Source organism: Pedobacter sp. GW822-FHT03F06, assembly GCF_058801365.1.
The window spans coordinates 57,672-115,342 of record NZ_JBXANE010000016.1; the positions used below are offsets into that span (position 1 = coordinate 57,672).

General features: G+C 38.1%; 48 protein-coding genes (1 of these 48 only partly in view). 27 read left to right on the forward strand and 21 right to left on the reverse strand.

Translation table 11 applies throughout. From position 1 onward, the window contains the following. Positions 1-1,161: the 3' portion of an MFS transporter gene (locus AC1RJ8_RS22770; RefSeq protein WP_492955843.1), read on the forward strand. It extends 87 nt beyond the left edge of the window; the window shows 1,161 of its 1,248 coding nt (coding positions 88-1,248); its start codon lies beyond the left edge, outside the window; its stop codon occupies positions 1,159-1,161. Between the two features lie 20 nt (positions 1,162-1,181). Here the strand turns inward: AC1RJ8_RS22770 and AC1RJ8_RS22775 are convergent, their stop codons facing one another. Continuing rightward, positions 1,182-2,162 (reverse strand): glycoside hydrolase family 43 protein, encoded by a 981-nt coding sequence (locus tag AC1RJ8_RS22775; protein WP_492955842.1) that lies wholly within the window; start codon positions 2,160-2,162, stop codon positions 1,182-1,184. A gap of 975 nt (positions 2,163-3,137) precedes the next feature. After that, on the reverse strand, positions 3,138-4,508 hold the full coding sequence (locus tag AC1RJ8_RS22780; RefSeq protein ID WP_492955841.1) for a dipeptidase: 1,371 nt from the start codon (positions 4,506-4,508) through the stop codon (positions 3,138-3,140). 294 nt (positions 4,509-4,802) lie between these two features. Here AC1RJ8_RS22780 and AC1RJ8_RS22785 point away from each other — a divergent pair, with 294 nt between their 5' ends. The 4 genes from AC1RJ8_RS22785 to AC1RJ8_RS22800 are packed head-to-tail and all read left to right on the forward strand — an operon-like array spanning position 4,803 to position 8,274. Continuing rightward, entirely contained in the window at positions 4,803-5,777 is a 975-nt protein-coding gene (locus AC1RJ8_RS22785; RefSeq protein ID WP_492955840.1) for an SGNH/GDSL hydrolase family protein, read from the forward strand. A gap of 55 nt (positions 5,778-5,832) precedes the next feature. After that, positions 5,833-6,387, forward strand: coding sequence for a PH domain-containing protein (locus tag AC1RJ8_RS22790; RefSeq protein WP_492955839.1), 555 nt, complete (start codon positions 5,833-5,835; stop codon positions 6,385-6,387). Next, positions 6,380-7,885, forward strand: coding sequence for a PH domain-containing protein (locus AC1RJ8_RS22795; RefSeq protein WP_492955838.1), 1,506 nt, complete (start codon positions 6,380-6,382; stop codon positions 7,883-7,885). Before AC1RJ8_RS22790 ends, AC1RJ8_RS22795 begins: the two co-directional genes overlap by 8 nt. 23 nt (positions 7,886-7,908) lie before the next feature. Then, entirely contained in the window at positions 7,909-8,274 is a 366-nt protein-coding gene (locus tag AC1RJ8_RS22800; RefSeq protein WP_492955837.1) for a nuclear transport factor 2 family protein, read from the forward strand. A 46-nt stretch (positions 8,275-8,320) separates the two neighbouring features. Here the strand turns inward: AC1RJ8_RS22800 and AC1RJ8_RS22805 are convergent, their stop codons facing one another. Next, positions 8,321-9,205 (reverse strand): NmrA family NAD(P)-binding protein, encoded by an 885-nt coding sequence (locus tag AC1RJ8_RS22805; protein WP_492955836.1) that lies wholly within the window; start codon positions 9,203-9,205, stop codon positions 8,321-8,323. Between the two features lie 81 nt (positions 9,206-9,286). On the opposite strand from AC1RJ8_RS22805, the gene AC1RJ8_RS22810 reads away from it, so the two are divergent. Then, entirely contained in the window at positions 9,287-9,640 is a 354-nt protein-coding gene (locus AC1RJ8_RS22810) for a winged helix-turn-helix transcriptional regulator (protein WP_492955835.1), read from the forward strand. A gap of 368 nt (positions 9,641-10,008) precedes the next feature. Here the strand turns inward: AC1RJ8_RS22810 and AC1RJ8_RS22815 are convergent, their stop codons facing one another. After that, positions 10,009-10,332: a DUF493 family protein gene (locus AC1RJ8_RS22815; protein ID WP_492955834.1), complete on the reverse strand. Its 324-nt coding sequence runs from the start codon at positions 10,330-10,332 to the stop codon at positions 10,009-10,011. 509 nt (positions 10,333-10,841) lie between these two features. Here AC1RJ8_RS22815 and AC1RJ8_RS22820 point away from each other — a divergent pair. Continuing rightward, positions 10,842-13,145 carry an ATP-dependent helicase gene (locus AC1RJ8_RS22820; RefSeq protein WP_492955888.1) on the forward strand — a complete coding sequence of 768 codons (2,304 nt, stop codon included), beginning with the start codon at positions 10,842-10,844 and terminating at the stop codon, positions 13,143-13,145. A gap of 162 nt (positions 13,146-13,307) precedes the next feature. On the opposite strand, the gene AC1RJ8_RS22825 is transcribed toward AC1RJ8_RS22820, so the two are convergent. Next, positions 13,308-13,727: a hypothetical protein gene (locus tag AC1RJ8_RS22825; RefSeq protein WP_492955833.1), complete on the reverse strand. Its 420-nt coding sequence runs from the start codon at positions 13,725-13,727 to the stop codon at positions 13,308-13,310. Between the two features lie 123 nt (positions 13,728-13,850). Between AC1RJ8_RS22825 and smc the strand changes: the two genes are divergently transcribed. From smc to AC1RJ8_RS22845, 4 genes are all read left to right on the forward strand, one after another. After that, the gene (gene smc / locus AC1RJ8_RS22830) at positions 13,851-17,390 is read left to right on the forward strand and encodes a chromosome segregation protein SMC (protein ID WP_492955832.1); all 3,540 of its coding nucleotides are present in this window, start codon (positions 13,851-13,853) and stop codon (positions 17,388-17,390) included. A gap of 422 nt (positions 17,391-17,812) precedes the next feature. Beyond that, the gene (locus tag AC1RJ8_RS22835) at positions 17,813-18,787 is read left to right on the forward strand and encodes a M28 family peptidase (RefSeq protein ID WP_492955831.1); all 975 of its coding nucleotides are present in this window, start codon (positions 17,813-17,815) and stop codon (positions 18,785-18,787) included. 180 nt (positions 18,788-18,967) lie between these two features. Continuing rightward, a complete protein-coding gene (locus AC1RJ8_RS22840; RefSeq protein WP_492955830.1) occupies positions 18,968-19,339 on the forward strand; it encodes a BlaI/MecI/CopY family transcriptional regulator in 372 nt (123 codons plus the stop codon). Further along, positions 19,339-20,772: a M56 family metallopeptidase gene (locus AC1RJ8_RS22845; protein ID WP_492955829.1), complete on the forward strand. Its 1,434-nt coding sequence runs from the start codon at positions 19,339-19,341 to the stop codon at positions 20,770-20,772. Before AC1RJ8_RS22840 ends, AC1RJ8_RS22845 begins: the two co-directional genes overlap by 1 nt. Here the strand turns inward: AC1RJ8_RS22845 and rsmG are convergent, their stop codons facing one another. Together rsmG and AC1RJ8_RS22855 are read right to left on the reverse strand one after the other, a co-directional pair. Further along, complete coding sequence (gene rsmG, locus AC1RJ8_RS22850) at positions 20,773-21,408, reverse strand: 16S rRNA (guanine(527)-N(7))-methyltransferase RsmG (RefSeq protein ID WP_492955828.1); 636 nt, start codon at positions 21,406-21,408, stop codon at positions 20,773-20,775. A gap of 26 nt (positions 21,409-21,434) precedes the next feature. Continuing rightward, positions 21,435-22,652 (reverse strand): glycosyltransferase, encoded by a 1,218-nt coding sequence (locus tag AC1RJ8_RS22855; RefSeq protein ID WP_492955827.1) that lies wholly within the window; start codon positions 22,650-22,652, stop codon positions 21,435-21,437. Between the two features lie 141 nt (positions 22,653-22,793). Here AC1RJ8_RS22855 and tgt point away from each other — a divergent pair, with 141 nt between their 5' ends. The 6 genes from tgt to AC1RJ8_RS22885 all read left to right on the forward strand — a co-directional run bounded on the left by tgt (position 22,794) and on the right by AC1RJ8_RS22885 (position 31,906). Further along, complete coding sequence (gene tgt, locus AC1RJ8_RS22860; RefSeq protein WP_184470683.1) at positions 22,794-23,924, forward strand: tRNA guanosine(34) transglycosylase Tgt; 1,131 nt, start codon at positions 22,794-22,796, stop codon at positions 23,922-23,924. 1 nt (position 23,925) lies between these two features. After that, positions 23,926-25,029: an LptF/LptG family permease gene (locus tag AC1RJ8_RS22865; RefSeq protein ID WP_426324887.1), complete on the forward strand. Its 1,104-nt coding sequence runs from the start codon at positions 23,926-23,928 to the stop codon at positions 25,027-25,029. Between the two features lie 2 nt (positions 25,030-25,031). Then, positions 25,032-25,910 (forward strand): DMT family transporter, encoded by an 879-nt coding sequence (locus tag AC1RJ8_RS22870; RefSeq protein WP_492955826.1) that lies wholly within the window; start codon positions 25,032-25,034, stop codon positions 25,908-25,910. A gap of 2,247 nt (positions 25,911-28,157) precedes the next feature. Further along, a complete protein-coding gene (locus AC1RJ8_RS22875) occupies positions 28,158-30,962 on the forward strand; it encodes a TolB family protein (RefSeq protein ID WP_492955825.1) in 2,805 nt (934 codons plus the stop codon). Between the two features lie 4 nt (positions 30,963-30,966). Then, positions 30,967-31,248: a hypothetical protein gene (locus tag AC1RJ8_RS22880; protein ID WP_492955824.1), complete on the forward strand. Its 282-nt coding sequence runs from the start codon at positions 30,967-30,969 to the stop codon at positions 31,246-31,248. Between the two features lie 265 nt (positions 31,249-31,513). Then, positions 31,514-31,906, forward strand: coding sequence for a GxxExxY protein (locus AC1RJ8_RS22885; protein ID WP_426324896.1), 393 nt, complete (start codon positions 31,514-31,516; stop codon positions 31,904-31,906). A 152-nt stretch (positions 31,907-32,058) separates the two neighbouring features. Here AC1RJ8_RS22885 and AC1RJ8_RS22890 read toward each other — a convergent pair whose 3' ends face one another. From AC1RJ8_RS22890 to AC1RJ8_RS22900, 3 genes are all read right to left on the reverse strand, one after another. Continuing rightward, the gene (locus AC1RJ8_RS22890) at positions 32,059-32,355 is read right to left on the reverse strand and encodes a hypothetical protein (protein WP_492955823.1); all 297 of its coding nucleotides are present in this window, start codon (positions 32,353-32,355) and stop codon (positions 32,059-32,061) included. Positions 32,356-32,501: 146 nt separating this feature from the next. After that, on the reverse strand, positions 32,502-33,224 hold the full coding sequence (locus AC1RJ8_RS22895; protein ID WP_492955822.1) for a pirin family protein: 723 nt from the start codon (positions 33,222-33,224) through the stop codon (positions 32,502-32,504). 132 nt (positions 33,225-33,356) lie between these two features. Continuing rightward, on the reverse strand, positions 33,357-34,040 hold the full coding sequence (locus AC1RJ8_RS22900) for a DNA alkylation repair protein (protein ID WP_492955821.1): 684 nt from the start codon (positions 34,038-34,040) through the stop codon (positions 33,357-33,359). 157 nt (positions 34,041-34,197) lie between these two features. Here AC1RJ8_RS22900 and AC1RJ8_RS22905 point away from each other — a divergent pair, with 157 nt between their 5' ends. After that, positions 34,198-35,454, forward strand: a complete 1,257-nt coding sequence (locus AC1RJ8_RS22905) for a hypothetical protein (RefSeq protein ID WP_492955820.1) — start codon at positions 34,198-34,200, stop codon at positions 35,452-35,454. A gap of 153 nt (positions 35,455-35,607) precedes the next feature. On the opposite strand, the gene AC1RJ8_RS22910 is transcribed toward AC1RJ8_RS22905, so the two are convergent. From AC1RJ8_RS22910 to ispE, 3 genes are all read right to left on the reverse strand, one after another. Continuing rightward, entirely contained in the window at positions 35,608-36,774 is a 1,167-nt protein-coding gene (locus AC1RJ8_RS22910; RefSeq protein ID WP_492955819.1) for a trans-sulfuration enzyme family protein, read from the reverse strand. 179 nt (positions 36,775-36,953) lie between these two features. After that, the gene (locus AC1RJ8_RS22915; RefSeq protein ID WP_492955818.1) at positions 36,954-37,370 is read right to left on the reverse strand and encodes an OsmC family protein; all 417 of its coding nucleotides are present in this window, start codon (positions 37,368-37,370) and stop codon (positions 36,954-36,956) included. 72 nt (positions 37,371-37,442) lie between these two features. Continuing rightward, positions 37,443-38,246: a 4-(cytidine 5'-diphospho)-2-C-methyl-D-erythritol kinase gene (gene ispE, locus AC1RJ8_RS22920; protein ID WP_492955817.1), complete on the reverse strand. Its 804-nt coding sequence runs from the start codon at positions 38,244-38,246 to the stop codon at positions 37,443-37,445. 241 nt (positions 38,247-38,487) lie between these two features. On the opposite strand from ispE, the gene AC1RJ8_RS22925 reads away from it, so the two are divergent. The 6 genes from AC1RJ8_RS22925 to AC1RJ8_RS22950 all read left to right on the forward strand — a co-directional run bounded on the left by AC1RJ8_RS22925 (position 38,488) and on the right by AC1RJ8_RS22950 (position 46,536). Next, positions 38,488-39,282: a thymidylate synthase gene (locus AC1RJ8_RS22925; protein WP_167295091.1), complete on the forward strand. Its 795-nt coding sequence runs from the start codon at positions 38,488-38,490 to the stop codon at positions 39,280-39,282. Positions 39,283-39,409: 127 nt separating this feature from the next. After that, positions 39,410-39,769 (forward strand): four helix bundle protein, encoded by a 360-nt coding sequence (locus AC1RJ8_RS22930; protein ID WP_492955816.1) that lies wholly within the window; start codon positions 39,410-39,412, stop codon positions 39,767-39,769. A gap of 92 nt (positions 39,770-39,861) precedes the next feature. Next, positions 39,862-40,365: a dihydrofolate reductase gene (locus tag AC1RJ8_RS22935; protein WP_492955815.1), complete on the forward strand. Its 504-nt coding sequence runs from the start codon at positions 39,862-39,864 to the stop codon at positions 40,363-40,365. A gap of 492 nt (positions 40,366-40,857) precedes the next feature. Beyond that, positions 40,858-43,842 (forward strand): protein translocase subunit SecDF, encoded by a 2,985-nt coding sequence (gene secDF / locus AC1RJ8_RS22940; RefSeq protein ID WP_492955814.1) that lies wholly within the window; start codon positions 40,858-40,860, stop codon positions 43,840-43,842. Between the two features lie 365 nt (positions 43,843-44,207). Further along, on the forward strand, positions 44,208-45,542 hold the full coding sequence (locus AC1RJ8_RS22945) for an NAD(P)/FAD-dependent oxidoreductase (protein ID WP_492955813.1): 1,335 nt from the start codon (positions 44,208-44,210) through the stop codon (positions 45,540-45,542). Positions 45,543-45,675: 133 nt separating this feature from the next. Next, the gene (locus AC1RJ8_RS22950) at positions 45,676-46,536 is read left to right on the forward strand and encodes a hydroxymethylglutaryl-CoA lyase (protein ID WP_492955812.1); all 861 of its coding nucleotides are present in this window, start codon (positions 45,676-45,678) and stop codon (positions 46,534-46,536) included. 184 nt (positions 46,537-46,720) lie between these two features. Here AC1RJ8_RS22950 and AC1RJ8_RS22955 read toward each other — a convergent pair whose 3' ends face one another. The 3 genes from AC1RJ8_RS22955 to fbaA form a co-directional block, all read right to left on the reverse strand. After that, positions 46,721-47,143 (reverse strand): GNAT family N-acetyltransferase, encoded by a 423-nt coding sequence (locus AC1RJ8_RS22955; protein WP_057933453.1) that lies wholly within the window; start codon positions 47,141-47,143, stop codon positions 46,721-46,723. Next, positions 47,118-47,624 (reverse strand): low affinity iron permease family protein, encoded by a 507-nt coding sequence (locus AC1RJ8_RS22960; protein WP_492955811.1) that lies wholly within the window; start codon positions 47,622-47,624, stop codon positions 47,118-47,120. The genes AC1RJ8_RS22955 and AC1RJ8_RS22960 overlap by 26 nt, the downstream gene beginning before the upstream one ends. 140 nt (positions 47,625-47,764) lie before the next feature. Next, positions 47,765-48,844 (reverse strand): class II fructose-bisphosphate aldolase, encoded by a 1,080-nt coding sequence (gene fbaA / locus AC1RJ8_RS22965; RefSeq protein WP_029276269.1) that lies wholly within the window; start codon positions 48,842-48,844, stop codon positions 47,765-47,767. 320 nt (positions 48,845-49,164) lie between these two features. Here fbaA and accD point away from each other — a divergent pair, with 320 nt between their 5' ends. Further along, positions 49,165-50,010: an acetyl-CoA carboxylase, carboxyltransferase subunit beta gene (gene accD / locus AC1RJ8_RS22970; RefSeq protein WP_057933455.1), complete on the forward strand. Its 846-nt coding sequence runs from the start codon at positions 49,165-49,167 to the stop codon at positions 50,008-50,010. 312 nt (positions 50,011-50,322) lie between these two features. Next, entirely contained in the window at positions 50,323-50,787 is a 465-nt protein-coding gene (locus AC1RJ8_RS22975; protein WP_492955810.1) for a YciI family protein, read from the forward strand. A 216-nt stretch (positions 50,788-51,003) separates the two neighbouring features. Here AC1RJ8_RS22975 and AC1RJ8_RS22980 read toward each other — a convergent pair whose 3' ends face one another. Further along, positions 51,004-51,528, reverse strand: coding sequence for a hypothetical protein (locus AC1RJ8_RS22980; protein WP_492955809.1), 525 nt, complete (start codon positions 51,526-51,528; stop codon positions 51,004-51,006). Positions 51,529-51,809: 281 nt separating this feature from the next. Between AC1RJ8_RS22980 and AC1RJ8_RS22985 the strand changes: the two genes are divergently transcribed. After that, positions 51,810-53,357 (forward strand): M20/M25/M40 family metallo-hydrolase, encoded by a 1,548-nt coding sequence (locus AC1RJ8_RS22985; RefSeq protein ID WP_492955808.1) that lies wholly within the window; start codon positions 51,810-51,812, stop codon positions 53,355-53,357. A 187-nt stretch (positions 53,358-53,544) separates the two neighbouring features. Here the strand turns inward: AC1RJ8_RS22985 and AC1RJ8_RS22990 are convergent, their stop codons facing one another. The 4 genes from AC1RJ8_RS22990 to AC1RJ8_RS23005 all read right to left on the reverse strand — a co-directional run bounded on the left by AC1RJ8_RS22990 (position 53,545) and on the right by AC1RJ8_RS23005 (position 57,427). After that, positions 53,545-54,549 (reverse strand): cytochrome d ubiquinol oxidase subunit II, encoded by a 1,005-nt coding sequence (locus AC1RJ8_RS22990; RefSeq protein WP_057933529.1) that lies wholly within the window; start codon positions 54,547-54,549, stop codon positions 53,545-53,547. A 99-nt stretch (positions 54,550-54,648) separates the two neighbouring features. Further along, the gene (locus AC1RJ8_RS22995; protein ID WP_492955807.1) at positions 54,649-55,968 is read right to left on the reverse strand and encodes a cytochrome ubiquinol oxidase subunit I; all 1,320 of its coding nucleotides are present in this window, start codon (positions 55,966-55,968) and stop codon (positions 54,649-54,651) included. 275 nt (positions 55,969-56,243) lie between these two features. Next, entirely contained in the window at positions 56,244-57,143 is a 900-nt protein-coding gene (locus tag AC1RJ8_RS23000) for an MBL fold metallo-hydrolase (protein WP_492955806.1), read from the reverse strand. 80 nt (positions 57,144-57,223) lie between these two features. Continuing rightward, positions 57,224-57,427: a hypothetical protein gene (locus tag AC1RJ8_RS23005; RefSeq protein WP_131031784.1), complete on the reverse strand. Its 204-nt coding sequence runs from the start codon at positions 57,425-57,427 to the stop codon at positions 57,224-57,226. Positions 57,428-57,671 lie beyond the last annotated feature (244 nt).

A 57,671-nucleotide genomic window follows, 5' to 3' on the forward strand; every position in this document is an offset into this window, starting at 1 on the left:
AACAGATGTGGGAGCATGGCTGTTCCATTTATGGGCTTATACGTTACCCAAAGTTTACACCGCTCAGAAATGGACGCGGGTTTAATTATTACCTTATTTGGCGTAGGTTCAATTTTGGGTTCGGCAACAGGAGGAAAATTGACCGATATGATTGGTTTCCGCCCGGTACAGATCCTTTCATCGATAGTAGGTGGTTTACTTTTCATCCTCTTTTCTACCATTACCCATTTTTACAGTTTATGCATTTTAACTGTTGTCATCAGTTTTTTTTCTGAGGCATTCCGCCCTGCCAATTTTACGGCTGTTGCACACTACGCTGCAGAGGGAACTATAACAAGATCTTACTCTTTAAACAGACTCGCGGTAAACATCGGTTGGTCAGTAGGTATTAGTTTGGCAGGAATTATTGCTTCAATTAATTATAAGCTTTTGTTTATTGTTGAAGGTGGGGTAAGCATTATAGTTGGTTTATTAATTCTGTCGTTTTTGCCTCAAGTGAAAGATTTTATTAAAAAGGCTAAAGAAAATGCCAGCAATATGGTAATTATGAAACCATGGGAAGATATTTTCTATGTAAAGTTTATTCTGCTTACTACTGTCTTTATTACCTGCGCCTTTTTAATGTTTAGGGTTGTTCCGGTATTTTTTAAGGAACAGTGGCATATTGATGAGTTTCAAATTGGGATTATTATAGGCCTTAATGGGGCGGTAATTGCTTTGTTTGAAATGATCATGATCAATAAGATTGAAGCCAAAAGATCACCCATGTTTTTTATTATTGTTGGTGCGGTTCTATTTGCAGTTTCGTACATCATACTAAGTGCCCCGGTTAGTTTTCATATTGCCGCAGCGGTACTTAGCATTGTCGTTTTTACCTGCGGAGAGATGCTCACCTTACCGTTCATAAATACCATTGTAATTAGCAGAAGTAACGAACATAACAGGGGCTTATATGCAGCGGGTTATACCTTGAGCTGGTCGTGCGCGCAGGTTGTTGGCCCATTGTTTGGATTCTTTATTGCTAAAAATTTAGGTTATAACTGGCTTTGGCTAGGGCTTGCCGCAATGCTTTTACTATGCACCTGGGGGTTTAACACACTGAATAAAAAGCAGACAAAAACTGTTTTACAAAAAAGTGAAGCGCAGCTGGAAATTGAATAAAACCTCCAGCCGAACAGCAATTATTTTACTTTCTGGGCTTTTACACCCTCATTTGTAATTTTTACAGGAAGAATGTTACCATCTGTATCAAACTTCATTTCATCAATACAGGTAACTCGATGATTGCCATCAGTTTCGCTCAAGGGGCGACGGTGGTAAACAATATAATATTGCCCTTTTTTCTCGTTGATAATTACGGAGTGATGGCCTGCGCCCGTAGCAATGGCGGCATCTTGCTTTAATATTTTACCAATCCGCTTAAACGGACCGAATGGCGAATCGCCAACGGCATAAGCTACTGAGTAATCGGGACCAGTCCATCCGCCTTCGCTCCACATAAAATAATATTTACCATTTCTGATGAACATATATGGCCCTTCTACGTAATTATCAGGTGTAATTTCTTTAAAAGTTGTACCATCTTCAAAAGGTAAAAAACCGGTAAAATCTTTATTTAACTTTGCAATATTGCAGTGTTTCCAACCACCATAAATTAAATAATACTGACCATCTTTATCTTTAAATACAAACTGATCAATAGGTTGGGCGCCATTGTAAAATTTATCAACCAAAGGTTTCCCTAAATGATCTTTATATGGCCCTTCTGGCTTGTCGGCAACAGCTACGCCGATTCCACCAATTTCTTTATCACTCTGAATATCGTTAGCACCAAAAAACAGGTAATATTTCTTGTCTTTTTGAACAATTGCTGGCGCCCACATGGCTTTATTGGCCCATTTTACAGCAGCAGTATCTAAAATATGCGGGTGTTTATTCCATTTCACCAAATCATCTGAAGAAAAGGCATCTAAAAACACCTGTTCTTTATACCTAGCAGAATAAGTAGGGTAAACCCAATATTTGTTGTTAAAAATAGCAGCATCAGGGTCTGCATACCAACCTTGAAATATTGGATTTCCAGATTGCTTAATCGTTTTAGTATCTTGAGCTAAAGAAGTCAGTCCAGATAAAAGTAAAAGAGATGAGAATAGATATTTCATGGCAGCAATTTAGAAAAAAATCCCTGGTAAAAAAATTAGTCTATTAGTTTAAACACAATTATAGAAAGTAAAAGCGCGAGGCTGTTTAAAGATGGGTACGGTCTTCGACTATGCGATCAATGACAGAATCCATAGAAAGGTCGTCATTGCGAGAAGGAACGACGAAGCAATCTTTCATGCTAGTGATCCCTGCTATAAAGATTGCTTCGTCGGCTGAAAAAGCCTTCTCGCAATGACGATTCCTCACAGCCTATTACTCCAAAAAAAATCCCAGGTCATCTATATTGATTTTTATGCAATAAATTATCCTTCAGACAGACGACACTTATGCTTAACTTAATGACATTGGAACCGTACTCAGTTAAATAAACCCGACAAAGCTAAATAGCCCGGAATGGAGTGCAGCGAAATGAGGACTATAAGCGATGGCGGGACTGCAGCACCTATGAAATACTAACCATTCATTTCAAAAAAAAACCTGTCTAATAAAATTAAACAGGGATGGTCTTCGACTCCGTTCAGACTGACAATAAAGGTCAAACTTATTTAGTTGTTTGGAAAGCAATACCCAGGCCAGTTGGTTAAACCTGCCCTGCCCTTCGTTTCAAATCCTCGGCCTCATGCTTCGGCTTGCGGGTTTTACACTGCGGTCAGGTTTAGGTTGCAGGGGCTGTGATACTATTTAAAGCGGCAAACTGCATTATTAGCGCCATTGCACGAACAGGTTTTGCTTCGAAGAACCGCCCGCTGTTAAATAAACCCGGCAGTAGCGGGCATCCCGATTTTTTCATCGGGATAAAGCAAATGGCGGGAAGCAGCACCTATGAAATACAGAACGCTCATTTTCAAAAAAATCGTCACCTCGACTGAAGTTTGGCGAAATGGAGAGATCTGCTGAAAATAGATTTCTCGACTGCGTTGCACTCCGCTCGAAATGACGATCTGTTGAGTCAGAACGGATAAATTAAATAAAGCTTATTTACTCAGTTCTGCGAAATATTTATGGAATAACGGCAAAGTCTCTATTCCTTTATAATAATTGTAAATATCATATTTCTCATTTGGCGAATGTAAAGCATCGCTATCTAAGCCGAAGCCAAAAAGCACCGATTTAATACCCAGTACATCTTCAAACAAGGCCACGATAGGAATACTTCCACCACCACGTGTTGGAATAGCTTTTTTACCAAAACTATCTTCAATTGCTTTTTCGGCCGCCTGGTAAGCAATACTGTCAGTTGGGGTTACCACTGGTTCGCCACCATGGTGAGGCGTAACTTTTACCTTTACATTTTTTGGCGCAATGCTTTCGAAATGTTTGGTAAAAATCTCAGCAATTTCTTCTGAGCTCTGGTGCGGAACCAAACGCATAGAAATTTTTGCATTGGCTTTACTCGGCAATACGGTTTTTGCACCTTCGCCAATGTAACCGCTCCAAATCCCGTTTACTTCTAAAGTTGGACGGGTACCTGTACGTTCTAAGGTTGAATAACCTTTCTCGCCCCAAACTTCTTCGATATCTAAATCTTTTTTGTATTCAGCTTCGTCGTAAGGTGCAGAATTTAGTGCTTTTTTCTCCTCATCTGTTAACTCAAGCACTTTATCATAAAAGGCGGGGATAGTGATGTGGTTATTTTCATCGTGTAATGAAGCGATCATTTTACAAAGGATAGTGGCTGGATTAGCTACTGCCCCACCGTAAACTCCAGAGTGTAAATCGCGGTTCGGACCAACTACTTCAACTTCCATGTAAGCTAAACCACGCAAACCGGTTTCGATTGATGGATGTTCCATGCTGATCATCGAAGTATCAGAAATTAAGACTACATCAGCCTTTAAACGCTCGGCATTCGCGTTTACAAAAATACCCAGATTTGCAGACCCCACCTCCTCTTCACCTTCGATCATAAATTTAACGTTACAGGCCAAAGTATTGGTTTGCATCATCAGTTCGAATGCTTTTACGTGCATATAAAACTGTCCTTTATCATCGCAAGCGCCGCGGGCATAGATTTTACCATCGCGCACTGTTGGCTCAAAAGGTGGTGTATGCCAAAGTTCTAATGGATCTGCCGGCTGAACATCGTAATGACCATATATTAAAACAGTGGGTAAAGAAGCATCTATAATTTTTTCGCCATAAACAATAGGATATCCTGCGGTTGGGCAAATTTCCACCTGATCTGCACCTGCATCCTTTAATTTCTGCGCAACATAATCAGCTGTTTTTAAAACATCGCCTTTGTATTTCGGATCAGCACTTACCGATGGAAAACGCAATAACTCAAACAACTCATCTAAAAAACGTTGTTTGTGCGTTTCTACATAATTTTTAATCTCTTGCATAACAAAATGAATTTGGACAAATATAGGCTTTACCAAATAAAAGGCTCTTAAGCGATTAATAAATTATCCCCATTCCAGCGTATTTTTTTTATAGCCAGACGGTTAATGGATTTATTTTTTTTCAGAACCAAAATCACGGCTCTATTTTTTAAACATAAAATGCGTCTTCCGATAAATACAAAAAAATGATTTAATGTTTGTAAAAAAATATGACACAGCATTAATTATATTTACTTTTTTGTAAATTGCGCCAATAACAGATATCCTTAAATCCTGTACGAAAGAATTTTAACAATGAAGTTTAGCGCAAAAGTATTTCTATCTCTGCTGCTGCTTCTTGTTGTCCGCACTGCTTCCTTAGCTCAAGGAACGCCCCCTACTCGCGTAAGTTGCCCGGAAGCAGCCCAATATTATTCGAAAGACAGTATAAATATTGTAACCTTTGGGGCCAGTACCGTAGAAGGTGTTAAGGGATTGGGTTTCCAAACCATGCTGGAGAACAACTTTTTGAACTGTTATACCAATAAGGTAGTCGATATTACTAACCATGGTATAGGTGGCCAGACTACTTTTCAGGGTTTGCTCAGAATTGATAATGCAATAGCCAATAGAACAGGTTTTATTGTAATTGATATTGGGATTAATGATGCCATTGCAATGACTACCGGTAAAGGAAGTATAGCCGAAAGCGTTGCTAATATGCGCGTATTGATTACGGCAAGCCTTAAACAGAAATTAGTCCCCATTTTATGTACACTCCAGTTTGTTGATGATAGAACCGTTAAAAGTTATGTTGCTGTAAATACCAATATCAGAAACCTAAATACAGCCTACAGAAAATTAGCCACAGAGTATAAAATATATTTAGCGGATGTAAATGCGGCCATGAGGCGCGATTTTTCGCTTTATCAGGATGCATTTCATCCAAATGCACGCGGTTACAGATTGGTGAGTTATGTTATTTTCGATGCCATCAATAAAGCAATTTTTGATAAATTTTTAAAATTTACCGTTACTCAGAATTACCCGAATCCTGCCGCTATGCAAACATTTATTGATATAGTTTTGCCAGAAACGGATAAAATTAACGTACAGATTTACGATTTAATGGGCCGTTTGGTTAAAACAGTGGTAAATGAATACCTTAATACCGGAAAACATACCTTAGAAATTAATACCGCTACATTTGTTCCTGGCATTTATTTCTTTAAAATCTCTTCCGATTCCGGTCAGTATAACGCTGCAAAAAAGTTTATTGTAGCGAGGTAACAAAAGATTTAAATATTAGTCTATTTATAGATTAATATGTTTTATACCTTTAACCATGACTACTGAGACATTTTTCACCAATGAAGTTATTGATCTCGATCTTCTTCCAAAATACGAGGAAATTCAGTTAGGCCGGCCACACCCCGATTATTGGAAAATCATCTGTATTAATCTATTGATCTTTTTTGGCTTACTGGGAATCGCTATTGGGATACTCCTGTTCTTTGTTGATGAAGTAAAACCAAATGCCAAATGGATTATCCCGCTTTATTTAGCTTTATTTGCCCTTTTTTCGATACTCTTTCGCGCCAGTTTTAAAAAACGGGGTTATGCTATCCGCACACATGATGTAATATACAAAAGTGGAATTATTGCCGAATCGACAACAATTGTGCCTTTAAACAGGATTCAGCATATCGAATTAAATGAAGGGATTTTTTCCAGAATATATAAACTGGGATCGTTACAGCTATTTACTGCAGGTGGCCAAACCGGGCATATCCATATTTCGGGGATTGCAATTGATGATGCCAAGCGTATTAGGGATCTGCTTTTGAAAAAACTAGACCTGCTTGATAATCCAACAACAGCATTAAATGCCGATGAATAACGATTTTAGTAAACCGCAGCGCGAATCGGCCTTTGGTATCATTGTAATGGGTGCGCATACCATGTTAAAAATTGGTAAGGCTAGCTTTTTCTTGTTCATTATTGCCTTTGTAAAGATGTCGAGCACTTCTTTCACCTACCTGATATTAGGCATTTCTGCAATAATTATATTCAGTTTTATATTTGCTTATTTATGGTATTTAAAATTCACCTTCTTTTTAGATAAAGAAAAGCAGGAATTTGTGGTGAATAAAGGGATATTTAATCGCGATCAGGTAATAATTCAACTCGATAAAATACAGCAGGTTACCATTAACCAGAATATTCTGCAGAAAATTATTGGCGTTTACGGGTTAAAAATCGATACAGCCGGTGCGCATGGAGAAGAAGTAAGCATAAAAGCAATAGACGAAACTTCTGCCTATAACCTTAAAGAACATTTATTAGATAGCAGAACCGTAACTGAAGCACCATCGGAGATTGAACATGAAAACCGCAAAACAGCAGAAATACCATTTTTAAGAATAAGTGCCTGGACTTTGTTTAAAGTAGGACTTACCTCTAACTATGGGCAGAGTTTGGCCTTACTTGCTGCTTTTTTTTATACCGTTATTTACGAGGGCAGGCAATTGCTTGATGCTTTTAAAATTAATAAAGATGAAATTCAAAGCACAGTAACGGGAATGCTCACCATTATTACGGTTTTCATTTTAATTGCATGCCTTTTAATTGTACTGCTGATTATTAACCTGGTTAGAACCTTTTATAAGTATTTCGAACTCGAAATTAGCGAACATAAAAACACGCTTTTACTCTCATCGGGGCTGATTGCCAAGAAAAACACCTTGATTAGCCCGAATAAAGTCCAGATTACCAAATACAGCCAGAATTACTTTCAGAAAAAGATGAATATGCTGAATATGAGTTTAAAGCAGGCTCATTTTGGTCAAAGTAAAAAAGGGCATGAAATGCAGGGAAACACTTTGGAAATTCCGGGCTGTAACCCTATTGAGCGTGATGAACTGCTAAAAATGATATTGGGCCAAACACCATTAAAAGGAAAAACCTTTATCCCCGACTGGCGTTTTTTAAATTTACCTGTTTTTTTTAAACTCGTTTTACCAGTTGCTATATTCCTTATCATCGCTTTTAATGTCCCCGAGGTGAAGCCTTTTATAGGCATTGCAATCGCTTATTTTGTTATTGGGGCTTTGATGATTTATATCAGCTATCGAAGGCATCGCATTTCCGTAAATCAGGATTTTATCACCAAAACCAGCGGGATTTGGGATATTTCGAATGAAATTGTAACACCAAATAAGATTCAGGCCATTACCACTTTTCAATACCCTTGGCACAAAGGAGTAGATGTTGGTCACCTCACATTACATACAGCTGCAGGTCAGATTCATTTTAAATATGGAAATTATACCGAAATTAAACAGCTGGTAAATTACTGGTTATATCAGGTAGAGCGTAAAAATGAGAATTGGATGTAATTTTAAAGAAAAAAACAATTCATATGAATATCAGGGAACAGATCATTTTAAATGAAGATAGATTATTAACGGCGATACAGCATGGTAATATTGAGGATCTGGATCTGCTTTTGCATGAAGATTTACTTTTTAACCTGCCCAATGGAGTAACCATAACAAAGGCTATGGATATGGAAACTTATACCTCGGGAAATTTGGTTGTAAATTCTATTTTACCTTCTGAACAGCAGATTAATCTGATTAAGGATACTGCGGTTGTTAGTGTGAAAATTGAGCTAAAGGCAGTATATACTTCACAATCCATTGAAGGTATTTTCAGATATTTAAGAGTTTGGAAGTTGTTTGATCAGGAATGGAAAGTAATTGCCGGAAGTTGTGTAGCCATATAAAAATAACAGCTGCGAGGTTTAAATCCAGGCAGCTGCCATCATTCAATTAATTTTGGTATGCCGCAGCAAACTCTTCAGCAAAATCTTTAAGTTTAATGCTACCTAAAGCGGGTCTGTTTTTATAATAATCAACAAAAAGTTTATTGCTTCTGATCGCATCGCCCATTTCTACATAGTTTTTGGCTATTTCTTCAGGTAAACCTGCGCCTACCATTCCGTTAAATGCATCTTCATCGCTAAATTCTATCCATGGTAATGCTGGTTTACCAACTTCAGTACCTAATAATTTTGCCACATCAGCCGGCGTACTTTCATCATCACTGGCTACATACTGTATGGTTTTGCCTGTAAAATTGCTTTCCAATACTTCAGCAGCTACTTCAGCAATATTACGGGGATGCACCAAAACAAGTTTTGCATCAGGACCAAAATTAGATCCCAATATATTTGCATGTTTAACCATATCAATGTTGGCTAAAAAGTTGATATAGAAATAACCTGCGCGTAAATGTTTTACAGCTACCCCATTTAATGTGGCAAAAATATTTTCTACATCATGTAATCCTGCAATTGGCCCCGTTCCATCTGGCAGATCTGCACCTACGCTACTTAAATTCACTACTTTTTTAACCCCCGACTCTTTTATGGCAGCCGCATAATTTTCGCCGATACCTTTAATATATGCCCTAAATTTTGGTGCTGCAAAATTTGGTGGAACCATGGTGTAAATAGCGTCAGCCCCGGTAAAAGCATCCTTTAAAAATTTAGTATCGCTTACACTACCAATTAAAGGTATTGCACCCAGCGATTTAATTTCTTCGGCCCTACCGATGTTACTGCTAATAATTTTTACTTCATGGCCTTTAGCTACCAATATTTGGGCAAGCGGCTTGGTAATATTCCCTATTGATCCTGTTAATGTGATTTTCATGATTTTTTGTTTTTAAATATTGAATACAAAGCTATATTTGTACTTACTTTTATACAAGTACTTACCCCAAAGTATGTAACCATGACAGCTGTTAAAGAAAGTTCGACCCGTAATTTTAATAAAGGCATAGCACTAACCAGCTGCCCGGTTACCTTTGTAATGGAAAAAATTGGTGGTTATTGGAAACCCATTATTATTTTTCATTTAATGAGTGGCCCAAAACGTTATAGTGAGTTAAAACGGGCAATACCACAGATAACTGAAAAAATGCTTATACAGCACTTAAAGCAATTGCAAAATGATGATCTTGTTCATCGGGATGCACAAGCGGTTGTTCCTCCGGTAGTTACCTATAACCTCACAAAATCGGGGCAGGATCTTTTTCATGTATTAGATTCGATGGTAGATTGGGCCGTGAAAAATGGCTCTGTTTAACTATTATACATACTCACCTGGGCAATCAGAATGACGAATAAATATATTGAAGGTTTTAAACCTTCATTACCAGCGCAAACTAAATGATATAAACCTTAGCGAAGCGAAACGCGGGAACCAACTTGATTACCCGCACAGACATTGCGCCCCGAGAAGGAAATTAGGCGATATATTTTTTATTGACAGGAAATGAAAGGATAGTTTTTCATTGGAGATTGCAGTCCTGCTGTTCGCTGTAGCCCTCATGCTTCGGGGCTGCCGCTGCCATCAGGTTTACTAACAGCGTAGGTGCACAAGCAGCTTCAAAAATGAAATACGGATTAACTTTTCCAAAACCAAAGAAAATCATTTTAAATGGGCGGGAACGCCTACAGTATCATAATTCCCTTGATGTTTCCGGCCTGCTTATAAACTGCAATCACCTCATCAGCATTTTGCATTATCTTTTTTACGGTAATTGAAACATATTTCCCTGTTTTTGAAGCTTGCTCAATAAACTCATCATCAGGCAAAATGGCACGTAAATCTTGTATTTTATCTAACCCGCCAGTGATAATAAATTTAAAATTGTAAACACCCGGAAACTGCTCAACACTTTCCAATTTCTCTTTTAAATTAGCATAAATATCTCCACTAGTACCATCTGGGATATCAGTAAACTCAATATCTTTATTATTTTTATTCTCATCCATAGCGAAAGCATATCAAATTCTATACCCAAATAAATAGGGTGCAATTCTGACAGCATAAACGTTTTTTTAAGTAAAACATCCCCATTTCGGGCGATTAGAAGGAAAACATTATTAATGACATATAAGTTTAATTTTAACTTTGGGTTTTAAGCCCTCAATAGTAGCACAAGCTAAATTTATATAAACCTTGGCGAAGCGGATACCGGCCCAGAGGGTAATGCCTGCAGGCGTATGAGCAAAGCAAAGGGCTACTGAATCCGATGAAATACAGCTGTTGCTTTACCCCTAAATCCCCTAAAGGGGGACTTCATACCCCAAATTTAATGGCATGATGGATTCTGACCACGAAGTAGCTATTAGACCTAAAAAACAATAAGAACAGCTAATAAAATAAGTTCAGAATGACGAGCCATTACAGCGACCGATCAGGTTTTTAACTAATTACTAACAACTTTGGCAAAAAGCGATAGGAATTGTTATTTTTGAACCTCAAAAAAACAGGAGCCGATTTGGATTATTTAGCAGGATTAAACCCACAACAAAGAGCAGCAGTAGAGAACACAAAAGGACCAGTAATGATTGTTGCAGGTGCAGGTTCGGGCAAAACCAGGGTAATTACATTTCGTGTAGCCCACCTTATTCAAACCGGTACCGACCCCTTTAACATCCTGGTTTTAACCTTTACCAACAAGGCAAGTAAGGATATGCGCGAGCGTATCAGTAAAGTGGTTGGTGCAGAGGCAAAAAACATTTGGATGGGTACTTTTCACTCTGTTTTTGCCAAAATTTTACGTGTAGAGGCCGAGAAAATCGGTTATCCGAGCAATTTTACCATTTACGATACCGATGACAGTAAAAGTGTAATCCGTGCTATTTTGAAAGAAATGCAGCTGGATGATAAATTATATGCAGCTAACTTTGTTTTTAATAGAATTTCATCAGCCAAAAATAATTTAATTTCCTGGGGCGAATATCAGGCTAATGACCAGATACAGGCAGAAGATATTCAGAATAAACGCCCATTAATCGGTCAGATTTACGAAACCTATGCTAAACGCTGTTTCAGAGCAGGCGCAATGGATTTCGACGATTTACTGTTCAAAACCAATATTTTATTGAAGGAACATCCGGATGTTTTAAATAAATACCAGCAGAAATTCAGGTACCTGATGGTGGATGAGTACCAGGATACCAACTTTTCGCAGTATACCATTGTGAAAAAACTGGCGGCGGCTTATCAGAACATTTGTGTGGTAGGTGATGATGCACAGAGTATTTATGCTTTCCGTGGTGCTAACATCCAGAATATTTTAAATTTCGAACGCGATTATCCTGATTTAAAGGTTTATAAATTAGAACAGAATTACCGTTCTACCCAAAATATTGTTGATGCAGCGAGCAGCATCATTGCCAACAACAAAAATCAGCTCGAAAAAAATGTTTTCTCGGATAACGAACCCGGCGACCGCATTAAAGTTTCGCGGGCTTTTACCGATAACGAAGAGGGTAAACTGGTTGCCGAAGCCATTATTCAGGAACGCAGCACCAAGGGATACCAGCACAACGATTTTGCCATTTTGTATCGTACCAATGCACAAAGCAGGGCTATGGAGGAGGGTTTACGTAAACTCAATATTCCTTACCGGATATATGGCGGTCAGTCTTTTTATCAACGCAAAGAGATTAAAGATTTAATTGCATATTTCCGTTTAACTTTTAATCCGAAGGATGAAGAGGCTATAAAACGTGTAATTAATTACCCTAAGCGTGGTATTGGCGATACTTCCATTGACAAAATTATTGTTGCGGCAGACCAGCATGGAAAAACCATGTGGGATGTAATTTCGAATGCACACGAATATGTAGACGGGCGTTTAGCTAATCAATTGAACGATTTTGCCATGATGGTGCAAAGCTTTCAGGCCGAGGCAAAAAAGCTTGATGCTTATGATACGGCTTTGTTTATTGCCCAACATGCAGGTATTTTAAAAGAATTATATACTGATGATAGCGTTGAAGGACGTGCACGGTATGAAAATATCCAGGAGTTATTAAACGGTATTAAGGAATTTGCAGAGCGCGAAGACATTGAAGAAAAAGGGCTGGATATCTTTATGCAGGATGTTGCCCTTTTAACCAACGATGATAAGGACGGTGATAAAAATAAGGATACGGTTTCTTTAATGACGATCCACTCGGCCAAAGGTTTGGAGTTTAAAAACGTGTTTATCGTAGGACTGGAAGAAAACCTGTTCCCATCGCAAATGTCGTTAACTAACCGAACTGATTTAGAGGAGGAGCGCCGTTTGTTTTATGTGGCCATTACCCGTGCCGAAGTAAAACTGACACTTACTTACGCCACTTCCCGTTATCGCTGGGGAACTTTAACCAACTGCGAACCAAGCCGTTTCATCAACGAGATTAGTCCGAAATTTTTAGAATTGGATGTTAAACCAGCCAAGTCGAACAGTTTTGATGGTAATTTCGACGATGACCGCAAAACATGGACCTCGCAGCCACGCGATTTCTTTAGCAAACCGAAACCAGCGGCTGGCGCAACGACTTCTGCCCCGCCTGTCCGTCCGAAAACAACATCTTTACTGGCAAAAGCACACGTGCCCACACCTGGCTTTACGCCATCACAACCGCATGAATTTCAAGGCGGTATGGAAGTTGAGCACGAAAAATTCGGTTTTGGAAAAATTATCAGCTTAGAGGGAACTTTGCCTGACGTTAAGGCGACTGTATTCTTCCAGGGCTTAGGCAATAAACAGCTACTGCTTAAGTTTGCGAAACTGATGATTGTAAAATAAACGCAGATTTCCATTTACGGAAACAACGGAGATTCCTCATTCTCATCCTGATTCCGATTTTCCATCGGAATCAGGATCTATAATAGATAAAACAAATAGATGCTGAATCAAGTTCAGCATGACGAATGCGATGAATTATGCCTAACCTTGTGTTTTCAACCTTTAATAAATAGACCGATCTTCTAGAAATTCTCCAATCTTGAGGGTAATTAATTGTTCACTATCCAATGCTTTAGCTTGTATATGCCATTCATCTGTTAACTCAATAATTTCTACCATGCTACCAAAGGGGAAAAATTCACCTTTATTATCAACAGTAATTTTCACCTTTTCCCCAACTTTTGGCTCTTTAAAAAATAATTGGTTTCCTACTATATTCAGCCCTTCAATTTTTTCCAAATCTGATAAAAGATATTTTCGATAAGGCGATTGCGGATTTTGTGAAGCCAATACAAAAGATTGGGTCTCCAATTCATATTGAACCTGCATTTTATAGAAAAATTTACCCCTTATTTTATCTCCCAGGTAAATTTTCTCGCCTTGTGCCGTAAGGCAGCCTGTATAAAAAGATTCTATATCCATAAATTGACTGATAAGACCTGATTTCCATTTTAAACACCAAATATGGCTTAAACTTTTAGGATTCTTATTGAAAAACCACAAAATTATCCTTATTATTGAACTCGGTTCTCCCGATTACAAACCATGCAACTTACTAGGTTAGAAATTAAAGGTTTTAAGAGCTTTGGCGATAAAGTGACCATCAATTTTAATGAGGGTGTTACCGCTATTGTTGGTCCTAATGGTTGTGGAAAATCAAACGTAATCGATGCCATGCGCTGGGTTTTGGGCGAGCAGAGCACCAAAGCACTTCGTTCAGAAAAGATGGAGAACATCATTTTCAACGGAACAAAAAACCGTAAACAGGCACAGCTTGCCGAGGTTTCATTAAGCTTTGATAATACCAAGAACATCCTGCCTACAGCCTATTCGCAGGTTACTGTTACACGCAAACTCTATAGAAATGGCGATAGTGAATATCGTTTAAACGATGTTCAATGCAGGTTAAAGGATATTACCGACCTTTTTCTGGATACCGGAATAGGCTCTGATAGTTATTCGATTATTGAGCTGAAAATGGTTGATGAAATTATTACCAACAAAGAGCATAGCCGTCGTTCTTTATTTGAAGAAGCATCTGGAATTTCGAAATACAAATTACGTAAAAAACAGACTTTCAGCAAATTAAAAGATACAGAAGCCGATTTAGAACGGGTTGAAGATTTACTTTTCGAGATCGAAAAAAACCTTAAAACCTTAGAAAATCAGGCACGTAAAGCTGAACGTTATTATAAGCTAAAAGAGCAATACCGCGAATTGAGTGTTCAGTTGGCTACACACCGTATTGCTTTCTTCCGTACCGACTTAAATGCCTTAGAAACTCAGGAACAAAACCAGCTGGTAAACCGTACAGCACTCAGCACCAAAATAGATACGGGTGAAGCCGAACTGCAAAAGCTTAAACTAGGCAGTATTAACCAGGAAAAGAACCTTTCTGTACAACAAAAGGCCACAAACGAGTTTGTTTCGAAAATCCGTGCTTATGAAAGCGAGAAAAAAGTAAAGAACGAGCAAATGCGTTTTTTACAGGAAAAAGAAAGCCGTTTATCGGGTGAGCTCGAAAAAGATAAAAATCAGGTTAACCACATTAAATACAATATTAAACGTTTAAATGAAGAGGTTTTAACAGAAACTGAGGTTTTTAACCGACTGGAATCTGATTTAAAAAGTTTAAAATCTACGCTCGACACTTTACGCGAGCAACAACAAACCGAGAAAAACAGGATCGACAACCTGATTAAATCTGTTAACGACCTGCAAAATCAGGTATATCAATCGCAAAAAGAAATTGATATCCTAAATATCCAAAAAGATGCGCTGGTACAGGAAACCAACCGGAATGTTGATGATACCGAAACCAAAACATTAGAATTAAAAGCTTTCGATCATGCTTTGGCCGAACTTGATATTCAGGTTAGGGAGAAACAAGCTAATATTAAGAACCTAACGGAAGCTGAAGAACTTTTAAAGGAAAAGCTGGCTACTTCAGAAATGAATTTAAGTTCGAGCAAGGAAAAACTAACGGCCGAAAACCGTAAAAAAGATGCCAAGCAGAACGAATATAACCTCACCAAATCACTTGTTGATAGTTTAGAGGGCTTTCCTGAATCGATCCGTTTTTTGAAGAAAAACAACGCTTTTGCTAAAAGCGCCCTGCTCCTTTCTGATATTTTATTCTGTAATGAAGACTACCGCATAGCCATTGAGAATTACCTGGAACCGGTAATGAACCATTATGTGGTCGATCAGTATGCAGATGCAGTACAGGCCATTAACCTTTTAACCGATGCCAGCCGCGGACGGGCAAATTTTTTCATTTTAGAAAATGTACCCGATAAAAACCCAGTGATTGGCACGCATGAAGGCCTGGTTTCAGCGCTATCAGTTATTGAAGTTGATAAAAAATACCAGCACCTTTGCAATCTGCTTTTGCAAAATGTTTACATCGCGGTAGCTGAACAAGAAAATTTGTTTAAAGCAACACCAACAGATAGTTTAACCATTTTGGCTAAAAATGGAAAATATGCCCAAACCAAATTCACATTGGCGGGCGGCTCGGTAGGTTTGTTTGAGGGAAAAAGGATTGGCCGCGCCAAGAATTTAGAAAACCTTGCCAAAGAAATCAAAGCTTCAGAATCGTTGATTAATCAGTATGATGCTGCAATTAAAGCCGAAACTGATAACATATTTAACCTAAAAGAAGCTTCAAAAATCAATCAGATCAATGCTTTGCAACAAGAAATGAACCGTTTAAACAACGAACATATTTCTGTGCAGACCCGTCGCGACCAGTACCAGGAGTTTATTACCACCAGCGAAAACCGTAAAACAGATATTGCCCAAAAGATCGTATCTATAGAAAAAGCATTATCGGAAAAATTGCCAGCATTGGTTCAATTGCAAAAAGACCAGCAAGAAGCACACGTTAATTTACAGGAACAACAACTTAATTATCAGGAAATTGCCGATCAGGTAAACGAAAGTGCGGGCAAATATAACCAGGACAACATCCGTTTCCACCAACAACAAAATAAGTTATCAGGCTTAGAAAAAGATTTAGATTACCGTTTTGTACAGGAAGAAGCTTTAAATAAGCGCATTGCCCAAAACGATAAAGAATTACAGGAAGCACTTACCCAAATTACGGCAACGTTACAGCACACTGACCTGAATGATGATACGCTTTTAGAGATGTATCAACAACGTGAAGAGATGGAAAAAGGGCTTGCAGAAGCTGAGCAAGCTTATTTCACAAGCAAAGGAAGCATTAACGAGGTTGAAAACGACCTGACCAATATCCGTAAAACACGTGAAGAAACCGATTTCCTATTAACGGAGATTAAGGATAAAAAGAACGCCTTAAAAATCGATCTGAATGCATTAAAAGAACGATTAGCCGTCGAATTCAATATCGACATCAACGATCTTTTAGAAACAGATACCGAAATTGAAGCTTTAGAAAGTGAGTTCGATCTCCGCCAAAAGGTAGAGCGGATGAAACGCCAATTGGACGAATTTGGCGCCATTAACTCCATGGCCATGGAGGCCTTTAAAGAAATGGAAGAACGTTATACTTTCATCCAGAACCAGAAAAAAGATCTTAATGCCGCTAAAACCGATCTATTACAAACGATTAAAGAGATAGACGATACGGCTAAAGATAAATTTATGCAGGCCTTTACCCAGGCGCGTGAACACTTTATCGTGGTTTTCCGTTCTTTATTTAACGAAGAAGATAGCTGCGACCTGATTTTATCAGATATCAATAATCCTCTGGAGGCCGATATTGATATTATTGCCCGTCCGAAAGGGAAAAGACCTTTATCCATCAATCAGTTATCTGGTGGAGAAAAAACATTGACAGCTACGGCGCTATTGTTTTCACTTTACCTGTTAAAACCTGCGCCATTCTGTATTTTCGATGAGGTTGATGCGCCTTTGGATGATACCAACATCGATAAATTCAATAATATTATCCGTAAATTCTCTGATCAATCGCAATTTATCATTGTATCGCACAACAAACGGACCATCGCCAGCACCGATATTATTTATGGCGTAACCATGGTTGAACAGGGCGTCTCAAGAGTTGTAGCGGTCGATTTAAGGGAAGTAGCGGCTTAACTCATCTTTTTCGTCATTGCGAGGAGGTACGACGAAGCAATCTTTTATTTACATTTTTCCAATTAGAAAATGAAATGTGATTACTTTTTTAATTCCACTTTAATTCGATCGTTATGCTGAACTTATTTTATTAGTATTTTTTATTGTTTTTAAAAGTCTAATAGCTACTTCGTGGTCATCATCTTTCCTGCAATAAAGACCCGAAATGAATTACCTTCGGTGAGCTCACTAAGGCCCGGTTCAGGGTGATGCCTTCTATATATCCCAATAATTAATATCTTTAGGGAAATTTAAACGACTAATCGTCCTTTCGAGCGATTGCAACGAAGCCGAGAAATCTACATCAATAGATCTCTCTCCCGACTTAACGTCGGGACTATGTTTCAGTCGAGATGACGATCCTAACTTATTACAAAATAACAATGAAAATCCTATATATCCTCCCCTTAGCCATGATGCTAAGCTGCTGTTCATCAGTAAAAAATCAAAACAATACTGCCTCTGGCAAGTTAGATGCCCAATTGTTAAAAGATGTTGAGGTCTTATCTTCCGATGCTTATCAGGGTAGAAAAACCGGAACAAAGGGCGCTGAGATGGCCAGGGCTTACATTATAGAAAGATTTCAAAAATTAGGATTAAAATCTTATCCTCAACATGTAAACTATGCCCAGGAGTTCACTTTTAATGGAAGAGGCAATACAAAAATAAATGGCACCAATATCATCGGCTATATTCCGGGTAAAGGAAACAATGTTATTGTGGTATCTGCCCATTACGACCATTTAGGTGTAGTAAAAGACGAAGTTTTTAACGGTGCTGATGATAATGCATCGGGGACTGCAGGATTATTAAAAATTGCCGCCTATTTTGCTAAAAACAAGCCAAATAATACAATTATTTTCGCGGCTTTCGATGCGGAAGAAATGGGCTTACAAGGTGCAAAGGCATTTGTAGGCAATCCACCAGTGCCTATTAATACTATCGCCATTGATCTGAATATGGATATGATCAGCCATAGCGATAAGGGTGAGCTCTATATATGTGGAACTTTTAAATATCCTGATTTAAAGAAGTATGTAGATACGACTAAAACCAATATCAAATTACTTTTCGGCCACGATGATCCTAAACAAGGTCACGATGATTGGACCAATCAGAGCGACCAAGGCGCATTTAATGCCAAAAATATCCCTTTCTTATATTTTGGTGTAGAAGATCACAAAGATTACCACAAAGCTACCGACGAATATGCTACCATCACCAAACAATTTTTCAGCAATGCAGCAAGTGCCGTATTAGATGTTGTAAAAAGTATCGACAAACAAACCGGCTTACAACAGTTGTTAAAAGATAAAATGATCATGATGGACAATCCAAGAAAGTCGGAAAAATTTTAACAAACCCGATCGATATAGATATAAAACCTGCCCTATCCGGCAGGTTTTTTTATGCATTATAGATTTCACAATAAATTATCATCCTATATATCAGATAATTACAAATAAAACTATAAAAATAGTTTGCAAACTATTTTTATAGTCGTAACTTCCATTAACCAAACTATAAAAATAGTTGCTATGATAAAAGAACTCACAAAAGCAGAAGAACAGATTATGCTCATCCTTTGGGAAATGGGCGAAGCCTTAGTAAAAGACGTTATCGAAAAGATGAACGAACCCAAACCCGCTTACAACACGGTTTCGACCGTAATCAGGGTTTTAGAAACTAAAGGCTTTGTTGATCATAAAGCTATCGGCAATACGCATATCTACTTCCCCATTATAAAAGAAACTGATTATAAACGTTTTGCATTAGATAAGGTAATGAGCAACTATTTCGAAAACTCCTATGAGAGTCTGGTTTCTTTCCTGGTGAAAGAAAAAAGTATGGGTACTGAAGCACTCAATGAAATTATCCAATTGGCAGAGAAACTTAAAAAAGAGAAGTGATGAGCTGGTTATATTATTTACTCGAAGCAAATCTATATCTTATCTTATTTTATGGATTTTATAGATTATTCCTCCACAGGGAAACCTTTTATGGATTAAACAGATACTACCTGATTTTCAGCTCGATACTGGCTTTTATACTTCCATTTTTGCAGCTGGGATTTTTAAAGGAAGAAATGGTAGTCGATTATTCCGGATATACTCAAATTGAAGCGCCGGTATCTGCTTTAAATATAGCAAATGCCCTTTTATTACTCTACCTAACGATTTCTATCATATTAATGCTAAAAGTTTTATGGGGGTTAAGGTACATCGCAAAGTTAATGCGGGGCGTCAATAAAAATAAACAAAATGGTATCACATTTATAGAGATCGAAAATTCAAAAATGGCCTTTTCATTTTTCAATCTACTGTTTATTGATCCCGAAATGAATCAAAAATCTACAGTATTAAAGCACGAAATGGTTCATATCAAACAAAAGCATAGTCTCGACATTATATTATTCGAAATGATACAAATCTCCAGTTGGTTCAATCCAATTATCTATTTAATTAAGAACGATATCAGGCTCGTCCACGAATACCTAGCCGATGAGGCCACCACTAAAAAAGACATTACCAAATATGATTATGCTTTATTCCTGATCCAAAATTCTTATGGAAATCAAGAAGTTACCATTAGTAATCACTTTTTCAATTCTTCACTACTAAAAAATAGAATAAGTATGTTAAACCAAAAAAAATCGGCAAAATGGGCCAGGCTCAAATTGTTATTTATCATTCCACTAGTTGGATCTATGCTGTTCTTATCTACGACAGCATTTACAAAAGACTATAATACTATCCAATTAGGGCAAAAAAAGGAAACCTTAACCATTATTCTTCAGGACACTACTAAGAAAAAGTCTGATAAAAAGAGATTACCCCCACCACCACCAAAGGAACCATATACAGCCAAAGCCAAAAAAGTTACGGAAATAACGATAAATGAACCCATTATTAAAAAAGACGACAAAAGGATACCTCCGCCACCACCCGTAGAACCCGGCTCCTTAAAAGCGAAAAAGCTTAGCGTACCAAAAGTGGACCAAGTTCGTTTTGCTCCTCCTATTGTTAAAAAAGATGGAAAAAAAATGCCTCCACCTGTTGTGAGGAAGGATAAAAAGACATTGCCGCCGCCACCGCCCGTTGAGCCGAAACCAGAAAAAAAAGCGAATGAAAATGGGCCAACTACGGTTAATCTTGTTCCAGCTACAGAGACCAAGGTAATCAACCGGGATCACGCGTTATCCTCAGATCAAAAAGCTATTAAAGAGGTAACGGTGAAGGGATATGCTACTACTTCAAATGCAAAAAATAAAGGTGATGTAAACACAATCAGGATAACGCCTGTTAAAGAAATCACAATTACAGGTTATCCAAAAAAGCAATAACTACTGGGGTACATAAACCACATATTTAGTCTCAAAAAAATCTTCTTCAAAATAAGCTGAAAGCGGGTATAATTCTGCTTTCAGTTTTGATTCTTTGATCTCTTCTGCCAAATCCCCACCTTTTAAATACAAAATCCCATTCGGAATGGCATTTAAGGAATCTTTTTTAAATTTGCCCTGTATCCATGGATAAAATTCGCCCAAACGCGTAACCGCTCTCGATACCACAAAATTAAATTTCTCCTTAATCTGCTCGGCTCTTAAATGGTCGGCCCTTAAATTCTCCAAACCTAATGCCGAAGCCACCTCTTTTACCACTTTAATCTTTTTTCCGATAGAATCGACCAGATAAAACTGCGTTTCTGGAAACAAGATCGCCAATGGGATGCCCGGAAAACCACCACCTGTACCTACATCTAAAACCGATTCGCCGGCTTTAAAATTGCATACTTTAGCTATCCCCAACGAGTGCAATACATGGCGCTCGTATAACTCTTCGATATCCTTTCTCGAGATTACATTAATCTGTGCATTCCAAAAACGATATAAATCAAACAATTGCGAAAATTGAGTAATCTGTTTTTCACTTAGGTTAGGAAAATATTTTAAAACGATATCGGGTTTTACATCAAGCATATTGTAATTGCTAAGGATTATTGAATTTATTTCCAGTTTACTTTTTTCTTGCCAAATAAAGCTAAAAATCCGTTCAGGGTTAAAAACAGAAACAAAAGTATGTCTAAAATTGGGAACCACCAACGCAAATCGCTATAGTTTAAGCGTTTCAGCAATTTTGGATAGATAAAACACCTGATGATGATGCTTAATCCGAGGATGCCTAAAGCAACATATTGCGCCTCACGGCTAAAAAACATACATGCAGCAAAGAACGCATAAAACAAAAACTGAAAAACAATCTGAAGACTTAAGATAAACTTGTGCTTCGATTTATAGAACTTTCCGGCTCCAAAATGACGCTTTTTCTGCCTCAGGTAACCTCCCCAGCTACTGTTGGGCTCGCTCCAAACGTGGCTATCCGGGTGTAAACGGATCTCTGTATTGTATTTATTGGCGTGTGCATTTACAAATAAATCATCATCTCCAGATGGGATATGCATGTGTGCTGCAAAACCTTTATTTTTAAAAAAAAGCGATTTTTTATAGGCCATATTACGTCCAACCCCCATATATGGCATGCCTTTTAAAGCAAAAGCCAGGTAATTTACAGCGGTAAAAAAGGTTTCGAAGCGGATTAATGCATTTAGCAGACTTCTTTTCTTCATATAGGGCGAGTAGCCCAATACAATTTCAGTATTATCATCGGCAGGCTGTTGCATATCCTTTAACCAATGCTCAGAAGCTGGTGTACAATCTGCATCAGTAAAAACCAGCCAATCGTATTTGGCGGCCTTTATTCCCATGGTTACCGCGAATTTCTTACCTGCTATAAATTTATCGTTATCTAAAATTTTAACTACTTTCAGGTTACGGTGTTTCTTCTCTAATTGTTCTAAAAACTCTTCTGTACCATCCCAAGAGCGATCGTTAACCACCACAACTTCGAACTCCGGATAATCCTGGCTTAATAATACAGGCAGATACTGCCCTAAATTTACAATTTCGTTTCGGGCACAAACAATTACACTTAACGGTTTTTGTGCAGATAACGGGATCTCCTCTATGCTTACATTGGCTAATTTCAAATGAACAAAAAGGACATAGTAAAGCTGAACCAAAAGGCAAAAAGCCAATATCGAGAGCAGAATAATTTCAAGCAGGGTTAATATCACGATGGTAAAATAAATAGGCGCAAATTTCTCATTTTTAATCTGTAAATCACTTTTATGTGGATAAAAAATTAAACAAAAATATGCCCTCAATTTTTGCTATTTTTGGCAGATTTTCGACGAGAAAAAACACATATGAACCGCCTACCGTCAAAATAACAATTAGTTTTAATAAAACGTAATTTGATGGTGGTAAGCTCCACCTAACAATTGGAGAAAAATAAATAGAAACAGATGAAATTTAGTTTACAGGCTAACGATCCACTATCTAAAGCCAGAGCCGGAACGGTAACAACTGCTCATGGCGAAATACAAACCCCTATTTTTATGCCTGTGGGCACTGCAGGAACGGTAAAAGCCGTACATCAGCGCGAACTGAAAGACGATATTGACGCAAAAATCATTTTAGGCAATACTTACCATTTATATTTACGACCCGGACTAGACATCCTTGAAAAAGCTGGTGGATTACACAAATTTATTGGCTGGGACCGTCCGATTTTAACAGATAGTGGCGGCTACCAAGTATATTCCTTAAGTAAAGTTCGTAAAATTAAAGAAGAAGGCGTTACTTTCCACTCCCATATTGATGGATCGAAACACCTTTTCACACCAGAATATGCAATGGATATTCAGCGTACCATAGGTGCCGATATTATTATGGCCTTTGATGAGTGCACGCCATACCCATGCGACTATACTTATGCAGCGCAATCCATTAAAATGACACACCGTTGGTTAAAACGCTGTTGTGCCCGTTTTGATAGCACCGAACCTAAATACGGTTTCGATCAGACCCTTTTCCCTATTGTTCAGGGTTCAGTGTATAAAGATTTGCGTATAAAATCGGCAGAATTTATTGCCAGTATGAACCGTGAGGGCAATGCCATTGGCGGTTTATCAGTTGGTGAACCGGCCGAAGAGATGTACGCCATGACAGAAGTGGTGTGCAATATATTACCAGAAGAAAAACCACGTTATTTAATGGGCGTGGGTACGCCGATCAATATTTTGGAGAATATTGCACTGGGCATCGATATGTTCGATTGTGTAATGCCAACCAGAAATGCCAGAAATGGCATGCTTTTTACCAGAAATGGTATTATAAACATTAGGAACAAAAAATGGGAGAACGATTTTTCTCCATTGGATGCGGAGAGCGATCTTCATGCTGATTTAGTAACCAGTAAAGCATATTTAAGACATTTGGTACATAGTAAGGAGATGCTTGGCGCTCAAATTGCTACCTTGCATAATCTGCATTTCTATCTTTGGCTGGTAAAACAGGCCAGAGAAAAGATCATTGCAGGTGAATTTTACGAGTGGAAAAACAAAATGGTTAAAGTATTAGGCAATAAGCTATAAAATGAATCTGTTAAAAGGAAGGATAAAAATCATCGATCAGTATATTATCGGGAAATACCTGGGTACATTTATTTATACCCTGGCCATTTTTGTGATCATTATTGTAGTGTTCGATTTATCGGAAAAGATGGATGATTTTATGAAAAGTGGACTGAGTTTTTGGGGGATTCTCTCTAAATATTACGCAGGCTCTATTCCTTTTTATGTGAATATGCTTTCACCACTGATCAATTTTATTGCGGTAATTTTCTTTACCGCAAAAATGGCCGATCAGACTGAAATTGTACCGATTTTAAGCGGTGGGGTAAGTTTTAACCGCTTTTTATTTCCTTACCTGGTGTCGGCTACGATTATTTTCTCAGCCAATTTACTTTCAAATCTTTACATCCTCCCTTATACCAATACCTTAAAAAACAGTTTCGAGAATACGTATGTAAAACGTAATGATCCTTCCACAAAATCAAACATCCACATGAAACTGGATGATAAAACCTATATCTACATTGATAATTTCGACAACAAAACGAATTCAGGATATCGGTTTTCTTTGGATAATTTCAGCGGAGATGTACTTACCAAAAAGATCGTTGCCGAAAATATAAAATGGGATTCGCTTAAACGCAAATGGCAGTTGAACAACTACTCCATCCGCAAGATCGATGGCCTGAAAGAAACCATGATTTACGGTAACGGAAAGCAAAAAGATACCATCCTGGATATGCGTCCGGATGATTTTTCGGCATATGACAATGTGGTGCAAAATTTAACCACGAAGGAACTTTCTGATAAGATCAGGAAAGAAAAAATCCGCGGAACGGGCGTGATGAACGATCTTCAGTTTGAAAAATACAAACGTTACCTACACCCACTTTCAGCCTTTGTATTAACGCTAATTGGTGTGGCGCTGTCGTCGCGTAAAGTACGTGGCGGAGTCGGTGTATCGTTAGGCATCGGAATCTTCATCAGCTTCGCTTATATCGTATTTAACCAGTTTACGCAGATGTTTTCTACCAAAGGGGGGTTACCGCCTTTTGCGGCTGTTATTATGCCTACATTATTCTTTGGCTTATTAGGTTTTTATCTATTAAGAAAAGCACCAAAATAGCGATGGACGTTACCAAAAAGAATTTACTCATCCTTCATCTTACTGTATTTGTTTGGGGCTTTACGGGCGTGCTCGGGAAATTAATTTCTATCGATGCAGTACCTATGGTTTGGTACCGGGTACTGATTGCTGCAGCTACACTTTTTGCGTGGTTTTTAATCACCAAAAAGAACATTAAAATCACTAAAAAACAGTTCATCCAATTCTTTTTAACTGGCGGAATTGTTGCCATCCACTGGATATTTTTCTTTCATGCTATTAAGGTCTCCACTGTTTCGGTAACCCTGGTTTGCCTCTCCTCCTTTACTTTATTTACCGCAATTTTAGAACCGCTGATCAAAAAACAGCCGATACAAATGGGCGATATTTTAATCGGTTTACTCATAATATTGGGCATATACATGATCTTTAAATTTGAAGGCCAATATACTTTAGGAATTATTTTTGGCTTGCTGGCGGCAGTCGCATCAAGTCTTTTTTCAACAATAAATTCTACTTTGGTACAAAAAAGTGAACCTTCCATCATCAGTTTTTACGAGCTTGTTGGTGCGCTTTTCTGGATCACTTTATACCGTTTATATGATGGAACACTGTTACACACAGCATTCAACTTAAGTGCTAAAAACTGGTTCTTTCTTATTCTTCTTGGAACACTTTGTACATCCGTTGCTTATGTTGCAGGTGTTGCAGTAATGAGAACTTTATCGGCTTTTAGAGTGGCATTAATTACCAATCTGGAACCTGTATACGGAATAGTATTAGCCTTCGTTTTCTTTCAAAGCAAAGAGCAAATGACAGGTGGATTTTATATTGGCGCAACCATCATACTGGCCTCTATTTTTCTCTATCCGATCTATAAAAAGAGAAAGAATCAACTGTAAATACATTCTAGATAAATTCAAATTTTCTTTAGAAACTATACCTGCAGAAAGGACGGTTTCAGTTGTACCTATTAAAGGCGCATATTTTTTATCTGGTATCTCAATTCAAATTTCATCCGTTAATTTCCAGATAAAGATTAGATAAAAGCGCAATTAGTAAGCTTATCAAAATTACTCATCACCACCCTTTAGTTCGTATCATAAAAGCTTCCAGCTCGCCTTACATAGAGATGCAAAAGTTAATAATTAAAAGCAGCAAACAAGCATCTAAGACATTAGGAATCTAATGCCTGAGATGTACTATATGGTTAAACTTATTAAGCCATCAGAATAAAAACGAAAGCTTTAAATGAGGAGAATTACGGCTTAAAAAATGTAATCTATCCAGGAGTGAAAGATCAAAAATAAACATGGTTCACAACCATGTGAATTACTTCGGAAACAGAAAAAGCCCATGCAAAAGCATACCTAAATCGAGATGAATCACCATGCAAAGTTTATTGAGCGAATTAATATTTTTAAGTTAAAATTCACGAATCATCAGGCGGGATTCCATCACCATCCCTTACGTATTTCAGCCAAAAGAAGAAGATACATAACGCAGTAATAAGATCAGGAAAAAACGAACAAAGCTTATATAACCAGCTTCAAATCCGATACTACAATACAAGTTTAAGGGTCGATTCTTAGACTTTAGAAACAAAGAATTTCTCTTTAGAATGTATTGAAGCAATAGCCAACCAAAATGTTTAATTCGAGGTCATAATTGGCATTAATAAAACGAACATCCTGAATAAAAAATTGATAAAAACGCTAGCCACTTCAAAGCCAAAATAGCAGTCTGACTGTAAGCTTTTCCTTGGGTTATTACCAAGCTATTTCAGCAAAAAATAAGTCTATAAAAAAGCAAAAACAGAACCAACAATTTTAAAAAAAAACACTCAAAAACTGACTAATTAAAGGCATTCAAAAACTGCAATAAAAAGTTGATTTAAAGCACCATAAAATGGGACCAAAACAACCAAGAAAACGACTAAAATTTATGTTCAAAATCGATACCAGACGCAAGGTATTTTTTATTCAGATTTCATACAATAATGAGTTACCAAACCGCAAGTTAACCAAGATATCTTATCTAAGCTATCCTAGCCTTCAGTCCAGAATTTTTTCAATCACGATAAAAACTTGGCAAAGGATTACAAAAAGATAAGGCATTTTACAGTTAATCAACATAAAAATATCGGCAAAAATTACAGCTGTAAACCTAATTTTCAGCATACTTTTCACCATGCAAAGGAGAAAAGCCATCAATTTTGAATTTCAATTGGGGAAAGCCTAAAAATGCAAAAAACCTCATTTAAACACCAAAAAACACACTTTTTTAAGCAAAAACAAAAATTACTCTAAAGTATTTCGAAAACACCGTTATTCACGAATATCGCCGGGAAATGGCATTATAAGGCCAAATTATTACAGATTTCGGGGTTCAAAACCTCAAAAAAATATACAATTCCGAGCGCTGAGATTAAATTTAAAACAAGAAATCGAGGTTAAAAATTAGACTTAAAGTTGTATTAACCCCACAATTAATGGCGACATTACCAGCATTTCAACGGCATCATATCCATTAGAACTGAGCAACTAATACGAAGAGCAAGAAGAAATATCACCAAAGTACTCCTCAAGCAATTGCTAAAAAACAAAGACATTTTGTCATAACAATCTAATCTGAAATATTTAGGTGGTTTTTTAACAGGCAGTTTACGACATACATTTTGCTTCAAAACATTACAGACAGAACGTAATTTATAAGCAGGTTTTCGCACGCTTAACGTAAATTTTAAAGCAGATAATCCTGACCAAAACGCTAGCCATTCTTCCAGTATTAAAAGCCAAAAAGCATCGATGAGCATTACAAAATCCAGCTGCATTTTAAGCTATTCCTGAGCCTGATCCAATTCTAAAAAACTATACAAAAATTAAAAAAGGCAATAAAATTTTCGAAGAAAATCGATTAATAAGTGTAAATTAAATCAATAAAGTTAATGCGATTAAAAATGTTGGGAGAAGCCTTAATCAACAATAAAATTCATTAAAAACAAAGGCAAAATCAACAAATTAAGAATTTATATAAAATTCATTAATATTTAAAAATCAATAACTTAAATAATTTTATATAAATTAAATATTCACAAAAATCAACACTTGCAAATTTTAAAAAACTAAATATTTTAGCAAATAATTTAGATGAACTTAAACCTATCAGACAAAAGACTAATTATCAAGTATTTAAGTGCAATCACTTTAAGTTTCACATCACTATCGGTTTTTGGGCAGATTTTCAGTACTGCGCAAAACCCACTTAGTGTAAAATGGAACTATATTTATTCAGGTGGCTTTAAAATCATCTATCCGCAAGAACTGGAGAAGGAAGCCCAAAGAATGGCCAATACCTTACCCTTTATCTACCCTAAAATAGGACTGGGTTTAAGGCAGCAAAAAACCACTATTCCACTCCTACTCCAGAACCGCGGAACTGTAGCAAATGGCTTTGTACAGCTCGCGCCAAAGAAGTCTGAATTCTATGCCACCCCGCCTCAGTTTTTCGACAGCCAGGATTGGCTAAACAACCTCGCCGTTCATGAACTTAGGCACATTGCCCAGTTTGACAAATTGACAGGAACGCAAGCACATCCCTTTCCTGAACTGGTATACTTCGCTTATTTCGGTGCGGGCATCCCTACCTGGTTTTTCGAAGGTGATGCAGTGGTTAACGAAACTGCTTTGACTAATTCGGGCAGAGGCAGACAGCCCAACTGGATCATGCCATACCGGGCTTCAATTTTGGAGGGCAAAAAAATCTCTTACAGTAAAGCCTATTTCGGTTCGAACAAAGACGTTACTCCCGGCTATTACCAAACCGGATATTTGATGGTATCGGATATGAAAGAAAAATATGGGCAGTTCATTTCCGACAGCCTACTTAGCGACATTAGAAAAAGGCCGGTAAGGCTGTACCCCTTTTCGCAGAGCTTAAAAAAATTCACAAAGCAAAATTCCAGATCGTACTTTCTATCCACCCAAGATAAGCTTACTGAAAGATGGAAAATACAGCAAGAAAAATCCATTACAGAAAGCTATGAAAGTTTAAATAAAAAACCAGATTTAGCCACGGATTATTTCCTTCCTGTCCGGCTAAATAAAACCCAGGTTTTAGCCCTCAAAGAAAGCAAGACGGATGCACGATATTTTGCAATTATTAACGAGGATAAATCGGAGCAAAAATTATTCGGAATTGGTTACCAGGAACAGCCTTGGTTCAGCTTAAAAAACAACCTTTTGGTCTGGGATGAAATACGCTACGATCCGCGCTACAAACAACGGAGTTATAGCGTAATCTGTTCGTACAATTTAAAGACTAAAAAATTCAAAAAATTAAGCAGCAAAAGCAGGCTCTTCTCGCCCAGCCTTTCTAATGATGGAAAGAAAATCATCGTTTCAAAAGTGGAGCTTAACAATCAGTTTAACCTGGTTGAGTTAGACGCCGGCTCAGGAAAAATTTTAAAGACCTACCCTAACCTTGAAAACGAAATCCTGCAAACACCTTCCTTCGATCAATCAGGAAATAAGGTTGTCTATATTGGTGTAAGCGAGAAAGGAAAAAGTTTATGGTTGATTGATGGAGAAAAAAAATCGCAGCTGATTTCAAACAGCAGGCAGCAGTTAAGCCGACCGGTTTTCATTAACGACAAAATTGTTTTCAATGCACACTTTAATGGAATCGATAATATCTATAGTATCGATCCTGATTCGAAAAAAATAAATACACTCAGCGCTTCGAAATATGGGGCCTTTAACCCTAGCGAAACCGCTGATGGAAAAATCATTTTTAACAATTATAAAATCAACGGTTACGAAATAGCCGAGTCTGCATTAACCGAAAAACCAGTTGGCGAAAACAACTTTATCGATTTCTCCGCAGCTGCAGAAAAACAGGAAAACGTGGGGAATGTTTTCGATAAGGTTCCCGACAGCACCTACCAAACTAAGCGCTATCATCAGGCTTTAAATCTTTTCAGTTTCCACAGCATTATCCCCGTAATCGACAACGAATATGTTTTCGGTCTGGAGCTGCAATCGAACAATCTGCTCAACACCATGGACTTTTATACAGGTGCAAAATACCACCGCGATTTAAAACGTTTTGAGTACACCGCAGATATTAGCTATAAGGCACTTTATCCTGTATTTAGTGTATTGTATCGCAACCGTCCGAAAAGAACGTTCTACAGAACTAAAAACGCGGTACAACAAGGCGACTGGAGAGAGAATTATATCAAGCTTAATGCATCTGTCCCGCTATCGTTTAATATGCGCAATGAGAACTATGCTTTCACTTTAAATGCAGCAACCAGTTTTACTCAAAGGTACATGCCAGAAAATATGCCAACCGGTTTTATACGGGAGCTTAAATTTCCGATGGAATACAACTTTACTTTCAACCACAGTGTGCGCACTACCGAAAGAGATATTGCCCCCAAGTGGGCACAAGTGTTTAGGGCAACTTACAATCACCAACCATTTGACAAAAATTTAAAAGGAGAAATCTTAGCACTCGAAAGTTTCCTTTACTTTCCTGGCTTTGCCAAAAACCATTCTTTTTTAGCGAGCTTCAATTACCAAAAAGCAAGTGGGGTAAATCAGTATGCAACCGAGATTGCAACTGTTTATGGGTACAACAATATTTTAGCGAAAAATGCATTACAAAACAGTCTGCTTTTCAACTACCGTTTTCCCTTTGCTTTTCCGGATTGGGAGCTGGGCCCTTTAGCTTACATCAGAAATTTTAGGGCGGGTTTGTTTTGCCATTACGAGAACATTGGAAAGGGCACAACCTTTAACGATCCGAAAACTTATGGTGTAGAATTAAACACGAGTGTAAACCTTTTGCGCTATCAGCCTGTTGTAGATTTAGGAGCAAGATTGGTTTTTGTTAATCAGATTTACAATCAAAATCCGATATTAGAGTTTTCATTTAATTATAGCTTTTAAAACCATGAGCGCAAAAACAATCTCCATCATTATTTTAACCGCATTATTAACGGCCTTCTTATTTTTAAATAGTGACGAGGTGCCATTTAACTTTATCGTTGCAAATGACGTTCAGGTATCAAAATTGATAGTTATTGGCGTTTGCATCATCATCGGTTTTATTATCGGCTTTGTGGTGGGCCGTCCCAGAAAAACAGTGAGCAGTTATGATGATGAGATTGAAAGGAATCAACCGGTTTCGAACAAAAAAGAATTGAGCGACGAGGATAGAGATTATATTAGCTAGGGCCAGGATTAAATAGGATTATAAGATTTCAAGATCTTCGCGCTTCAAAATTTCGGATCATGATGTTTCAGCATTATAAGATTTCAGGATCATCGTGCTTCAAGATTCCAGATCATGATGTTTCCAATATTATTAATTTCAGAATCATTGCGCTTCAGGATTTCAGGATCATAGTGTTTAAGTATTATTGCACTTTAGGATTATATAGTTTATCTTAGTTCACAAGAGAATCCCTATTTCTTACAGTAAATTTTAATTTATTAATATGAAATATGGCGATTTAACAGGCCGAATTATTGGGTGTGCAATGAAAGTCCACTCTTTTCTAGGTTCAGGTTTTCAAGAAAAGATTTATCAAAAAGCCTTGGGTATCGAAATGAGGATAGAGAAATTATCCTACAAGGAAGAAATGACAATGAATATTTTTTATCGTGATATAAAAATTGGATATAGAAGGGTAGATTTTTTTGTTGAAAATACAATTATGTTAGAATTGAAAGCTGTATCAGAATTAAATGACGCACATCTAGCGCAAGCGATTAATTACCTTGAAGCATATAAACTGCCTGTAGGATTGTTAATCAATTTTGGAAGTAGGAGCTTAACTTTTAAAAGAGTTTATAATACGAAGCATCCGGATAACAAGAGACATGACTAGTATGATCTGAGAATGGCAAGACTTAAGTATCTAAATAATGCATGAAGAATATATATGTCAGGACTAATGTGATTTAGGGATGGTAAGATTTAGATGCTGATAAGAAGTGAATTTATGAGCCATGATCTTGAAATCCTATCATCTTAAAAATCCTAGCTTATCGCGGTCATGATCTCACCATATAACAACCCGCTACCTCCTCCATAATGCTGGATAATTTTCAGGTCTGGCCTTAAGGCGAGAAGCTTATTTTTCAGCTCAGATTCTGATTCCTGATCGATTCCATTTCCAAGTAAAACCAAGTCAATGTGTTGTTCCTTACAAATGGAAATGGCTTCTTCATTTTTACAAACACACAAACCCTTCCATTCGGGCCTGGCATTTAACAGTCGGTTCATTACTGCGGTAATTTCTGAATCCCGGCCTATATAAAGTATAGTAGTTTGCATAATTTTAAGTTTAAGAAATATCGTTGTACTTAAATAAAATCGTCATTTCGACTGGAGCACCGATCTTGCATCGGTAGCGAAATGGAGAAATATTTGGTCTCTACTCCAAGATTTCTCCACCACGGTCGAAATGACGATTCTTCTAATTAATTCAGTTCCATTGGAACGTCCATCAATAAAACCTCTGCATCTGCAGTATTGGCTTTAAAACTAATGCTATCAGTATCCCAAACGCCTAATCCATCTCTTTTGCTCAACACTTGTCCGTTTATGGTTACTTCGCCACTGATTACGAAAGCATAAACACCGTTTCCAGCTTTCTTGATTTTGTATGCTGTTTCAAAACCTTCATCAAACTTACCTAATGAAAACCAGGCATCCTGATGGATCCATACGCCGGCATCATCAGCGTTTGGCGATAAAATCTGCTGGAAGTTATTGTGCCTTGCTGCAACATCTAAAGTTTGCTGATCGTAACGTGGTGTAACATTTTTCTGGTTCGGAAACAACCAGATCTGCAATAAATTTAACTTTTCATCTGTATTTGCGTTAAACTCGCTGTGGCTAACACCTGTTCCGGCACTCATTACCTGAATTTCTCCGTTTTTAATTACGGCCGAATTACCCATACTATCTTTGTGCGCAATTGCACCAGCTAATGGAATGGTAATAATTTCCATATTATCGTGTGGGTGCGAGCCAAAGCCCATTCCACCATCAATACTGTCGTCATTTAAAACCCTTAAAACGCCGAAGTGCATCCTTTCTGGATTGTAGTAATTAGCAAAACTGAATGAATGGTGTGCATCTAACCAACCATGATTAGCATGACCTCTGGTGTTTTCTTTGTGCAAAATAAACTGTGACATAAATTTCCTTTCTTGTTTATGATACAAATTTACCGTAGCGAATTTTGTTAGACATTGATGTAAGATAAGAAAGTTTAGCGCGACGCGTTTAGCGTGGGGCGTTTGGCGGTAAGCGGTTTAAAACCTGATGTACTAAAGCTCGTGCTTTGTCAGTACGGCATCGCTATTTAGCTCCCTCAAGGCATCTAAAGCTACCCAGTTTGCTTTTTTGTTGTTTTGAGCAAGGATATTGTTTGCGGTTTGGATGGCATGCTCATGCAGGAAAACATTTCGTTTGCCAATCTGCCTTAATGCCCAGTTTGCGGCCTTTTTAACAAAATTCCGGTTATCGTAAGCCTCCCTTTCGATAATTGGAAGAAAACTTAAAAAAGTTTCGTTGGCTTCTTTTTTAAGGTGTACAGCTGCCTCGGCCATCAGCACAAAGCCGGTACGTTTCACAAATTCGGCTTCAGCTTTGGCAAACTCAAAAGCTTTCGACTTAAAATAAGGCGTTTTAACGAAAAGATTTCCGCAAGCCTGGTCACATATATCCCAGGAACTAAAATCATTCGTCCAGGCATTTATTTGCGCTTCTCCCACTTCTTTATAATCACCTATAAAGGTTGCTAAAAGCCGGGCTTCATGAAATCCAGTCTCCCAAAGCAGTAAAGACAGTTCCTGGTTTTTACCAATCTGTTTGGCCAGCTTGCGGATATTGGGCACACGAATACCAAAAGCCTTAGAAATATCGATCCCAAAATGAGCCATTTTCACTAAATACTCAGGCTCACTGATGGATTTTAATTCGGCAAGGACAAAATCTAGATCATTCATCATAATACGAATTTAGTTTTTTTGAAAGACTTCCGAAGTCTGGACAAAACAATTTGGACTACTATAACATAACCAATCCTTAACACCGTTTCGGTTTTAAATTTACACCGATCTTTTAAACTTGTTTAAATTTAACCATACAATCAACCTTTTAAAACCCATGCAAAAAAACATCATTTGGATGCTATTAGCATCTTGCCTATTCGCATTTTCCTGCAAAAAGAACAAATTGCCTGATGAGAACCTCTACACAACAAACCAAAAGAAAAACACCATGTTGGCCACTGCCGCAGAAACCAGTGCTGCTGTAAGTGTAAATGCCTACACGAATACATCAAGCTACATCAGCGCGGGTTTTTCATTTTTAAACCCAACACAAATTGACAAAAACCGCCAGGCCATTGGTGGCAGTGCTTACACTGAGGTATACGGCTTTAATGTTCCTGAAGAGAATAGAGTTAGAGGTATAAGATGGAATGAAGATGATGAAACCACATCAATTTGGCGCCCACAGGGAATTGCCGGTTTCTCCAGAAATGGAGTACGCTATTTATTGGTAAGCTGGTATGCCAAAGATGCTGCAGAGAGCAAAGGATCGAGAATAACCCTGATTGATATAAGCCCAAGTTCGAGCACTTATTTAACTTACCGGCATATATTATTGGTACAGCCTACCCTTCCAACCGGCACAGTGGATTATACGCAATATGGCGCTTACGCCCCTTTAAATGTGCATGCCGGTGGAGTAGCTTATTTTAATGGTAAAGTTTATTTAAGCAGTACAAGTTTAGGATTAAGGGTATTCGATTTAGACAAAATTATTGAAGTGACTACAGGAACCGGCACTGATAATAAGTGCGGAAAAGATGCCAGCGGTAATCTTTATGCTTTTAATTACAGGTACATCCTTCCACAAATAGGTTATTATAAAATTAACGAGGCAAGTCCTTTTTCAACAGTACAGGTAAATTATGAGAACAACCAATTATGGACAGGGCAATATTACGCCGGCAGTGCAGATGCATCAATTGTACCTAAAATATTCGGGTTCCCGATAAACACATCGGGAGAATTGCAGAATTCGGGTATACAAACTGTGATTCCAAAAAACAGCCTATTTACTTCAGATCATGCACATGGCATACAGGGTGTTTTTAGAAAAGGGAACAGAACCTGGCTTTCTTGCACTGGGTCGCCTAGCGAATCGTACGGATCAACCGCCCGCTTAGCAAGGTATACGGATGGTGATACCAATACTGTTCGATATAGATGGCCATACGGCGCTGAATCGTTATATCTTGAAGCGCAATACGGCTATTTATGGAGCTTAACTGAATTTGAACCGAACGCCGGAGCTCAAAATGGCAGTCAGGTTAACCGTTGTATATTTGCGGTAGATTTTTCAAAATACGAATAGCAGCTTTAATCAAATAAAAAGAGGCTATATCATATTTTTAAATCTATCTCGTTGAGAAAATTCGTCATTTCGGCTGAAGCGTAGCGAAATGGAGAAATCTTTTATCATAGTACAAAGATTTCTCCACTAGGGTCGAAATGACGATATCATGCCTTAAGCCAGTGCCTGTTCAATATCAGCTAAAATATCGTTGATATGCTCTAAACCGATTGATAAACGGATGGAACCTTGCTCAATACCAACTTCGTTACGTTGTTCTTCGGTAAGTTTGCTGTGTGTACTGGTAGCAGGGTGTGTTGCAATTGAGCGGGTATCAGCCAAATTTGCTGAAATAGAGAACATTTGCAAACTGTTCATAAACTTACGTGCAGCATCTATACCGCCTTCAATCACAATGGTTACAATACCACCACCCTGTTTCATTTGCTTTTTGGCAATATCGAACTGCGGGTGTGATGGTAAAAACGGATATTTAACCAGTTTAATTTTCGGGTGTTTTTCTAAATATTCGGCAACTTTTAAAGCATTTTCGCAATGGCGGTCCATACGGATGGCCAGCGTTTCTAAACTTTTAGATAAAATCCACGCGTTAAATGGCGATAATGCCGGCCCACTGTGACGGGCAAAACCAATTACATCTGCGATTAAATCTTTGGTACCTAAAATAACGCCACCCAACACTCTTCCTTGCCCATCAATATATTTGGTAGCTGAGTGGATCGAAATGTGTGCACCATACTTAATCGGCTGTTGCAGATATGGTGTAGCAAAACAATTATCAATAACCAGTAATACATTGTGTTTTTTAGCCAGATCGCCCAAAAATTCAAGATCGATAATGTCGATACCTGGATTAGATGGCGTTTCTACAAAAATCATTTTGGTGTTGGGTTTAATCAAAGCTTCCCAATCCTGTGGTTTATCCAGATCGGCATAATCGAAAGTGATGCCCCAGTTAGAAAAAACATTGGTTAATAATTGATGTGTAGAACCAAAAACCGATCTGCTTGAAACCAGGTGGTCGCCACTTTTTAAAAACGCACCAAATGTGGTAAAAATCGCAGCCATACCTGTTGCAGTGGCGAAACCATCTTCAGCCCCCTCTAAAAGGCACATTTTCTCTATAAACTCTGAGGTATTTGGATTTGAATAACGGCTATATACATTCCCTTCCTTTTCGTTGGCAAACAAAGCACGCATTTCTTCCGCATCTTCAAACTTATAACTCGAAGTAAGGTAAATTGGCGACGAATGCTCTTTGTGCAAACTGCGTTCGGTTTGAGTGCGTATAGCTATGGTTTCAAAATTTTCGGATTTCATTTTTAAGTATCAAGATTTGAGTATCAAGGGATAGGTATCAAGATTTGAGTATAAAGATTTTAGTATCAAGTATCAAGATGTAGTGTGAGAATAAAATCGTCATCATAAATTTTAAGATTTGCTTCTCCATACTTGCTACTTTATACTTTATACTTATCTACTTTATCATTCCTACCTTCCTATTTGTTTATTTTGTAAGTAAAATTAATAGTTGCAGAGCGGCCTAAAATATTCGATACAGAACAATATTTATCGAAAGTCATGGCTAATGCCCGTTCTACTTTTTGAACGCTTAAATCGCCAAATAAATCGAAATGAATATCGATTACATCAAAAATCGGTGGCATTTCTTCCTCTTTTCTTGTGGCATTTATAGCGATTTTAATATCATCAAGTGGCTCCTTCTGCTTGGTTAATACATTTACCATATCAATACCGCTGCAGCCACCCAATCCAACCAGTAACATCTCCATCGGCCTGAAACCCTTTCCTTCGCCACCAATGGCAGCTTTTGCATCCAACTCAACGGTAAAACCGCTCTCATTTTCTGCTTCAAAATTAAATTTACCGCTCTTGCGGATTAGATTTATGTTCATATTAATCGTATAGAGTATTGAGTATCAGGAAACAAGACCTTAAGCCTCTACCTTCTAACCCTCTACCTTAATTTAAATATTATAAAATACTAAGTTATTTTCTTCCAGTTCGGGCAATTTAACCGGATGGTCGAAAATTGCAAAAACCGACGAACCGCTGCCACTCATTAAAGCGAATGTTGCGCCTGCATCATATAAACTGGTTTTTATTTGACGAATTTGGGGATACTTTGCGAATACCGATAGCTCGAAATCGTTGATAACCTTATTTTTCCATGTTGTTGGGCACAAATGTATGATTTCTTTTAACGATTGCAAAGGTTTTTGCGGTTTTACCTGTGCATAAGCATCGGCCGTACTCACGTGTACTGGCGGTTTTACCAAAACTTTAAACCAGGCTGACAAATCTATTTCACACTTTTCAAATTCATCACCTTTATTAAAAGCATAAACAGGTTTGTTCTCGATAAAAAAAGCACAGTCTGCCCCCAGCTTACGGGCGTAACCTTCCATCTTATCGACAGACATCCCCAAACTGAATTTATCGTTTAATAATTTGATCAGAAAAGCACAATCTGCCGATCCTCCACCCAAACCTGCACCCACAGGGATATTTTTCAGTAAATTGATCTGCTGCGCCGGAATATCATAATCATTTTTTACCAATTGATAGGCTTTAACACACAGGTTATCGTTCGCATCGCCAGGAATATCAATACCGTGGATTTTGCACGAAGTTTCTTCCGCATCGGTAATTTCGACCGAATCCTTAATATTGATCGGATAAAAAACCGTTTCGAGGTTATGGTAACCATCAGCACGTTTTTCGGTGATATTTAAACCAAGATTTATTTTTGCGTTTGGAAAAGATAACATTTTAGTCGTGAGTCTGTAGTCAATAGTCTTGAGTCCATGGTTTAATAGTCAATAGTTAATGGCCATTAAAGTCATAACTCCCGGCACAAACATACAAATTTTCCATAGGTCCCGGCTTCACGCCGGGACTACTCGCGAAAATTACACACCCTGACTACATACAACCGATGTTAACAATTAAACATTAAAATGATTTACAACACCTGATAAATTTTAGATATTTGTAAATTATCAGAAGAGTATGAAACAATATTTAGATTTAATGCAGCATGTGCTCGATCATGGCGCTCAAAAGCACGACCGTACCGGGACCGGAACCATAAGCGTTTTTGGTTACCAGATGCGCTTTAACCTTCAGGAAGGTTTTCCGATGGTGACGACAAAGAAACTGCACTTAAAATCTATTATACATGAGTTAATCTGGTTTTTAACCGGCGATACCAATATTAAATACTTAAAAGATAATGGCGTTCGCATTTGGGACGAATGGGCTGACGAAAACGGCAACTTGGGACCGGTTTATGGTTCGCAATGGAGAAGCTGGCCAACACCCGATGGGCAGCATATCGATCAGATTACCAATATCATCAATACGATAAAGAACAATCCCGATTCGCGGAGAATTATTGTTTCTGCATGGAACGTTGCTGAAATCGAAAATATGGCTTTACCCCCTTGTCATGCCTTTTTTCAATTCTATGTAGCTGATGGGAAGTTAAGCTGCCAGTTATATCAGCGCAGTGCCGATATTTTTTTGGGCGTACCTTTTAATATTGCATCTTATGCTTTACTAACCATGATGGTGGCGCAGGTATGCGGCTTAGAAGCCGGAGATTTCATTCACACCCTTGGTGATGCCCACTTATACAACAACCATATCGAACAGGCCAACCTGCAATTAAGCCGTGAGCCTAAAGCATTGCCAACCATGAAAATAAATCCTGAGGTGAAGAGCATCTTCGATTTCAAATTTGAGGACTTTACTTTGGAGAATTACGAAGCGCATCCGCATATTAAAGGGATAGTGGCGGTGTAATTGGTTCATTCGTCATTGGTTAATTAGTTGTTCGTTCATTAGCCATTGGTCATTTGTTTGGATGCAGAATTGAATACCCCTATTTTTTAGAAAATCATCCCTTTAATTTACTTAATCAAGAGAAATCATGAATTATAAATTAGAGGATTTAGAAGTCTATAACCTATCAGAGATAATTTCTGATAGAATCTGGGGTATCGTTATGGAATGGGATTATTTCGCCAAAGACACCATCGGAAAACAAATATGCAGAGCGGCAGATTCGATTAGCGCTAATATTGCTGAAGGATATGGCCGATACCATTATAAAGAGAACAAAAACTTTTGTTATTACAGCCGGGGTTCAATTTTAGAAGTAAAATCATTTCTTCGGAAATCAAAAAATAGAAATTTAATATCTGAAGATTGTTATACAAACCTTTATTCAGAACTACAAACTATTCATTTAAAGCTTAATGCTTATATTAAATATATAGGTAAAATTTAAACAAATCTTAACCCAGTCTTCGATCCATGTCGAAATCACGCCTAAAAAACTTTGCTTAATGCACCATGCAGGCACTAATAAACAAATGACCAATGACCAATGAACCTAAAAGACTTTCCATTGCAGTAGCTGTAGGCGAAAATTTTGCAATAGGCAAAAACAACCAGCTTTTATGGCACATGCCGGCCGATTTAAAGTTTTTTAAACAAACTACATCGGGGCATACCGTAGTAATGGGCCGCAAAACATTTGATTCTGTAGGCAGACCATTACCAAACCGCAGGAATATTGTAATTACCAGAGATCCGGATTTAAAAATTGAAGGCGTTGAAGTAGTAAACAGTTTGGATAAAGCTTTAGCCATTACCCAAACGGAAGATAAGCCCGTATTTATTGTAGGTGGGGCTGAAATTTACAGACAAGCCTTACCAAAAACAAAAACACTTTATTTAACCACCATCCACCACGATTTTGATGCAGATACTTTTTTCCCTGAAATTGACCGGAACGAATGGAAATTAATAAGCAGCGAAGCCCATAAAGCCGACGAAAAGAATAAATACGATTATACTTTTGAGGTTTTAGAAAGGATTTAGCAACGAAGATACCTTCTTCTTGGGTCGTCACCCTGTCCCGAAGTTTCGGGGATCAGGGTCTATCTTGCAAGAAAGATGCTGACCACAAAGTAGCTATTAGACCTTTAATACTATAAAAACTGCTAATAAAATAAATTCAGCATGACGGTCATTTTAGGGAATTGAACTGAGGAGACTATTATTGCTAGTTTAATAGCGCTTCTTCCCTTGCCCGCTAAACCCGATATACGTGGATGCCCCCGATTTTTCTATCGGGGCAGAAACATTAGCGGGACCGAACCAGAGCCAAAAGTGCTGCACCTGCTTTCCCAATCATGATCGTATCAAAATGCAAGTATTTAGTAAAACGATTAGCAGACAAAAAATGAGATTCTTGCCCGATAAAAATTAATGTTAATAAATTATCAATTAAGGGGTTCTATAATTTAAAAATTTAATTAGATTTGCCGACTTGTTAAAAAACAGCGAAAGACAAATTATTTTAAACAAACAATGCAAGGAAAAGGTTTTATTAAGTTTATAGCGATAGTATTGGCTATCGTTTGTGCGTACGCACTTTCTTTTACTTTGGTAGCATCCAAGGTGGAAAAAGACGCAAAAAACGCTGCGAAGGGTGATTTGGCCAAAGAAAAGGCTTACTTAGATTCGATGAGTACCGTGAAAGTTTATCCAGTAGTTGGATTTACTTATCAAGAGGTAAAAGCGAAAGAGATTAATTTGGGTTTAGACTTAAAAGGCGGAATGAACGTAACGATGGAGATATCGTTAGCAGAGTTGGTAAAATCATTAGCGGGCAACCCTACTGATGCTAACTTTAACAAAGCAGTTCAGAACGCACAGATCCAGTTAAATGCCGGTGGTAAAGATTACATCAAAATTTTTGTTGATGAATTCGAAAAATTAAGCCCTGGAGTAAAACTTGCAGATTATTTTTCTAACCAGGATAACGCATCTCAGTTAAAACCTAACGCAAGCAATAGCGATGTTGAATCTTTCTTGGAAAAAGAAGCTACTAGTGCGATCGATCGTTCATTTACAGTTCTACGTTCACGTATTGATGGTTTCGGTGTTGTTAGTCCGAACATGCAAAAACAAGAAGGCAGCAACCGGATCTTAATCGAAATGCCAGGTGTACAAGATAAAGAGCGTATTGCTAAACTTTTACAGGGTTCTGCCGAATTGCAGTTCTGGCAAGTATACCAGGTACAAGAAGTTGCACCATTGTTAGAAAACATTAATAAAATTTTAGCGGCAACATTAAAAGCTGATGCACCTGCAACTAAAGATACAACGGCTGCTCCGGCTGCTGGCGGCAAATTAGCTGGTTTAGAAAAAGCTGCTGCTAAAGACACTACAGCTAAAGGTGGCAAACTTGCTGGTTTAGGTAAAAAAGATTCGAGTGCAGTTAAAGCTGAATTGATTAAATCTAACCCATTATATGCTGTTCTTAACCTTCCTATTTACCAGGGCGAAAACGGACAACAACAATTAATGCCTGGTGCAGTTGTTGGAATGTCGTTACAAAAAGATACTGCAAAGGTTAATGCTTATTTAAAACTTCCTGAAGTTGCTGCATCTATTCCATCTACGATGAAATTTATGTGGAGTGTTAAACCTAGAGAAGGTTCGAAAATTTTCGAATTATATGCAATTAAAGTGGTTAGTGCTGATGGCAAACCAGATTTAGGTGGTGAGGCAATCAGCGATTCGCGTGCAGATTTTGATCAAAAAGGTAAACCGGAAGTAACCATGTACATGACCAGCGAAGGTTCTGCTAAATGGAAAAAAATTACTGCTGAAGCCGCTGCTGATCCAAACAACAAAAAATCTATTGCCATTGTATTAGATAACCAGGTTTATTCTGCTCCTACCGTACAGAATGAAATTGCTGGTGGTGTTTCATCAATTACCGGTAACTTTACCCAAGCCGATACTAAAGATTTATCTAACATCTTAAAAGCTGGTAAATTACCTGCTCCTGCACGTATTGCAGGTAGCTATGTAGTTGGTCCAACTTTAGGTGCACAAGCGATTCACGATGGTTTAATTTCATTCGTAATTGCCTTTATCGTAATCTTAATCTTCATGGCGTTGTATTATCACCGTGCAGGTTGGGTTGCTAACTTTGCATTGTTAATCAACTTGTTCTTCATCATTGGTATCCTGGTATCACTTGGTGCAGTATTAACCTTACCTGGTATTGCTGGTATCGTATTAACCATTGGTTTATCGGTAGATGCAAACATCCTTATTTTTGAGCGTGTACGTGAAGAGCTTGCCCATGGCAAAAATACGGCTACTGCAATTAAAGAAGGTTTTAAACATGCAATGCCTTCAATTATCGACTCGAACGTTACCTTATTTATTTTAGGTGCTATCCTGTACGTTTTCGGTAGCGGTCCGGTTCAAGGTTTCGCAACTACATTATGTATCGGTATCCTTTCTTCATTATTTGCAGCTGTAGCCATTTCGAGAGTAGTTTTCGAATCGTTATTAAACCGCAAAATCGATGTAAGTTTCGATAACAGCATCACCCGTAACGCATTTAAAAACATCAGTTTCAACTTCGTTGGCCGTCGTAAAATTTACTACGTAATCTCTACCATCATTATTATTGCTGGTATTGGTATGTATTTCAAAAATGGCGGATTAAACTTAGGTGTAGATTTTAAAGGAGGTAGAACTTATTTAGTTCACTTCGATAAAGCAGTTAACACTGAAGATTTAAAAACTAAGTTAAACCCGGTTTTCGGTAACGAAACGCCTGAAGTTAAAACTGCAGGTGAAGATAGCCAGGTAAAAATTACCACTACTTTCCACATCGAAGATCAGGACATTAAAACTGATAAAGTTGTAGAAGATGCTTTAAACAAAGGTTTAGCAGGTTCTAAATATGAAATTGTAAGCTCGCAAAAAGTTACGCCTATCATTGCAAGTGATATCGTAAACGGTGCTTTCTACGCAGTATTGATCTCATGTTTATTCATGTTTATCTATATCGTAGTACGGTTCAAAAAATGGCAGTATGGTTTAGGTGCGGTAATAGCATTGTTCCATGATGTGTTAATGGTATTATCTTTCTATACTATTTTAGATGGTATTATGCCGTTCTCATTAGAAATCGGTCAGGATTTCATTGCAGCAATTTTAACGGTAATGGGTTACACCATGACAGAGACAGTTGTTGTATTCGACCGTATCCGTGAGAAATTAAAAGAATCTGGTAAAGAAGATTTACATGGTGAAGAGCGTAACAACTTAATCAACTTCGCGTTGAACAGTACATTAAGTCGTACTATCTTAACCTCATTAACCGTATTCTTCGTGTTATTGGTAATCTTTATTTTCGGTGGCGATAGCATCCGCGGATTTATCTTCGCCTTGTTAATCGGTCGTATCATCGGTACATATTCATCATTATGTATCTCTACTCCTATCGTAATCGATTTGGGTAGCTCAGCCGAGAAGAAAAAGTAAGAGATTAATTTCTTAAAATATATAAGCGCTCCGATGTATCGGGGCGCTTTTTTTTGTGCCTTTTTTTTACCACGAAGGCACAAAGAACACAAAGTTGTTTGCTATATTTTTTGATTTTTGAAAAGCAGTACCTGTAGCTCTTCGGTTCCGAAAGCCCTGCTGTTCGTTTTATCCCGATGAAGAATCGGAATGCCCACTACCATCAGGTTTAATTAACTTAAAATAGCAGCAAAACCTAAAAAACTCTGCTTCGTCATACCAGCGTTATATCTTTATTATTAAGCAAGAATAACTGCCAAAACCTCATTTCCTAAACCTTTTGGCCATCTTTTTGTTACATTAGCAATAGATAAACCGATACGAAAATGGATTTACAACTTCCTAAAAGCGAATACCCTAGAGTAGTTATAGTTGGCGGTGGATTTGGAGGAATTGAGTTAGCTAAACGTTTAAAAAACAAACCCTTTCAGGTGGTTATGCTCGATAAACATAACTATCATACTTTCCAGCCCTTACTTTATCAGGTAGCTACAGGAGGTTTAGAAGCCGATTCGATCGCTTTCCCACTACGCAAGATTTTTAAAGGACAAAAGAACCTTATTTTTCGCGTAACAAAAGTTACCGAAGTTAACGCAGCAGAAAACTGTTTACAAACCGATATCGGCAGAGTTAATTACGATTATCTGGTGATCGCCACTGGCTCTACCAGTAACTTTTTTGGCAATAAAGAGATTGAAGCCAACTCCATGCCAATGAAATCCATCCCAGAGGCGCTGGATTTAAGAAGTTTGATTTTACAAAATTTCGAAAAATCGCTGATTGAAAAAGATGTAGATAAAAAGAGTGCCTTATTAAACTTTGTGGTAGTTGGCGGCGGTCCTACAGGGGTTGAGACCTCTGGGGCTATTGCAGAGCTTAAAAAACATGTTATTCCGAACGATTATCCCGAAATGGATTTTAGCAAGGTAAATATTTACCTGATCGAAAATTCGCCAGAATTATTAGGGGTGATGTCGCCACAGGCACAGCAAAAAGCCAAAGATTTCCTTACCGATATGGGCGTTACGATCATGAACGAAACCAGGGTATTGGGTTATGATGGCCATACGCTTACCTTACAGGATAAAGCACCGATTTTAAGCGCTACGGTAATTTGGAGTGCAGGTGTTAAGGGGCAAGTTTTAGCTGGTTTAGATAAAGCCGAAGTGGTAAGAGGCGGCAGATTGAAAACTGACACGCAGAATTTAGTGGTGGGTTATCAAAATGTATATGCCATTGGCGATGTTGCCGCTATTATTGATGAAGAAACACCAAATGGCCATCCTGGAGTTGCTCCTGCTGCCATCCAACAAGGACACCACCTGGCCAAAAACCTGATCAACATCAAAGAAAATAAACCTTTGGAGAAATTTAAATACTTTGATAAAGGCTCTATGGCTACAGTAGGGAGAAACAAAGCCGTTGTAGATATTGGCAAAATCCGTTTTCAAGGGGTTTTCGCATGGTTTACCTGGATGTTTGTGCATTTAATGACATTGGTAGGCTTCAGAAACAAGATTATTGTTTTCGTAAACTGGGTTTGGAGTTATTTCAGTTATGATAGAGGAACCCGTTTAATCATCAGAACCTTTGCAAAAGATCGAAGTGTAGATTATAGAGACGAAGTACCAGCCATAAAAGGAGAAGTTAAGGTTTCTTAGTCTTTAGTCTTTAGTCTTTAGTCTTTAGTCTTTAGTCTTTAGTCTTTAAGGTAACTTTGATGATAAAAATTTGTTTCCTGTTTCTTCTTTTCTTTGCGAAAAACTTTACGCATTTTGCGGTTAAACCAAAAACATGAGCCAAAACAACTTCAAATTAGTAGAATGTCCACGCGATGCCATGCAAGGACTACACGATTTTGTTCCAACCGGACTTAAGGCCGAATATTTGAATCTTTTGCTTCAGGTAGGTTTCGATACGCTCGATTTTGGAAGTTTTGTATCGCCTAAAGCCATTCCACAAATGGCCGATACCGCCGAAGTTTTAGCACAGCTTGATCTAAGCAACACCGCAACCAAACTCTTGGCCATTGTAGCCAATTTAAGGGGGGTAGAAAGCGCTGTAAAGCATCAGGCCGTCGATTACCTTGGTTTCCCTTTTTCGATCTCAGAAACCTTCCAGCAGCGCAATACCAATTCGAGCATAGCACAATCATTAAATACGGTAGAAGAAATGCTCTCTCTTTGTGCTAAAAACAATAAAAAAGCGGTTGTTTACCTATCAATGGGTTTTGGCAATCCTTATGGCGATGAATGGAATTATGAAATCGTAGAAAAATGGGCTGATGTACTGGTGAGTAAAGGTGTAGAGATTTTGTCGCTGGCCGATACTGTAGGTGTTTCCACAGCAGAAAAGATAGAAAGTATATTACCTAAACTGATTTCGAGGTTTAACACTATTGAAATTGGTATTCATTTACACTCCACTCCTGCTGAGCGTTTCGAAAAGATAGAAGCTGCTTATCGTTCAGGGGTAAAACGTATAGATTCGGCATTAAAAGGTTTTGGAGGCTGCCCCATGGCTGCAGATGACCTCACAGGCAACATTGCTACCGAAGATGTAATTGGCTATTTGACTGCTAAGGGAGAAAATCTCAACCTTGATATGGATAAATGGAATGAGGTCACGGTTTTATCAGGGAAGATATTTGGGTAAATTTCTATTTGGCGCCTAGGCCGTCATTTCGAGCGGAGTGAAACGCAGTCGAGAAATCTGTATCTAAAGATTTCTCCATTTCGCTGCGCTTCAGTCGAAATGACGATATGTCTAGTTTCGTGCCTCGCAATGACGAAATATGGAGTTGAGTTGTGAGTTTTGCATTCCCCATGGCTAACCATCTTTAAACCTTCTTCACCATTTTAAAGTGCTGTATGCCAGCCTCTTCAAATTGCTCTCCCTCTGCTACAAAACCAAATTTAGCGTACAAACTCATGGCATCTAACTGCGAGTTCAGGTAAATATAATGTGCATCCTCTGGCAGGTCAGATAAAGCCTCGGCAATTAGTGCACGACCTACCCCCTGTCCTCTAAAATCTTTTAAAACCGCGAAACGTTCCAGCTTATAACCATTATCCGTTTTACGCCATCTGCAGGCACCGCAAGGTTGTCCGTTATTTGTTGCCAGAAAATGTGTAGATTCATCTTCATGTTCCCACTCCAATTCCGGTGGACAATTCTGTTCGTCTACAAATACAATCTTACGGATCGCAAATACTTTATCTAAATCTTCGGGATGGTTAACTTTTTGAACGTGCAGACTCATTATCGTGGTGTTTAAAGTGTTTATTCAATTTTAATTTCGATTCATTTAATGCCTCAGCAACATCAATTGAATGCGAACAATGAATATCGGCCTCTTTTTTGGCAAGTGTGGCAATCGTAACGTAAAATTTATGTAACTGATCCAGTTCTTTTTCGCTCAAATCTTCAATATCTACCATCCGGTTGCTTGCACCCTGTTGCGCAGCAATCAATTCATTCAATTTTAACTGAATGGCCTTGCCATCTTTATTCTGTGCTTTCTGGATCAAAAAAACCATCAAAAAGGTGATAATCGTTGTGCCCGTGTTTATTACCAATTGCCAGGTTTCAGAATAATTGAAAAGTGGCCCTGTTACTGCCCAAATCACTACGATTGCCGTTGCCGCTATAAATGCAACAGAGCTGCCTGTAAATTTGGTTGCCGCATTGGCAAATTTCTCGAAAAAATTATTTCTTTTGGTATCGTTTTTAGATTTTGCCATTACAATTTGTTTGCTTAAATATAACCATAAAACAAACAAAAGCGCCATAAGTTTTTAACCTCATGGCGCTTTTGCCTAATTATCGAGTGATTGATTTTTGAATGATTGAATGTAAATCCAATCTTCAAAACCAATCGAACTTATAACTTATCGTTAACGTTGATACAGTTTAGATCTTCGAAAGCAGTAGTTAAACGTTTCACAAAAGTTTCTTCACCTTTACGTAACCAAACGCGTGGATCGTAATATTTTTTATTTGGTTTATCATCGCCATCAGGATTACCAATCTGACCTTGAAGATAAGCTTCATTCTTTTTGTAATATTCTAAAATACCTTCCCAAAATGCCCATTGCATATCAGTATCGATATTCATTTTAATTGCACCATAAGAAATTGCTTCTCTGATTTCTTCCTGTGTAGAACCAGAACCACCGTGAAATACGAAGTTGATTGGTTTCTCTGCAGTTAAGCTGAATTTTTCTTTGATAAAATCCTGAGAATTTTTCAAAATTACCGGTTGCAATTTTACGTTACCCGGTTTATAAACACCGTGCACGTTACCAAAAGCGGCAGCAACAGTAAAGCGAGGAGAAACTTTGCTTAATTCTTCGTAAGCATAAGCCACTTCGCTAGGTTGAGTATATAATTTAGAGCTGTCTACATCGCTGTTATCAACACCATCTTCTTCACCACCTGTAACACCAAGTTCGATTTCAATAGTCATGTTCATTTTAGCCATGCGCGCTAAGTATTTAGCAGAAATTTCCATGTTTTCTTCAATCGACTCTTCCGATAAATCCAACATATGAGATGAAAACAAGGGTTTTCCAGTTTCAGCGAAGAATTTTTCACCGTGGTCTAAAAGTCCATCAATCCAAGGCAATAATTTTTTAGCGGCGTGGTCGGTATGTAAAACCACAGCAACACCATAATGCTCTGCCAATAAATGTACATGTTTAGCTGCCGATACAGCACCTAAAATACATGCTTGCAATTTCTCATTATCTAAAGATTTGCCTGCATAAAACTGCGCACCTCCATTAGATAATTGAATCATAACAGGCGAATTTACTGCCTTAGCAGTTTCCAATACCGCATTAACCGTATTTGTACCGGTTACGTTAACTGCTGGTAAAGCAAACTGATGTTTTTTAGCCTGCTCAAACAATTCTTGAACGGCATCTCCGTAAATTACGCCTTTGTAGCCTTTTAAACTCATTTCTTGTTAATTTTATTAAGTCCGAAGTTATAAAAAAAAATAACATTCCAAGCTTTTCTAACAACAGAATTATTTGCCTAACAGCAAAATAAGGCCTATTTAGTGTAAAAATCACATTATCCTTAGTGTAAAAAAGACACACTTAACTTTACAATTAGCAGTTAGCAGTAGCCAGAACCAAGTTTTCAATTACCTACCCAACGCTTGCATTATTGCCAATCGACTATCAACCAACTCACCATTGACTATTTTTACAGCTAATAAGGGTCGACTTTATTTTATTTTTCGTTTCTTTGCAATCCAATTCTTCAAAAAATTATATGGCTTGGTTTAAGAGAGAAAAAAAAGGTATCATCACCACAACAGAAGAGAAAAAAGAAGCACCAGATGGTTTGTGGAATAAATGTCCAAATTGTAAAAAACCGCTACATCAGGCAGAACTTCAGGAAAACAAATACGTTTGTCATTACTGCGATTACCACCTGAGAGTAGGCTCAAAAGAATATTTCGAGGTTTTATTTGATAATAACGAGTTTAAAGAACTGTTTCCTAACTTAACATCGGGCGACCCTTTAAATTTTAACGATAACAAACCTTACACCGATAGAATTAAAGAAAGCCAGGCTAAAACAGGCCTGAAAGACGCTATCCGTGCCGGTGTTGGTAAAATCGAAGGGCAAGACCTCGTAATTGCCTGTATGGATTTTGCTTTTATCGGCGGTTCGATGGGTTCAGTTGTGGGCGAAAAAATTGCAAGATCGATCGATTACAGCATTAAACATAAAGTTCCGTTCCTGATGATCTCAAAATCAGGTGGTGCACGTATGATGGAAGCCGCGTTTTCATTAATGCAAATGGCCAAAACATCAGCCAAACTCGCCTTATTAGGTCAGGCTAAAGTTCCATATATCTCTTTATTAACCGATCCAACTACCGGTGGTGTAACTGCATCATACGCGATGTTGGGCGATATTAATATTGCAGAACCAGGTGCACTGATCGGTTTTGCTGGTCCGCGGGTAATTAAAGAAACCATTAAAAAAGATTTACCAAAAGGTTTCCAAACTTCAGAATTCGTTCTTGAACACGGTTTCCTTGATTTCATTGTCGATAGAAGAGCCATGAAAGCTAAATTAGGCGCTTTTATTAAAATGATGAACAACTAGTTGGTTAAATAATTCATTAGCCATTTGTTCATTAGTGCAATCGACCAATAAACAAATGACTAATGAACAAATGAACTACAATAAGAAAAGCAGGGCTTGAATGACTTCGGTTAATTCAGTCCTGCTTTTTGCTTCTCCCGATTTTACATCGGTACTGCGGCAATCAGTTTTAATTAACATGGGCCAGTGGCTCTTTTGAGGGGTTTTCCTAGCGAGTGCTACAACCACCCCGCCCGGCGGGCACCCTTCCAAAGGAGGGGAATAAATAATCACAATTTTTCTTATTTTTAAACTAACCAAACCATAAACTAAATGAAAAAATTATCCCTATTCATCTCCCTGATCACCATTATGCTCGCTACACAAGCACAGGAGAAAAAAGCTAAAGCCCCTTATGATGAAGCATTAGCTAAAAAGCTCGGTGCCGATAACTACGGCATGAAAATGTATGTGCTGGTTATGCTGAAATCGGGTACGAATACCACAGAAACCAAAGCCAAAACAGACAGCTTATTTGCCGGGCATATGGCAAACATGGGTAAAATGGTCGAAGCACAAAAACTCGTAATTGCTGGCCCAATGGGCAAAAACGATAAAAATTACCGTGGTATTTTCGTTTTAAATACAAAATCGATCGAAGAGGCAAAACAACTACTCGAAAGCGATCCGGCCATAAAAGCTAAATTACTGGAACCAGAATTATACAATTGGTATGGTTCTGCAGCACTAGCTGAGTATTTGCCGTTTCATGATAAGATCCAGAAGAGTAGTTTTTAGGATTGTTTGCCACGGAAGCACTGAAGGCACGGAGAAGTTAACATAGTGAGGTCAGATGCTACCATCTGACCTTTCATTTTATTGAATCATTCACTATTTAACTATTTTCTTCCTTCCAAGCTTGATGGCTCACTAACCTCACTCAGTCCTTATCTCAACTATATCCTATGCCCTTGTAGTGAGGTCGGATGTTACCATCTGACCTTTTTAGTTTAGTCAGTTTTTGTGCTGTTTTTTCACTACATTAAAAGAACCTGCATCCCACATCAAATCTTCATTAAATTTAGGCACCATTTTGTGCACTTGAGTCGGAGTTTTATCTCCCGTAGTGATAAATTTCCACGTTTTACCTTGATCAGCACTGATGGCAAGTAATGTTGTCCTTAAAATCATTAACCCCTCATCACCACTGCTTTTATTTTCCACGGAAATAGCACAATGAAGTTCTTTTCCCGCATGATAAACTTTTGAGATACCTATTATTTTTTGACTAACCGTTTTTATATTAATAAGTTTACTATGTTCATCGTTAGATTTTAACAGCATTACAAACTTATTTCTACCACCTCTATATTTAATTTCTGTAGGGTATAAAAAATTGACATAGTTTTCATAATCTTTTTTTAGATAATTATCTATCATCAATTGTGCTGTATGCTTGGCATTTGCAATAACATTCTGTTGAGAGAAGGAAAACTGTCCAACTAGGAGCAGCAATAGTAAAGAGACCGTTTTTTTCATCTTTTATAAATTTGCTTAAAGTATGGAAATATAGGTGAAAAAAATATATTAATATAATTAAGAAATTCTCTTCAAAGCTTAATGGCTCACCAACCTCAATCCTTATTTCAAGTATAAATCCTTAACCTATGCCCTTACGAACCGAGGACAAAAGATTGCCACGGCGATGAAAAATCGCCTCGCAATGACGATCTTATTTACTGCAACATTTCCATTAACATCCTTCAACCCTACTCCTTATTTCATAAATTAGCTTATCAAATAATCAACCCTAACTAATTATGAATAAAAAACTACTATTTTCTGCGCTATTGCTATGCACTTCAACCTGCATATTCGCGCAAGACAAAAAAATAATCGACAATATTGTTAAAGAAGTGAACGAAAATTCTCAATTGGAGAAACTTGCTCACGAACTTTTAGATGTTGTTGGACCTCGTTTAGTTGGTTCACCACAAATGAAACAAGCCAACGACTGGGCCGTAAAAAAATATACGGATTGGGGTATTTCTGCAAAAAATGAAAAATGGGGCGAATGGGCTGGCTGGGAAAGGGGCATTACACACATCGATTTAATAAGTCCACGGGTTAGAACCTTAGAAGGTACGCAATTGGCCTGGAGTCCTTCTACAAATGGTAAAACCATTAATGCAGAAGCGATTATTCTCCCAGAAATTACAGATTCGGTAGCTTTTCAAAAATGGTTACCAAATGTAAAAGGTAAAATCGTATTGATTTCGATGAACCAACTATCTGGCCGACCAGAAAAAAACTGGGAAGAATTTGCCACAAAAGATTTATTCGAAAAGTTTAAAAAAGAAAAAGCCGACGCCGCTAAAGCATGGGCAGCCAGCATAGCCAAAACTGGTTTAACAGCAAAAACACTTCCTATAGCGATAGAAAATGCAGGTGCAGTAGCGGTGGTGATCAATAACTGGTCGCAAGGTTTTGGCGTAGATAAAATTTTTGGCGCAAATACTAAAAAAGTCCCAACTTTAGATTTATCTGTTGAAGATTACGGCCTGGTTTACCGCCTTGCGCTGAACGGTGATAAACCTAAACTAAGAATCGAAGCAGATGCTAAGAAATTAGGCATAGTACCTACTTTTAATACCATAGCCGAAATTAAAGGCACGCAGAAACCAAACGAATATGTGATGCTTTCTGCACATTTCGATTCTTGGGATGGCGCAAGCGGCGCTACCGATAATGGTTCTGGTACCATTTTAATGATGGAAGCCATGCGCATTCTAAAAAAAATCTATCCTAACCCTAAACGTACCATTTTGGTTGGCCATTGGGGAAGTGAAGAACAGGGCTTAAATGGATCGAGGGCTTTTGTAGAAGATCATCCGGAAATTGTAAATAATCTTCAGGCTTTATTTAACCAGGATAACGGTACAGGCCGGGTAGTGAATATTGGCGGACAAGGCTTTGCTAAATCGAAAGATTACATTACCCGTTGGTTGGCTGCAGTACCAGATACCATTAAAAACCAGATCAAAACCAGTTTTCCGGGGTCGCCTGGTGCAGGAGGTTCTGATTTTGCTTCTTTTGTTGCCGCCGGAGCATTGGGTTACTCCTTAAGTTCTACCAGCTGGGATTATGGTACCTATACCTGGCACACCAACCGCGACAGTTACGATAAGTTGGTTTTCGATGAAATTAGAAGCAATGTAATTTTAGCTGCCATTATGGTTTATATGGCCTGCGAAGATCCTGAGAAAACCTCAAATGAAAAAGCAACCGATTTACCTGTAAACGAACGTACCGGAAAGCCAGCAACCTGGCCGGTACAAACCAAATCGAATAGAAAAGGTGGTTTGTAGATAAAGAATAATTTAAAGAGCATTTGGAAACAGGTGCTCTTTTTTTATTACCTCGGATCGTCATTTCTAGCGGAGTGCAACCCAGTCGAGAATCACGTAGTGCTCAGAGAAGCTAAATCTATCTAGGTAGATCTCTCCATTCACTGCGTTTCAGTCGAGATGACGACCCTTTTTATTAACAGAAAGCCTACTCCTCTTTCTTCTGGAACTTATAAAACAGATACCCCAAAAAAGGCAGAATCAATACACTCCCCAATAAAAGTGCTAAGCCTAAACTATAAATGGTTTTTTCTGGCCCTGCAGTTTCGAGAAGGGAGATTGCATCACCATTTTTTAAACGGATAAAGTTTGGAAAGTGGGCATAACTAATGGCCAAAAGGATCATCGTCACCTGGAAGCCAGCTAAAATGCGTAAAACTTTTGTTTTACCTTTAATTAGCAGGTACCATAACAACACAAGGGATAAACTGGCCAAAATAATGGCCGATAAACCAACATTGCTCTTAAAAACCCAATCAGTCAGGGGAATTTTATCCCTTTGAGCAGCAATAAAAACCATCGCCCCGAAAACTACGGCAGCCACATTCATAAATTCGGCCTTTTTAATAAAACGGCGTTTATCATGCGCTTCTTTTGTTTCACCAATAAGATAAATCGCAGCAAGAAAACCACAAAGAGAGACCGTAAACATGCCTACAGCAACAGAAAACCAGTTCAGCCAGCCCGAAATATAGGCGGTATAAAAATCGTTAGCCTGCGTATCGATATGGCCTGAAATTAAGCTTCCGGCAATAATGCCAAGGAACAACGCCGTTACAAAACTCGAATACCTGAATATGCGGTTATAAAACCACTGCATATCATCTTTAACGGCATCGTAATGGCGAAATACAAAGGCGGTACCCCGTGCAATAATTCCGATGAGCATAATCGCCAATGGAATATGCAGATAAACCGACATGGTGGTATAAATATGCGGGAAACCCACGAAAAGGATTACAATGGCAATAATCAGCCACATGTGGTTAGCCTCCCAAACCGGACCAATGGCCTGATACATGGTTTTACGGGTTTTACTTCTGTTTTTTGTTGAAGTAAACAGTTCAATAATCCCTGCACCAAAATCAGCCCCACCCAATAAAAAGTAGAGCAGAATGGCCATGCATAAAAATGTAATTACAACTTGTTCCATCATTTATTTTTTTGCCACAGATTTACACAGATTTTGACAATTCGACTGCAAGTCTCAAGCCTTCATCCGTGTTCATCCTTTTTATCTGTGGTTAATTAATTATTTTCTTTCTGGTTTGTTATAGAGTACTGGCACCATTTTAATCTGACGGTAAAGCAAAAACGTTACAATAATGCTTAGAGAGACGTAAATGGCCGAGAAGATATAAAATGAATAAGCAATACCCGGCATCGGTGTAACCGCATCCTTGGTGCGCATAATGCCATAAATAATCCACGGTTGCCTACCAACCTCCGTAACTACCCAGCCAGCCTCTAAAGCGATGTAACCAAGCGGAATGCCCACAACAAATAATTTCAGCAGCCAGCGTTTCTCGGTTAAGGGTTTCTTTTTAAATAAAATGAAGAAATAAGTTAAGGATACTAAAAGGAGCAGCGTACCAATCCCAACCATAATCTGGAAAGCATAATGGGTGATGGCTACCGGAGGATGCTTGTTTTCGGGAATCTGATCTAAACCCTTTACTTCAGCTTTGAAATCGCCATGGGCCAGAAAACTTAAAGCGCCAGGGATTTCGATTGCACCTTTTACCGTTTTATCTTTTTCATTCACAATGCCGCCGATTAATAGTGGAGCAGGTTTTTCAGTTTTGTACAATGCCTCCATTGCAGCAAGTTTAGCAGGTTGCCTTTTGGCTACATCTTTTGCCGAAATATCACCACTTAAAGGCTGCAATAATGCGCCAATGCAAGCAAATATGGCTGCTATTTTAAAAGCTTTCAAGTGAAATGCTGCATTACGGTTTCTCAGGATCATTAAAGCATGTACACCTGCCACAGCAAAGCCCGTAGCGGTAAATGCGGCTAAACACATGTGTAAAGCCTGACTAAACCATGCTTTATTGAACATGGCCTGTATGGGATCGATATTCAGGTATTGCCCGTTCACAAAATCAAAACCCGCCGGGCTGTTCATCCAGGCATTTGCGGCAACAACCAGTATTCCGGACGCTAAACCACTCACCCCTACAACCATCCCGGTAAACCAATGGAACCATTTATTTAACTTATTCCAGCCATACAAGAAAAAGCCAAGGGCTATCGCTTCGATAAAAAAGGCTGTTCCCTCTAGCGAAAAAGGCATCCCGAATATTGGCCCGGCATGATCCATAAATTTTGGCCAAAGTAATCCTAATTCGAAAGATAACATGGTACCAGATACCGCACCGGTAGCAAAAAATATGGCTACACCTTTACTCCAGGCTTTAGTCAGATTTTTATATACCTCGTCGTTCGTTTTAAGCCATTTATAATGCGATACGGCCATAAAGAAAGGCATAACCATGCCAATACAGGAAAAAATGATGTGAAAGCCTAACGATAAGGCCATTTGGGAACGGGCTGCTATAAAATCATCCATGAGCTGTAGATTTTGAATTGTAACAAATATAGTTGTTAAACGCTAAAGCCTACGGTAATTCGATGACGTTGAAAGGATTATTTTAAATATAGAACGTTTATAAATTGAAAAAAGATTTGGAGTGCTGTATTACAGGAACGATAAATTTTTAATCAGAATGAACCAATACCGTCATTTCGAGCGAAGCGCAACGTAGTCGAGAAATCTGTAAAGACAGATCTCTCCATTCCGCTGCACTTCAGTCGAGATGACGACTTTTCTTATGGAATATGAGGTTAAACTCCCTTCAATTCATCATAAGCAGCGCTTAGGCTTCTTTCAATACCTTCTCCCTTCCATTCGGGTGCATTTGGGATTGTAGTCGTTTTTAAAATATCTTCTTTGCTTTTACCTGCTTTGATTTCTCCACTCACAAAAGTTAAAAGGTTCTGCAGGTAATTTTGAAAGGCTTTAACATCTGCTTTGTTTCCGGTTACTTTTTCAGGATCTAAGCTGTGTCCCCAGATAAACAGGGTATCATTATCAAACTTAGCCAAAATTTTATCCAATGCCGTGATCCAATTGCCGATGTGTGCGCCGTTTTCCCGATCGATGTAAGGAAACTTACGGTTGAATACCAAATCGCCTACATGCGCAATATTTGCATGCTCAAAATGATAAACTGCATCGCCATTGGTATGACCAGAGCCATAATAGTAAGCTTTTATGTTTTCGTCTCCTACTTTTGCGGTCCATTTTGTTCCAAAAGTAGTATCAGGCAGTAACTGTTTGTCTAAATTATTTGCTTTTTCTGCGGCTCTTTTCTGATTCACTAAGGAATTTTGATGTGCTACAACTTTTTCGGCCAATCCCTTAAAGGAAATATTGCCCGCGGTATGATCGCCATGATGATGGGTATTAATCAGGTATTTGAAAGGTTTTTCGCCCAGTTTTTTTAATTCTTCGATCACATGAGGTGCTGAGGTTGGGAACTGGGCATCTACTACCACAAAACCATTACTCGAATTTAACCAGCCTATCGTACCGCCCTGTTCGGTAAATATCCCCACATTATTGCGCAATGGTTTAAAGTTGTAAGCACGCATTAGCGCTTGCTGTGCAAAAACATCTGTTTTATAAATTGAAAGCAAGGCCATGGCCAATGCCGAGTTTTTGATAAAATTTCTTCTTTCCATTTTGGGATTTAGCTAAAAAACCACAGCAATTGCTGTGGTTTAAATTTAATCATTTTGTTCGTAAATTATATTGCGAACAATTATATTCCTGAGCCCGGTGTTGGTCCGGGTTCGTGACCTGGCCCTAGTGGATTATTCTTTCGTTTATCCTCTTTGTTAAAAAGATTAGTGGTTATTTTCGATGATTTATTTTCATCTAAAGAATCATGATCTCTCACATCTTCTACTTTTTTATCTAGCAAATCGTTCTCAACAACTTTACCTTTTTCCTTATTTGTTTCCATAGTACTGTAAATTGATGTATTAAAGAAACAAGTGAAAAATAAGATTGTTTTTGCTTAGTTGTTTTGGGAATGGGTTTATTGGCACCAAATTTCCATGTTTGGTGACTCACCAAACAAATACCTTCTCTAGTCTTAGCGTCTCGCTAAGACCTTTCAATTAATCTTGTTTTTATGTTTCAATAGCAAAAACTAAAGTCTTAGCGAGACGCTAAGACCAGGTGCTGACAAAACGAGAAAAACATTC

What these genes read in the sequence shown, in the direction of transcription:
- AC1RJ8_RS22775 (WP_492955842.1), bottom strand. Translation starts at nt 2,162, where the DNA reads ATGAAATATCTATTCTCATCTCTTTTACTTTTATCTGGACTGACTTCT.
- AC1RJ8_RS22780 (WP_492955841.1), bottom strand. Translation starts at nt 4,508, where the DNA reads ATGCAAGAGATTAAAAATTATGTAGAAACGCACAAACAACGTTTTTTA.
- AC1RJ8_RS22785 (WP_492955840.1), top strand. Translation starts at nt 4,803, where the DNA reads ATGAAGTTTAGCGCAAAAGTATTTCTATCTCTGCTGCTGCTTCTTGTT.
- AC1RJ8_RS22790 (WP_492955839.1), top strand. Translation starts at nt 5,833, where the DNA reads ATGACTACTGAGACATTTTTCACCAATGAAGTTATTGATCTCGATCTT.
- AC1RJ8_RS22795 (WP_492955838.1), top strand. Translation starts at nt 6,380, where the DNA reads ATGAATAACGATTTTAGTAAACCGCAGCGCGAATCGGCCTTTGGTATC.
- AC1RJ8_RS22800 (WP_492955837.1), top strand. Translation starts at nt 7,909, where the DNA reads ATGAATATCAGGGAACAGATCATTTTAAATGAAGATAGATTATTAACG.
- AC1RJ8_RS22805 (WP_492955836.1), bottom strand. Translation starts at nt 9,205, where the DNA reads ATGAAAATCACATTAACAGGATCAATAGGGAATATTACCAAGCCGCTT.
- AC1RJ8_RS22810 (WP_492955835.1), top strand. Translation starts at nt 9,287, where the DNA reads ATGACAGCTGTTAAAGAAAGTTCGACCCGTAATTTTAATAAAGGCATA.
- AC1RJ8_RS22815 (WP_492955834.1), bottom strand. Translation starts at nt 10,332, where the DNA reads ATGGATGAGAATAAAAATAATAAAGATATTGAGTTTACTGATATCCCA.
- AC1RJ8_RS22825 (WP_492955833.1), bottom strand. Translation starts at nt 13,727, where the DNA reads ATGGATATAGAATCTTTTTATACAGGCTGCCTTACGGCACAAGGCGAG.
- smc (WP_492955832.1), top strand. Translation starts at nt 13,851, where the DNA reads ATGCAACTTACTAGGTTAGAAATTAAAGGTTTTAAGAGCTTTGGCGAT.
- AC1RJ8_RS22835 (WP_492955831.1), top strand. Translation starts at nt 17,813, where the DNA reads ATGAAAATCCTATATATCCTCCCCTTAGCCATGATGCTAAGCTGCTGT.
- AC1RJ8_RS22840 (WP_492955830.1), top strand. Translation starts at nt 18,968, where the DNA reads ATGATAAAAGAACTCACAAAAGCAGAAGAACAGATTATGCTCATCCTT.
- AC1RJ8_RS22845 (WP_492955829.1), top strand. Translation starts at nt 19,339, where the DNA reads ATGAGCTGGTTATATTATTTACTCGAAGCAAATCTATATCTTATCTTA.
- rsmG (WP_492955828.1), bottom strand. Translation starts at nt 21,408, where the DNA reads ATGCTTGATGTAAAACCCGATATCGTTTTAAAATATTTTCCTAACCTA.
- tgt (WP_184470683.1), top strand. Translation starts at nt 22,794, where the DNA reads ATGAAATTTAGTTTACAGGCTAACGATCCACTATCTAAAGCCAGAGCC.
- AC1RJ8_RS22865 (WP_426324887.1), top strand. Translation starts at nt 23,926, where the DNA reads ATGAATCTGTTAAAAGGAAGGATAAAAATCATCGATCAGTATATTATC.
- AC1RJ8_RS22870 (WP_492955826.1), top strand. Translation starts at nt 25,032, where the DNA reads ATGGACGTTACCAAAAAGAATTTACTCATCCTTCATCTTACTGTATTT.
- AC1RJ8_RS22875 (WP_492955825.1), top strand. Translation starts at nt 28,158, where the DNA reads ATGAACTTAAACCTATCAGACAAAAGACTAATTATCAAGTATTTAAGT.
- AC1RJ8_RS22880 (WP_492955824.1), top strand. Translation starts at nt 30,967, where the DNA reads ATGAGCGCAAAAACAATCTCCATCATTATTTTAACCGCATTATTAACG.
- AC1RJ8_RS22885 (WP_426324896.1), top strand. Translation starts at nt 31,514, where the DNA reads ATGAAATATGGCGATTTAACAGGCCGAATTATTGGGTGTGCAATGAAA.
- AC1RJ8_RS22890 (WP_492955823.1), bottom strand. Translation starts at nt 32,355, where the DNA reads ATGCAAACTACTATACTTTATATAGGCCGGGATTCAGAAATTACCGCA.
- AC1RJ8_RS22895 (WP_492955822.1), bottom strand. Translation starts at nt 33,224, where the DNA reads ATGTCACAGTTTATTTTGCACAAAGAAAACACCAGAGGTCATGCTAAT.
- AC1RJ8_RS22900 (WP_492955821.1), bottom strand. Translation starts at nt 34,040, where the DNA reads ATGATGAATGATCTAGATTTTGTCCTTGCCGAATTAAAATCCATCAGT.
- AC1RJ8_RS22905 (WP_492955820.1), top strand. Translation starts at nt 34,198, where the DNA reads ATGCAAAAAAACATCATTTGGATGCTATTAGCATCTTGCCTATTCGCA.
- AC1RJ8_RS22910 (WP_492955819.1), bottom strand. Translation starts at nt 36,774, where the DNA reads ATGAAATCCGAAAATTTTGAAACCATAGCTATACGCACTCAAACCGAA.
- AC1RJ8_RS22915 (WP_492955818.1), bottom strand. Translation starts at nt 37,370, where the DNA reads ATGAACATAAATCTAATCCGCAAGAGCGGTAAATTTAATTTTGAAGCA.
- ispE (WP_492955817.1), bottom strand. Translation starts at nt 38,246, where the DNA reads ATGTTATCTTTTCCAAACGCAAAAATAAATCTTGGTTTAAATATCACC.
- AC1RJ8_RS22925 (WP_167295091.1), top strand. Translation starts at nt 38,488, where the DNA reads ATGAAACAATATTTAGATTTAATGCAGCATGTGCTCGATCATGGCGCT.
- AC1RJ8_RS22930 (WP_492955816.1), top strand. Translation starts at nt 39,410, where the DNA reads ATGAATTATAAATTAGAGGATTTAGAAGTCTATAACCTATCAGAGATA.
- AC1RJ8_RS22935 (WP_492955815.1), top strand. Translation starts at nt 39,862, where the DNA reads ATGACCAATGAACCTAAAAGACTTTCCATTGCAGTAGCTGTAGGCGAA.
- secDF (WP_492955814.1), top strand. Translation starts at nt 40,858, where the DNA reads ATGCAAGGAAAAGGTTTTATTAAGTTTATAGCGATAGTATTGGCTATC.
- AC1RJ8_RS22945 (WP_492955813.1), top strand. Translation starts at nt 44,208, where the DNA reads ATGGATTTACAACTTCCTAAAAGCGAATACCCTAGAGTAGTTATAGTT.
- AC1RJ8_RS22950 (WP_492955812.1), top strand. Translation starts at nt 45,676, where the DNA reads ATGAGCCAAAACAACTTCAAATTAGTAGAATGTCCACGCGATGCCATG.
- AC1RJ8_RS22955 (WP_057933453.1), bottom strand. Translation starts at nt 47,143, where the DNA reads ATGAGTCTGCACGTTCAAAAAGTTAACCATCCCGAAGATTTAGATAAA.
- AC1RJ8_RS22960 (WP_492955811.1), bottom strand. Translation starts at nt 47,624, where the DNA reads ATGGCAAAATCTAAAAACGATACCAAAAGAAATAATTTTTTCGAGAAA.
- fbaA (WP_029276269.1), bottom strand. Translation starts at nt 48,844, where the DNA reads ATGAGTTTAAAAGGCTACAAAGGCGTAATTTACGGAGATGCCGTTCAA.
- accD (WP_057933455.1), top strand. Translation starts at nt 49,165, where the DNA reads ATGGCTTGGTTTAAGAGAGAAAAAAAAGGTATCATCACCACAACAGAA.
- AC1RJ8_RS22975 (WP_492955810.1), top strand. Translation starts at nt 50,323, where the DNA reads ATGAAAAAATTATCCCTATTCATCTCCCTGATCACCATTATGCTCGCT.
- AC1RJ8_RS22980 (WP_492955809.1), bottom strand. Translation starts at nt 51,528, where the DNA reads ATGAAAAAAACGGTCTCTTTACTATTGCTGCTCCTAGTTGGACAGTTT.
- AC1RJ8_RS22985 (WP_492955808.1), top strand. Translation starts at nt 51,810, where the DNA reads ATGAATAAAAAACTACTATTTTCTGCGCTATTGCTATGCACTTCAACC.
- AC1RJ8_RS22990 (WP_057933529.1), bottom strand. Translation starts at nt 54,549, where the DNA reads ATGGAACAAGTTGTAATTACATTTTTATGCATGGCCATTCTGCTCTAC.
- AC1RJ8_RS22995 (WP_492955807.1), bottom strand. Translation starts at nt 55,968, where the DNA reads ATGGATGATTTTATAGCAGCCCGTTCCCAAATGGCCTTATCGTTAGGC.
- AC1RJ8_RS23000 (WP_492955806.1), bottom strand. Translation starts at nt 57,143, where the DNA reads ATGGAAAGAAGAAATTTTATCAAAAACTCGGCATTGGCCATGGCCTTG.
- AC1RJ8_RS23005 (WP_131031784.1), bottom strand. Translation starts at nt 57,427, where the DNA reads ATGGAAACAAATAAGGAAAAAGGTAAAGTTGTTGAGAACGATTTGCTA.